At 65.7% G+C, this 56,167-nt stretch carries 52 protein-coding genes, 1 tRNA gene and 2 riboswitches (2 of these 55 only partly in view); of the genes, 25 read left to right on the forward strand and 28 right to left on the reverse strand.

What is annotated here, in order from left to right:
• Positions 1–492, forward strand: the final stretch of a protein-coding gene (locus AC1DKQ_RS08605) for an NUDIX hydrolase (RefSeq protein WP_476918713.1). Its footprint begins 660 nt before the window's first position; only the last 492 of its 1,152 coding nucleotides appear in the window; its start codon lies beyond the left edge, outside the window; its stop codon occupies positions 490–492.
• Positions 493–585: 93 nt separating this feature from the next.
• Here the strand turns inward: AC1DKQ_RS08605 and AC1DKQ_RS08610 are convergent, their stop codons facing one another.
• Positions 586–2,919, reverse strand: a complete 2,334-nt coding sequence (locus tag AC1DKQ_RS08610; protein WP_476918714.1) for an MMPL family transporter — start codon at positions 2,917–2,919, stop codon at positions 586–588.
• 254 nt (positions 2,920–3,173) lie between these two features.
• On the opposite strand from AC1DKQ_RS08610, the gene AC1DKQ_RS08615 reads away from it, so the two are divergent.
• From AC1DKQ_RS08615 to pabB, 8 genes are all read left to right on the forward strand, one after another.
• The gene (locus tag AC1DKQ_RS08615; protein WP_476918715.1) at positions 3,174–3,686 is read left to right on the forward strand and encodes a MarR family winged helix-turn-helix transcriptional regulator; all 513 of its coding nucleotides are present in this window, start codon (positions 3,174–3,176) and stop codon (positions 3,684–3,686) included.
• 327 nt (positions 3,687–4,013) lie between these two features.
• Positions 4,014–4,829, forward strand: coding sequence for a methyltransferase domain-containing protein (locus AC1DKQ_RS08620; protein WP_476885473.1), 816 nt, complete (start codon positions 4,014–4,016; stop codon positions 4,827–4,829).
• 130 nt (positions 4,830–4,959) lie between these two features.
• Positions 4,960–5,412, forward strand: coding sequence for a hypothetical protein (locus tag AC1DKQ_RS08625; RefSeq protein ID WP_476918716.1), 453 nt, complete (start codon positions 4,960–4,962; stop codon positions 5,410–5,412).
• Between the two features lie 170 nt (positions 5,413–5,582).
• Positions 5,583–6,134 (forward strand): dihydrofolate reductase family protein, encoded by a 552-nt coding sequence (locus AC1DKQ_RS08630; protein WP_476918717.1) that lies wholly within the window; start codon positions 5,583–5,585, stop codon positions 6,132–6,134.
• Between the two features lie 62 nt (positions 6,135–6,196).
• Complete coding sequence (locus AC1DKQ_RS08635; RefSeq protein ID WP_476918718.1) at positions 6,197–6,820, forward strand: LysE family transporter; 624 nt, start codon at positions 6,197–6,199, stop codon at positions 6,818–6,820.
• A gap of 117 nt (positions 6,821–6,937) precedes the next feature.
• Positions 6,938–7,495: an NUDIX hydrolase gene (locus tag AC1DKQ_RS08640; RefSeq protein ID WP_476918719.1), complete on the forward strand. Its 558-nt coding sequence runs from the start codon at positions 6,938–6,940 to the stop codon at positions 7,493–7,495.
• 75 nt (positions 7,496–7,570) lie between these two features.
• Entirely contained in the window at positions 7,571–8,131 is a 561-nt protein-coding gene (locus AC1DKQ_RS08645; protein ID WP_476918720.1) for a low molecular weight protein-tyrosine-phosphatase, read from the forward strand.
• On the forward strand, positions 8,128–10,182 hold the full coding sequence (gene pabB, locus AC1DKQ_RS08650; RefSeq protein ID WP_476918721.1) for an aminodeoxychorismate synthase component I: 2,055 nt from the start codon (positions 8,128–8,130) through the stop codon (positions 10,180–10,182). Before AC1DKQ_RS08645 ends, pabB begins: the two co-directional genes overlap by 4 nt.
• Before the next feature lie 46 nt (positions 10,183–10,228).
• On the opposite strand, the gene cls is transcribed toward pabB, so the two are convergent.
• Complete coding sequence (gene cls, locus AC1DKQ_RS08655; protein ID WP_476918722.1) at positions 10,229–11,704, reverse strand: cardiolipin synthase; 1,476 nt, start codon at positions 11,702–11,704, stop codon at positions 10,229–10,231.
• A 93-nt stretch (positions 11,705–11,797) separates the two neighbouring features.
• Between cls and AC1DKQ_RS08660 the strand changes: the two genes are divergently transcribed.
• Entirely contained in the window at positions 11,798–12,760 is a 963-nt protein-coding gene (locus AC1DKQ_RS08660; RefSeq protein ID WP_476918723.1) for an aminodeoxychorismate lyase, read from the forward strand.
• A gap of 540 nt (positions 12,761–13,300) precedes the next feature.
• Complete coding sequence (locus AC1DKQ_RS08665; protein WP_476918724.1) at positions 13,301–13,537, forward strand: hypothetical protein; 237 nt, start codon at positions 13,301–13,303, stop codon at positions 13,535–13,537.
• 45 nt (positions 13,538–13,582) lie between these two features.
• Here AC1DKQ_RS08665 and AC1DKQ_RS08670 read toward each other — a convergent pair whose 3' ends face one another.
• Positions 13,583–14,539: an ATP-grasp domain-containing protein gene (locus tag AC1DKQ_RS08670; protein ID WP_476885918.1), complete on the reverse strand. Its 957-nt coding sequence runs from the start codon at positions 14,537–14,539 to the stop codon at positions 13,583–13,585.
• A 361-nt stretch (positions 14,540–14,900) separates the two neighbouring features.
• A riboswitch (SAM riboswitch) is annotated at positions 14,901–15,016 on the forward strand.
• A gap of 120 nt (positions 15,017–15,136) precedes the next feature.
• On the opposite strand from AC1DKQ_RS08670, the gene AC1DKQ_RS08675 reads away from it, so the two are divergent.
• From AC1DKQ_RS08675 to AC1DKQ_RS08685, 3 genes are read left to right on the forward strand one after another with little or no spacing between them, the layout of a single operon-like run.
• Entirely contained in the window at positions 15,137–15,385 is a 249-nt protein-coding gene (locus AC1DKQ_RS08675; RefSeq protein ID WP_277527213.1) for a DUF1737 domain-containing protein, read from the forward strand.
• Complete coding sequence (locus AC1DKQ_RS08680; RefSeq protein WP_476918725.1) at positions 15,382–15,792, forward strand: rhodanese-like domain-containing protein; 411 nt, start codon at positions 15,382–15,384, stop codon at positions 15,790–15,792. Before AC1DKQ_RS08675 ends, AC1DKQ_RS08680 begins: the two co-directional genes overlap by 4 nt.
• The gene (locus tag AC1DKQ_RS08685) at positions 15,792–17,000 is read left to right on the forward strand and encodes an O-succinylhomoserine sulfhydrylase (protein ID WP_476918726.1); all 1,209 of its coding nucleotides are present in this window, start codon (positions 15,792–15,794) and stop codon (positions 16,998–17,000) included. Before AC1DKQ_RS08680 ends, AC1DKQ_RS08685 begins: the two co-directional genes overlap by 1 nt.
• Positions 17,001–17,063: 63 nt before the next feature.
• Here the strand turns inward: AC1DKQ_RS08685 and AC1DKQ_RS08690 are convergent, their stop codons facing one another.
• From AC1DKQ_RS08690 to AC1DKQ_RS08710, 5 genes are all read right to left on the reverse strand, one after another.
• Positions 17,064–18,263 (reverse strand): glutamate--cysteine ligase 2, encoded by a 1,200-nt coding sequence (locus tag AC1DKQ_RS08690; protein ID WP_476918727.1) that lies wholly within the window; start codon positions 18,261–18,263, stop codon positions 17,064–17,066.
• A gap of 121 nt (positions 18,264–18,384) precedes the next feature.
• On the reverse strand, positions 18,385–19,908 hold the full coding sequence (locus AC1DKQ_RS08695) for a UDP-N-acetylglucosamine 1-carboxyvinyltransferase (RefSeq protein ID WP_476885914.1): 1,524 nt from the start codon (positions 19,906–19,908) through the stop codon (positions 18,385–18,387).
• A 174-nt stretch (positions 19,909–20,082) separates the two neighbouring features.
• Positions 20,083–20,886, reverse strand: a complete 804-nt coding sequence (locus AC1DKQ_RS08700; protein WP_476918728.1) for an energy-coupling factor transporter transmembrane component T family protein — start codon at positions 20,884–20,886, stop codon at positions 20,083–20,085.
• Positions 20,883–22,553 carry an ABC transporter ATP-binding protein gene (locus AC1DKQ_RS08705; RefSeq protein WP_476918729.1) on the reverse strand — a complete coding sequence of 557 codons (1,671 nt, stop codon included), beginning with the start codon at positions 22,551–22,553 and terminating at the stop codon, positions 20,883–20,885. Before AC1DKQ_RS08705 ends, AC1DKQ_RS08700 begins: the two co-directional genes overlap by 4 nt.
• Positions 22,554–22,584: 31 nt before the next feature.
• Positions 22,585–23,232, reverse strand: coding sequence for an ECF transporter S component (locus tag AC1DKQ_RS08710; RefSeq protein WP_476885911.1), 648 nt, complete (start codon positions 23,230–23,232; stop codon positions 22,585–22,587).
• Positions 23,233–23,298: 66 nt separating this feature from the next.
• Positions 23,299–23,442, reverse strand: a riboswitch (TPP riboswitch).
• Between the two features lie 186 nt (positions 23,443–23,628).
• On the opposite strand from AC1DKQ_RS08710, the gene AC1DKQ_RS08715 reads away from it, so the two are divergent.
• Entirely contained in the window at positions 23,629–24,174 is a 546-nt protein-coding gene (locus AC1DKQ_RS08715; RefSeq protein ID WP_476885910.1) for a heme-degrading domain-containing protein, read from the forward strand.
• A 39-nt stretch (positions 24,175–24,213) separates the two neighbouring features.
• On the forward strand, positions 24,214–24,477 hold the full coding sequence (locus AC1DKQ_RS08720; RefSeq protein ID WP_476885909.1) for a DUF4235 domain-containing protein: 264 nt from the start codon (positions 24,214–24,216) through the stop codon (positions 24,475–24,477).
• 70 nt (positions 24,478–24,547) lie between these two features.
• Here AC1DKQ_RS08720 and mnhG read toward each other — a convergent pair whose 3' ends face one another.
• Genes mnhG through AC1DKQ_RS08750 form a run of 6 tightly spaced genes read right to left on the reverse strand, consistent with a single transcriptional unit; the run spans position 24,548 to position 30,979 of the window.
• Positions 24,548–24,967, reverse strand: coding sequence for a monovalent cation/H(+) antiporter subunit G (mnhG, locus tag AC1DKQ_RS08725; RefSeq protein WP_476918730.1), 420 nt, complete (start codon positions 24,965–24,967; stop codon positions 24,548–24,550).
• Positions 24,957–25,235 (reverse strand): MrpF/PhaF family protein, encoded by a 279-nt coding sequence (locus tag AC1DKQ_RS08730; protein ID WP_377985878.1) that lies wholly within the window; start codon positions 25,233–25,235, stop codon positions 24,957–24,959. Before AC1DKQ_RS08730 ends, mnhG begins: the two co-directional genes overlap by 11 nt.
• Positions 25,232–25,777, reverse strand: a complete 546-nt coding sequence (locus AC1DKQ_RS08735; RefSeq protein WP_476918731.1) for a Na+/H+ antiporter subunit E — start codon at positions 25,775–25,777, stop codon at positions 25,232–25,234. The genes AC1DKQ_RS08730 and AC1DKQ_RS08735 overlap by 4 nt, the downstream gene beginning before the upstream one ends.
• Entirely contained in the window at positions 25,774–27,405 is a 1,632-nt protein-coding gene (locus tag AC1DKQ_RS08740) for a Na+/H+ antiporter subunit D (RefSeq protein ID WP_476918732.1), read from the reverse strand. The genes AC1DKQ_RS08735 and AC1DKQ_RS08740 overlap by 4 nt, the downstream gene beginning before the upstream one ends.
• On the reverse strand, positions 27,402–27,962 hold the full coding sequence (locus AC1DKQ_RS08745) for a Na(+)/H(+) antiporter subunit C (protein ID WP_476918733.1): 561 nt from the start codon (positions 27,960–27,962) through the stop codon (positions 27,402–27,404). The genes AC1DKQ_RS08740 and AC1DKQ_RS08745 overlap by 4 nt, the downstream gene beginning before the upstream one ends.
• Positions 27,959–30,979, reverse strand: a complete 3,021-nt coding sequence (locus AC1DKQ_RS08750) for a Na+/H+ antiporter subunit A (protein ID WP_476918734.1) — start codon at positions 30,977–30,979, stop codon at positions 27,959–27,961. The genes AC1DKQ_RS08745 and AC1DKQ_RS08750 overlap by 4 nt, the downstream gene beginning before the upstream one ends.
• 275 nt (positions 30,980–31,254) lie before the next feature.
• Here AC1DKQ_RS08750 and AC1DKQ_RS08755 point away from each other — a divergent pair, with 275 nt between their 5' ends.
• The 3 genes from AC1DKQ_RS08755 to AC1DKQ_RS08765 are packed head-to-tail and all read left to right on the forward strand — an operon-like array spanning position 31,255 to position 34,378.
• Positions 31,255–32,655: an MFS transporter gene (locus AC1DKQ_RS08755; protein WP_476918735.1), complete on the forward strand. Its 1,401-nt coding sequence runs from the start codon at positions 31,255–31,257 to the stop codon at positions 32,653–32,655.
• A gap of 38 nt (positions 32,656–32,693) precedes the next feature.
• A complete protein-coding gene (locus tag AC1DKQ_RS08760; protein WP_476885902.1) occupies positions 32,694–33,176 on the forward strand; it encodes a cation:proton antiporter regulatory subunit in 483 nt (160 codons plus the stop codon).
• 5 nt (positions 33,177–33,181) lie between these two features.
• Positions 33,182–34,378: a cation:proton antiporter gene (locus tag AC1DKQ_RS08765; RefSeq protein ID WP_476918736.1), complete on the forward strand. Its 1,197-nt coding sequence runs from the start codon at positions 33,182–33,184 to the stop codon at positions 34,376–34,378.
• A gap of 66 nt (positions 34,379–34,444) precedes the next feature.
• On the opposite strand, the gene dcd is transcribed toward AC1DKQ_RS08765, so the two are convergent.
• The 4 genes from dcd to AC1DKQ_RS08785 form a co-directional block, all read right to left on the reverse strand.
• Entirely contained in the window at positions 34,445–35,020 is a 576-nt protein-coding gene (gene dcd, locus AC1DKQ_RS08770) for a dCTP deaminase (protein ID WP_476885900.1), read from the reverse strand.
• A 132-nt stretch (positions 35,021–35,152) separates the two neighbouring features.
• Entirely contained in the window at positions 35,153–36,604 is a 1,452-nt protein-coding gene (locus AC1DKQ_RS08775) for a tyrosine-protein kinase domain-containing protein (RefSeq protein WP_476885899.1), read from the reverse strand.
• Between the two features lie 54 nt (positions 36,605–36,658).
• The gene (locus AC1DKQ_RS08780) at positions 36,659–37,012 is read right to left on the reverse strand and encodes a hypothetical protein (protein ID WP_476918737.1); all 354 of its coding nucleotides are present in this window, start codon (positions 37,010–37,012) and stop codon (positions 36,659–36,661) included.
• A 399-nt stretch (positions 37,013–37,411) separates the two neighbouring features.
• Positions 37,412–40,489, reverse strand: coding sequence for a CBM96 family carbohydrate-binding protein (locus tag AC1DKQ_RS08785; RefSeq protein WP_476918738.1), 3,078 nt, complete (start codon positions 40,487–40,489; stop codon positions 37,412–37,414).
• 284 nt (positions 40,490–40,773) lie between these two features.
• Between AC1DKQ_RS08785 and AC1DKQ_RS08790 the strand changes: the two genes are divergently transcribed.
• A complete protein-coding gene (locus AC1DKQ_RS08790) occupies positions 40,774–41,226 on the forward strand; it encodes an FAD synthase family protein (protein WP_476885896.1) in 453 nt (150 codons plus the stop codon).
• 1 nt (position 41,227) lies between these two features.
• A complete protein-coding gene (locus AC1DKQ_RS08795) occupies positions 41,228–42,706 on the forward strand; it encodes a glycerophosphodiester phosphodiesterase (protein ID WP_476918739.1) in 1,479 nt (492 codons plus the stop codon).
• Between the two features lie 47 nt (positions 42,707–42,753).
• Here the strand turns inward: AC1DKQ_RS08795 and AC1DKQ_RS08800 are convergent, their stop codons facing one another.
• Genes AC1DKQ_RS08800 through AC1DKQ_RS08820 form a run of 5 tightly spaced genes read right to left on the reverse strand, consistent with a single transcriptional unit; the run spans position 42,754 to position 48,196 of the window.
• Positions 42,754–44,022: an MATE family efflux transporter gene (locus tag AC1DKQ_RS08800; protein ID WP_476918740.1), complete on the reverse strand. Its 1,269-nt coding sequence runs from the start codon at positions 44,020–44,022 to the stop codon at positions 42,754–42,756.
• A complete protein-coding gene (locus AC1DKQ_RS08805) occupies positions 44,023–44,781 on the reverse strand; it encodes a CDP-alcohol phosphatidyltransferase family protein (RefSeq protein WP_476918741.1) in 759 nt (252 codons plus the stop codon).
• A complete protein-coding gene (locus tag AC1DKQ_RS08810; RefSeq protein WP_476918742.1) occupies positions 44,778–46,217 on the reverse strand; it encodes a hypothetical protein in 1,440 nt (479 codons plus the stop codon). Before AC1DKQ_RS08810 ends, AC1DKQ_RS08805 begins: the two co-directional genes overlap by 4 nt.
• Positions 46,201–47,355: a glycosyltransferase gene (locus AC1DKQ_RS08815; protein ID WP_476918743.1), complete on the reverse strand. Its 1,155-nt coding sequence runs from the start codon at positions 47,353–47,355 to the stop codon at positions 46,201–46,203. Before AC1DKQ_RS08815 ends, AC1DKQ_RS08810 begins: the two co-directional genes overlap by 17 nt.
• On the reverse strand, positions 47,348–48,196 hold the full coding sequence (locus AC1DKQ_RS08820; protein WP_476885890.1) for a glycosyltransferase family 2 protein: 849 nt from the start codon (positions 48,194–48,196) through the stop codon (positions 47,348–47,350). The genes AC1DKQ_RS08815 and AC1DKQ_RS08820 overlap by 8 nt, the downstream gene beginning before the upstream one ends.
• Before the next feature lie 41 nt (positions 48,197–48,237).
• On the opposite strand from AC1DKQ_RS08820, the gene AC1DKQ_RS08825 reads away from it, so the two are divergent.
• The gene (locus AC1DKQ_RS08825) at positions 48,238–49,020 is read left to right on the forward strand and encodes an SGNH/GDSL hydrolase family protein (RefSeq protein ID WP_476885889.1); all 783 of its coding nucleotides are present in this window, start codon (positions 48,238–48,240) and stop codon (positions 49,018–49,020) included.
• Between the two features lie 14 nt (positions 49,021–49,034).
• Here the strand turns inward: AC1DKQ_RS08825 and AC1DKQ_RS08830 are convergent, their stop codons facing one another.
• The 4 genes from AC1DKQ_RS08830 to AC1DKQ_RS08845 are packed head-to-tail and all read right to left on the reverse strand — an operon-like array spanning position 49,035 to position 53,534.
• Positions 49,035–49,637 (reverse strand): LbetaH domain-containing protein, encoded by a 603-nt coding sequence (locus AC1DKQ_RS08830; protein ID WP_476918744.1) that lies wholly within the window; start codon positions 49,635–49,637, stop codon positions 49,035–49,037.
• Positions 49,637–50,896, reverse strand: a complete 1,260-nt coding sequence (locus tag AC1DKQ_RS08835) for a glycosyltransferase family 4 protein (RefSeq protein ID WP_476918745.1) — start codon at positions 50,894–50,896, stop codon at positions 49,637–49,639. Before AC1DKQ_RS08835 ends, AC1DKQ_RS08830 begins: the two co-directional genes overlap by 1 nt.
• A 6-nt stretch (positions 50,897–50,902) precedes the next feature.
• Complete coding sequence (locus AC1DKQ_RS08840; RefSeq protein ID WP_476885886.1) at positions 50,903–51,868, reverse strand: NAD-dependent epimerase/dehydratase family protein; 966 nt, start codon at positions 51,866–51,868, stop codon at positions 50,903–50,905.
• Positions 51,869–51,911: 43 nt separating this feature from the next.
• Positions 51,912–53,534 carry a sugar transferase gene (locus AC1DKQ_RS08845; protein WP_476885885.1) on the reverse strand — a complete coding sequence of 541 codons (1,623 nt, stop codon included), beginning with the start codon at positions 53,532–53,534 and terminating at the stop codon, positions 51,912–51,914.
• Positions 53,535–54,120: 586 nt separating this feature from the next.
• Here AC1DKQ_RS08845 and AC1DKQ_RS08850 point away from each other — a divergent pair.
• The 3 genes from AC1DKQ_RS08850 to AC1DKQ_RS08860 all read left to right on the forward strand — a co-directional run bounded on the left by AC1DKQ_RS08850 (position 54,121) and on the right by AC1DKQ_RS08860 (position 55,604).
• Positions 54,121–54,194, forward strand: a tRNA-Gly gene (locus AC1DKQ_RS08850).
• 103 nt (positions 54,195–54,297) lie between these two features.
• Positions 54,298–54,447 carry a hypothetical protein gene (locus AC1DKQ_RS08855; protein ID WP_167467922.1) on the forward strand — a complete coding sequence of 50 codons (150 nt, stop codon included), beginning with the start codon at positions 54,298–54,300 and terminating at the stop codon, positions 54,445–54,447.
• Positions 54,444–55,604, forward strand: coding sequence for a N(5)-(carboxyethyl)ornithine synthase (locus AC1DKQ_RS08860; protein WP_476918746.1), 1,161 nt, complete (start codon positions 54,444–54,446; stop codon positions 55,602–55,604). The genes AC1DKQ_RS08855 and AC1DKQ_RS08860 overlap by 4 nt, the downstream gene beginning before the upstream one ends.
• An 85-nt stretch (positions 55,605–55,689) precedes the next feature.
• Here AC1DKQ_RS08860 and AC1DKQ_RS08865 read toward each other — a convergent pair whose 3' ends face one another.
• Positions 55,690–56,167: the final stretch of an MFS transporter gene (locus AC1DKQ_RS08865; RefSeq protein WP_476918747.1), read on the reverse strand. 896 nt of this gene lie beyond the right edge of the window; the window shows 478 of its 1,374 coding nt (coding positions 897–1,374); the start codon falls outside the window, past its right edge; the stop codon is at positions 55,690–55,692.

The raw sequence follows: 56,167 nt of genomic DNA on the forward strand, positions 1-56,167 counted from the left end.
GAGCTTAGGCGCCGCAAGGGAATTCAGGGGGACAGCGATGAGTTCGGCCTGCCGGACCCACGGCGCGCTCTGGCTCGAGAATCCTCGGAAGAGCTCGGTTTGCAGTTGGATCCTGACAGGATCCACCCCCTAGGCATTGGCCGGTTCAGCGTCGAGGACAAGGAGCGCGGAACCCACGTATTCCTAGCCCTCGCCCAGCCGTCTCTCACAGCGGAGGAGATTGTTGCCGGCGTCCGGAACGCCGACCCGATGGAAGGCCGCTGGGAACTCGGAGGCGAGTTCTTGGCGGCCCCGCTGCCGACTGACCAGGAAAGGGTGAACGCCGTGCTCTCCTGGCTGCTGCACGATCCCACGCTCACGCCCCACGCGGTGCTTGCCGGAATCGCCACCGTGGCCCGGTTCTTCCACGTCACCCCTGAACTGCTTCAGCAGGCGGCAGCTTCGCGGCAGGACACCAGCTACGTCCCCCTCAAGATCCGGCTCAATCACTGACCCACAGCCGGCTACGACGAGAAGCAGCCGCCGCCACCGTCGCCTGGTGGGGGGACCAGGGACGGTGACGGCGGCTGCGGCATTCGGGTCCGCCTAGGGGACTTCGGCCTCCTCATTTTCCGCCAGCCGGGCGGCCGCCGGCTGGGACGACCCGTCGTCGCGGGCCGCGGCATCGTTCCCGGACCGGCCGAGCCCGCCGGGCCACCAGATCCGCGGGCCGAGGTCGTAGGCCAGCGCGGGCACCAGGAGAGAGCGGACCAGCACCGTGTCCAGCAAAACGCCGAACGCGACGATGAAGGCGAGCTGGACCAGGAACATGATCGGGATGACGCCCAGGGCCGCGAAGGTGGCCGCGAGGACCACCCCGGCAGAGGTGATGACCCCGCCGGTCACGCCGAGGCCGCGCAGGATGCCGGGCCGGGTGCCGTGCTTGAGGGATTCCTCCCGGACCCGGCTCATCAGGAAGATGTTGTAGTCAACGCCCAGTGCCACGAGGAAGACGAAGCCGAACAGGGGCACCGTTGCATCCGCCCCCGGGAAGCCGAAGACGTTATTGAACACGAAGGCTGAGACGCCCATCGCCGCTGCGTAGGACAGGACCACGGAGGCGACCAGCAGGACCGGCGCGAGCACCGAGCGCAGCAGCAGCATGAGGATCACGAGGATGACCGCGAGGACCACCGGGATGATGGTGACGAGGTCACGCTGGGCGGTGGTGTTCGTGTCCAGGGCCGTGGCGGTCACGCCGCCGACCAGGGCGCCGCCGTCGATTTTCTTGAGTTCCTGACGCAGGTCTCCCACGACGTTTTCGGCCTCGGTGGAATCCGCCGCGAAGTTCAGCGTGGCGTTGATCAGGACCTTGCCGTCCCTGACCGCAGGGGCAGTGGGAGCTGCCGGGTTGGCCGGGGCGCCGGTCATGATGGGGACGCCGCCATCGGCCAGCAGGTAGGCATCCCCGACGCCGTTGCTCGCCTTGGCCCGATCCAGCACCTCTTGGGCCTTTGCCTGGTCGGCCACGATCACTGCGGGGCTGCCGGACCCGGCGTCGAAGTGCCGGCCCAGGGCATCTTGTCCGTCGACAGCATTGGAGGCGGTGAGGATGACGTCTGTCTGCGCGACGCCACTGGCTTTGAGCTGCAGGATGCCGCTACCGGCAACAAGGAGCAGCAGGACCGAGGCAACCCAGACGGTGCGCGGCCGGCGGGCAACCAGCGAACCGGCGGCCCGCCAGAGTCCCTTCTGGCCTTCCAGCCCGGTGACCAGTTCGGCTTCCCGCCGGGTTTCGGGCAGCAGCTTAGGCCGGAACGGCCAGAACGCCGCCCTGCCCAGCAGCGCCATCAGGGCCGGGAGCAGGGTCAGGGCCGCGAGGAGCGCGCAGAGGATGCCCGCCGCCGCTACCGGGCCGAGGGCTTTGTTGGAGTTGAGGTCGGAGAAGAGCAGGCAGAGCAGAGCGATGATCACGGTGGCGCCGGAGGCCAGGATGGGCTCCCAGGCGGCCTTCCATGCGGTGATGGCGGCGGCCGTCCGGTCGGTGGTGTGGGTCAGGGCCTCGCGGAACCGAGCCACATACAGGAGGGCGTAGTCGGTGGCCGCGCCGATCACCAGGATGGACAGGATGCCCTGGCTTTGGCCGTTCAGCTGGATCCAGCCGGCCTTCGCCATGCCGAACACCAGCAGGATCGCGGCGCACAGCGCGAACACGGACGTGAACAGCACCATGACGGGCAGCGGCAGGGAGCGGTAGACGACCAGCAGGATCAGGAACACGGCGCCAAGGGCTACGAGCAGCAGGATGCCGTCAATGCCGGCAAAGGCACTCACCAGGTCCGCCGTAAGGCCGGCCGGCCCGGTCACGAAGGTCCGCATTCCTGCCGGCGCGGACGCCTGGACCGCGTTCCGCAGTTCCCTGACTACCGTTTTCACTTCCGCCGAGGAATCGATAGGCACCACGAACTGGACTGCCTTGGCGTCCTCGGACGGGATGGGGCCGATCACCGTGCTGCCGGCCTGCAGGGCCTCCAGCCTGTCCTTGAGTGCCGCGGCCTCGCGGAGCTGGGCAGGGGTGAAGGCGGAGTCGCCCTCCACCACAATTACCGCGGGGATCTCCTTGGAGTCCCGGAACCTGGCCTGCCAGTCCGCAGCCTCGGTGGCCTCGGCACCGGCGGGAAGGAATGATGCCTGATCGTTTGATGACACCTCACTCAGGCGGCCGAATGTCGGGCCACCGACGCCGGCGATCGCCAGCCAGGCCACGACGAGCACGGCGGGAACCAGCCAACGCAGCCAGAATGGGACGCGCGTCGTTGGGTTTATGCCCCGCTTTCGGTTTTCTGCGCCGCTTTCGGACGATCGCGCCGCTGATCCGGGGCGCGGTGGCCCGATTTCGCCGCGGATTTCCGAAAGTGGTGGGCGCGTGGGGTCTTGCATGTGTCCTTCCGGGGGTACTCTGCCGCGGGACCGACATTCAGCTCCATAGTAGACTATCTCTATCGTGGAGATAACCATTGGGGCGTAGCCGGAGGAAAATGGTGGGAAGTCCCTCGCCGTCCGCCGCAGAATCTTCCGGGCTGCAGTAAACACGCACTAAACTCACCAAGTGGCCGTGAACGACGCCGGCCGGCCGGGACCAGACCGCCGCGGCCACTTACAGGAACGCCGCATCAAGGAAAGGGAGATCCGCTGTGTCAGCCGAAGCCCCGGGAACCCCCGCAGCGGCCGGCCCGCCGCCCCTCGTCCGGCTCCTCCAGGAATTCACCCTCGAAGCCAACCGCTATGTGGACTCCGCCGGCGGCCGCAACGACATGCACCGCACGGATCTCAACGCCCTTGCCGTCATCATGCGGCACACGGCACGCGACCAGATCGTCACCCCGGGAGTGCTCCGGAAAGAGCTGAGCCTCAGCTCCCCTGCCACCACCGCACTGATCGACCGGCTCCACAGTTCCGGCCACGTGGTCCGCGAGCGCGAGGGCGCGGACCGTCGCCAGGTGCAGCTGCGCATGACCCCCAAGGCCTACCGCGACGGCAGCGCCATGTTCCTCCCGCTGGCCCGCCACATGGGCGCGGCGATGGAAAGCTTCACGCCGGAGGAACTGGCGATTGTCACCCGGTTCATGAACTCAATGATCGATGCCACCGTCCGGGCCGGCGAGGAAGCCGCCCGCGGCCCCGTAGCGGAGCACCGCCCCGGCTGACGCGCAGCGGCGCCGTCACAGGCGCGCAGCAGCCTGCGGCTGGCCAAGAGGCGCCGCCTCCGGCTGCTTAAGCGTTCGGCGGCACATCCGGGCGCACAGCGTTCGGTGCCACCTCCGGGTGCGTGCTCCGGCGGAAGCGCCTGCCGACGCCGACGGCGGCCGCAGTCATTGCTGCTGTTGTTTTTCACTCCTCCATTCATCCGCAGAATCTTCGGCGCCGGAAGCGGCAAAGCTGACGGCCAGCCGCAAAATACTGCCTACCGACGGAGCCCCGACGCTGTTGGGCGGATCTGCACTTTTCCGTCCGCGGGAGGGTAGCGTTCCACCATGAGTGCGCAGCAGCCTGACGACGTGTACACACACGGCCACCACGAGTCGGTGGTCCGTGCCCATGCCGCCCGCACGGCGGAGAACTCGGCAGCGTTCGTGATCCCGTATCTCACGCCCGGGGCGAACGTCCTCGACGTCGGGTGCGGGCCGGGCAGCATCACGTGCGACTTCGCGGAACTGGTGGCACCGGGCAGGGTCACGGGCCTGGACCGCTCTGCCGACATCATCGCCCAGGCCGCGGGCCTCGCCGTCGAGCGCGGCGTGGACAACGTCGACTTTGCCGCCGGCAACATCTATGACCTCGACTTCCCGGACGAGTCGTTCGACGTCGTCCACGCCCATCAGGTCCTCCAGCACCTCACGGACCCGGTCGCGGCCCTGCGGGAGATGCGCCGGGCGGCCAAGGCCGGCGGGATCGTGGCGGTGCGCGACGCCGATTTCCACGGCATGAGCTGGTACCCGGCCATCCCCGAGCTCGACGACTGGATGGAGTTGTACCAGCGGATCGCCCGCCGCAACGGCGCCGAGCCCGACGCCGGACGCCGGCTCGTGTCCTGGGCGCAGGCCGCCGGGTTCACGGACGTGGCGCCGTCCAGCAGCAACTGGCTCTACGCCACCGGGCATGAGCGGCGCTGGCAGGCCCGGGTGTGGGGCGAGCGGGTGCTGCATTCATCCTTTGCCGACCAGGCGCTCGAGTACGGCTTTGCCAGCGAGGCGGACCTGGCCCGGATTTCCGCGGGCTGGCACCGGTGGGGCTCCACCGACGACGGCTGGTTCCTGATTCCCAACGGCGAGGTCATCGCCCGGGCCTGAGCGGCCGCCACTGGTGTCACAGCACGGGCACAGCCTGCCGAAAGTGCAGCCATAACTGGGCGGCTGAGGCTGGGTCCAAGCCGAAAACTCGGCCGGTCCGGCATCCGGGCCTCAGCAAAGGAGTTCCACTATGGCAAAGATCAACAAAACCACCGCGGGCATCATGCTCGCTGCGGTGATCGGCGGCGGCGCCATCGGCGCATCGGCCATCCCCGCGATGGCAGCTGATTCCACCAGCGGCTCGTCCTCGACCCAGGCCACCGATGGCTACGGCACCGGCGGCCAGCGCGGGCCACACCAGGCCAACGGGAAGACGGAGCAGGTCCTCACTGGCGACGCCGCGACGAAGGTCGAGACGGCGGTGAAGGCCGCCCAGCCGAACGCGACGATCGAGCGGATGGAGACCGACGCCGACGGCGCCACCTACGAAGCCCACATCACGAAGGCGGACGGCACCCGCGCGACCGTCCTGCTGGATGCGAACTTCACCGTGACCGCAACCGAGGAAGGCCAGGGCGGACCCGGCGGAGGCCACGGCGGCCCGGACGGCACTGCCACGGATGGCTACACGTCCAACGGCTAGCCCTTAGCGGGTCTTGGGCGCGCCCCGGCACGTCCAAGGCTCGCCGTCCTAGCGGCACAGTCATCCTCCGGGGCGGCCGCCAACGAGTTTTCGCCAGCCATTCCCTGCTTCCGGGTCAGCGGATAGGGTGCACTGGAGACCTCACTAGAGACCCCCGTAAGGAGAACCCCATGCGCAAATTGACGGCCGGCCTTTTCTGCTCTGTGGACGGCGTGGTTGAAGACCCGTTCCTGTGGCAATTCGACAGCTTCGACGAAGAGCTGGGTGGCGGGATGGGCGAAATGATGGGACGGATCGACACCGCGCTCCTGGGCCGCGTCGGGTACCAGCAGTGGGCACAGTACTGGCCCAACGCCGAAAGCGATGCCGACTTCGCGGGGTTCATCAATCCGCTGCCGAAGTTTGTCGCGTCCCGGACCCTGACCGGGGAGCTGGAGTGGCAGAATTCGCGCCTGATCGAAGGCCCGCTGGAGGACTTCGTTGCCGGCCTGAAAGACAGCGACGGCGGCGAAATAGGCGTCTTCAGCAGCATCTCCCTGGTCCACCAACTGCTGTTCGCCGGACTGCTCGACACCCTGATGCTGATTGTCCATCCCGTGATCGCGGGCAGCGGGCGGCGGCTGTTCAACGACGGTGATCCCCTCACCCGGCTGGAGCTGCAGTCGTCCCAGCAGACGAGCAAAGGCAACATGATTCTCAGCTACGGCCTGCGCCGCGGCTGACTCCCGTGGGTTATCCCGGCGGCCCGCCAGGTTGGCCACGGCCGGGACCGTAAACTTGGCTGGTGCAACCCTCCCTTTGGCTGGCCCTGGCCGGCGCCGGCGTCCTGATCAGCTTCACTCCCGGCGCGGGCGCCATCAACACCATGAGCAACTCCCTGAACTCCGGATTCCGCCGTTCCCTCTGGGGCATCCTGGGCCAGCAGGCTGCCCTCGTGGTGCACATCCTGATCGTGGCCCTCGGCGTCGGGGTGCTCGTGGCGAGCTCGCCGATCGCCTTCAACGTGATCCGCTACGCCGGCGCCGCCTACCTGGTCTACCTGGGCATCCGGCAGTTCCTGCACAAGCCGGACCTGGACCAGGAGAAGGCCGCGGCCCTGCGCAACGAACCGGGCCTCTCCATGTTCCGCCGCGGCCTCTGGGTCAATCTGCTCAACCCGAAAGCCGTGGTCTTCTTCCTGGCCTTCATGCCCCAGTTCATCCGGCCGGAGCAGCCGCTGCTGCCGCAATACATGGTCCTGGCCGCCACGGTGATCGTGATCGACGTCCTGGTCATGTGGTTCTTCTTCGCGGCAGCGGCCCGGTCCTTCCAGCGCTTCACCCGCGATGCCGGCGGACAGAAGGTCCTGAACCGGACCTTCGGCGGGCTCTTTGTCGGCGTCGGCATCCTGCTGGCCGCGATCCACTAGGCGCCGCCCCCGGCCGCAGACCAGCCCGGCCGGCACCAACGGGGCCGTCGCTAGCCTGATTCTCGATTCCGAACCTGATTCAGAACCGGAGGGAATAGCCTTGGGGCAGGAGGAGCCATGACCGTTCGGAGCGCCGGCATTCTGCTGTACCGGCTGAGGAGTACATCCCGGCCCAGCAACGCGCTGCCCCAACCCGGCGCCGCGCCGCAGCTGGAGGTCTGGATAGCCCATATGGGCGGGCCGTTCTGGGCCCGCAAGGAGGCCCAGGGCTGGTCCATCCCCAAGGGTGAATACCCGGCCGACGAGGACCCCCTGGCGGCTGCGCACCGCGAATTCGCTGAGGAAATCGGCACCCCGGCACCTGCCGCCGACTACCACCGGCTCGGCGATTTCCGCCAGCCCTCCGGCAAGATCATTACGGTCTTCACGGCCGAGTCCGACTTTCAGCCCGAACAAATCGTGAGCAACACCTTCAGCCTGGAGTGGCCGCGAGGATCCGGCACGATCAGCAGTTTCCCCGAGATCGACCGCGCCGAATGGACCGCCGAGCCCGAAGCCCGGTCCAGGCTGGTGAAGGGCCAGCTGCCAGTCCTCGACGCGCTGGTCCGGCGCCTCGGGCTGGGACCGGCCGCACGCGACTCGCCTGCCGACGGAAACAGGCATGACAAAAACTGAATATCTATTGACATTTTTTGTAACACTTTGCGGGGGCCAGCTAGCCAAGAGGACCCGGATCGTTCATGCTTAGCTATGACCTCACTGTCGAGCCAGTACCGGATCATCGCGGTCTGCACCGGAAACATCTGCCGGTCCCCGATGGCCGAACTCATGCTGGCGGAGGCATTCCGGGCCGAGCACCTCAGCGGGGCCGTGGTCGATTCCGCCGGGACCACAGCGTATGAGGCCGGCCGGCCCATCGATCCCCGGGCCGCGCGCAAACTCACAGCCCACAACATCGCATCGGACCGCCACGTGGCGCGTGAATGGCAGCCCGAATGGTTCGCCAGCCGGGAGCTGATCCTGGCCCTCGACGTCGACCACTACGGCTGGCTCCGGCAGGCAGCGCCGGACCGGGAATCCTTGGCCAAGATCCGCATGCTCCGCAGCTTCGACCCCGCGGTGGCGGACAAGGACCCGCTGGAGCAGGGGATCGAGGACCCGTGGTACGGCGGCCACACCGATTTCGACACCACCTGGAACCTCATCCGGGCCTCAGTTCCGGGGATTGTGCAGCACGTGCGCACCGAGCTTCTGCGGCAGGACGGGCAACGCCACGGCAGCGAAGGCCAGCGGGTACGCTCTATTTCATGAGCCCCGCACCCGTCATCATCGCAATCGACGGACGGTCCGGCTCCGGCAAGACCACCCTGGCCATCGAATTGGCGGCGCGGCTCAGGGAACACCGCAAAGTCTCACTCTTCCACCTCGAGGAAATCTATCCCGGTTGGAATGGGCTCGCCGCCGGGATTGAACGCTACGTCACCACCGTGCTTTCGCCCCTGCGGCGCGGGGAAAGCGCGGAGTGGGTCAGCTGGGACTGGGAGCGGCACTACGACGGCGAGGCCCGCACGACACACCCTGCCGAAATCGTCTTGGTGGAGGGCGTCGGCGCCGCAGCAGCAGCAGCACTCCCCTGGCTGGACGCCGTGATCTGGGCGGACTCCTCCGACGCCGACCGCCGGGCCAGGGCGCTGGCCCGGGACGGCGACACCTACGAACCTTTTTGGGACCAGTGGGCTGCACAGGAAGCGGAGTGGCTGGCGGCCGACGACGTCCCTGCCCGCGCCGATGTGCAAGTACTCAACCGCGCGGACGGCACCGCACCCGACGACGTCCTGCAGGCCCTCCAGTACATCCCGGCAGTGGCCCCCGCCCTGCTGCCCGAACTCGCCGCCCGGCTTGGCCTGCAGTTGCTGGCAGAACGGATCGACGCCCGACCCGAGGCCGAGCAGCTGTTTGCGGCGCTTTTCGGCGGTTCAACCAACTCCGTGTGGCTCGACTCCTCCCTCGACCCGGCAGGCCTCGCCCCGGAGGCCGCGGAGCGCAGCCGTTTCAGCATCTTGGCCGACGACGGCGGCCGCTTCGGCCAGGCCGTCCAGCACAGTTCTGGACGGACCCGCGTCAGTACAGGCCAGGCCGCTGTGACCACCGACGGCCCGTTCTTCCGCTGGCTCGACGGCGTGTGGGGGCGCCGGGCGCTCCAGGCACCCGAGGCCTACCCCTGCGAATTCACCCTGGGCTGGCTCGGGTACCTCGGCTATGAGCTCAAACGCGAATCCGGCGGCAACGACGTGGCCGCCGCAACCCCTGACGCCTGCCTGCTCTTCGCCGGCCGCGCCGTGGTCCTTGACCATGCCGAGGGCACCACCTGGCTGCTGACCCTGGACGCACCCGATGCCGGGGACTGGCTCGAGGCGGCCCGCGCGGCCGTCGCCGCGGCCGCCTCGGCGCCCGGGACCGCGCTTCTGGGCAACGCTCCCGGGCAACCGAGCGCCCCGCACTTCACTGCCCGGGACACGGAAGCCGGCTACAAGGCCAAGGTCACCGAGGCCCAGCGGGAGATTGCGGAAGGCAACACGTACGAGGTCTGCCTGACCACGGCACTCACCGCCAACTCGCCCGCTGGCCCCCAGGGCTTGGACCCTTGGCCGACCTACCTGGACCTGCGGCGCCGCAACCCGGCCCCCTTCGCCAGCTTTCTGCGCTTCGGCGAACTCGCCGTAGCGAGCACGTCTCCGGAGCGCTTCCTGCAGATTGCCGCGGACGGCGGGATGCGGGCCGAACCGATCAAGGGCACGCGCCGCCGGGATGCGAAACCGGACGCGGACGCTGCGCTGCGGCAGGAACTGGAGTCCTCGGCCAAGGACCGCGCGGAAAACATCATGATCGTGGACCTGCTGCGCAATGACCTCAGCCATTTCGCCGTGCCGGGGTCGGTAGCCGTCAGCCGGCTGTGTGCGATCGAGAGCTACGCCACCGTGCACCAGATGGTGAGCACCATCGATGCCCGTCTGCGGCCCGGACTGCCGCGGGCCGAGGCGGTGGCCGCATGCTTCCCCGCAGGCTCGATGACCGGCGCCCCGAAGGTCAGCACCATGGCCATCCTGGAGCGGCTGGAGGCCGCGCCGCGGGGCGTGTACTCCGGGGCAATCGGCTACTTCTCCCTGAACGGGGCCGCCGACCTTTCGGTGGCGATCCGGACCCTCGTGATGAGAGCGCTGGACGACGGCACGGCGGACCTGAGCCTCGGCGTCGGCGGCGCCGTCACCGCCGACTCGTCCCCGCAGGAGGAGTACGAGGAAGTCCGGACCAAGGCGTTCGGCGTCCTCTCGGCGCTGGGCGCCCAGTTCCCCAGCGCCTGAGTTCCGCAGGCTGACGTTCCCGGCGGCCGTCCCGCCAGCGGCAGCGCTACTGCAGGGTTGCGCTCAGCCTTGCCACATTGTCCACGTATTTGACCTGCATGGGCCGTTTCATCCAGTCATCGAGCAGCAGCTCGTGCGAGATGGTGCGGTAAGTGTCCTCCACGGCGCGGATCCGCTGCACGATGTCCTCACCGAGGAGCATGACGGATACCTCGAGGTTCAGCGAGAAGGAGCGCATGTCCATGTTGCTGGAGCCCAGCACGGCAACCTCGTCGTCGATGGTGAAGTGCTTGGCGTGCAGCACGAACGGCGCCTTGTACAGGTAAATCCGCACCCCGGCCTCGAGCAGGGCCTGGTAGTACGACTGCTGCGCGTGGTGGACCAGGAACTGGTCGCCCTTTTCCGAGACGAAGAGTTCCACCTCGACGCCGCGCTGCGCCGCCGTGGTCACCGCATAGAGCAGGGAGTCGTCCGGGACGAAGTAAGGGCTGCAGAGCGAGACCTTGTGCTGCGCCGAGTAAATCAAGGTGTTGAAGAGCCTCAGGTTGTTCTCGGTAATGAATCCCGGGCCGCTGGGGACCACCTGCGCCGTGATGTTTCCGGGGTGGGACTCCGGCTCGTGTTCGAGCTGCTCTTCCAGGGATTCGTCGGTTTCGCTCAGCCAGTCGGTCGCGAAAACCACATTCAGGGTGGTGACAATCGGCCCGCGCATGCAGGCCATGAGCTCCACCCATTCGCGGCCCACCTTGCGGTGCTTGGGATTGTTGTACGACGGCTCGATCAGGTTCTGGGATCCGGTGAACGCGATTTCGCCGTCGATCACCATGATCTTGCGGTGATTGCGGAGGTCCGGCCGGCGCCACTGGCCGTGCACCGGACTTAGCGGCAGCATGGGCCGCCAACGGATCTTGCTGGCGTTGAGCCTTGCCTTCAGCCGGCGGTAGCCCTTAATCCGGAGCGTGCCGAGGTGGTCGAACAGGACGCGGACCTCGACGCCGCGCTCCGCCGCCTCCTCCAGTGCGGTGAGCAGATCGTCCGTGACGTGGTCCGAGCTCATGATGTAGAACTCGGCATTGACGAAGGAGTTGGCGCCGCGGACCGCCGCGGCCATCGCCTTCATGGAATCGGGGTAGCCGGGCAGCAGCTCCACGCTGTTGCCATCCACCATGGGCAGCGATCCCAGCGTCCTGTTCAGTTCAGCGGCGGACGCCACCCATTCGGGACCGGCGTAGCGGCTTTCGACAGCCTGCAGGTCCGAGGTTCCGGCCCGGATGCGGGTATTGACCGCATCCTGCTGGGCGCGGCGGCGGCGGGAGAGCCGGAAGTTGCCAAACAGCAGGAACAAGGCCAGGCCCAGGACGGGCAAAATGAAGATGCCCAGCAGCCACGCCATTGCCGTGGTGGGCCGCCGGTTTCCGGGGATGATGCCCAGGGCCAGCACCCGGATGGCGAAGTCGATCACGGTCAGGATCATGATTGCCCAGGACGGTAAAGTTTCCGCCAGCGGAAATGGCCACAGCACAGGCGAACCCCTCAAAGTACAAGCCCGCGGAACAGTTCCGGAACGGGCAACCAGCAAATCCTATCCCGGGACCACCGAGACTAAGCTGTAGCCATGACCACTCCTGCCCCCGTTCCTGCACCCGCGACCGTGCTGGTCTTCCTGGACCCGGCGTTCGAAGGCGGCCGGGTTGCCGACGCGACGCAGCCGCAATTGATGGCCACGGACCTTGGCGCCACTCGTGGCGATGGCGTTTTTGAATCGCTGCTGGCGGTCGGCGGCAGGCCCCGCAAAATCCAGGCACACCTGACCCGGCTGGCCGGTTCGGCCCGACTCCTGGAGCTGGACATCCCGGCAGAGGACGCCTGGCGGCGCGCGGTGGACACGGCCATCGGCGAGTTCCGGCGCCAAGATCCTGCCATGCCGGCAGCGGGCGGCACGGACGAGGTTGTAGTGAAACTGCTCGTCACCCGTGGGCCGGAGGGCGCCGCCGCCCCCACGTGCTGGGTCCAGGCCTCCCCACCCGCGGCCGCGGGCCGACGGCAGCGCGAGACCGGAATCGACGTCATGCTGCTGGACCGTGGCTATGACAGCGAAGTCGGCGAGCGCGCGCCCTGGCTGCTGCTCGGCGCCAAAACCCTCTCCTACGCCGTGAACATGGCAGCGCTGCGCTACGCCCACCGGCACGGCGCCGACGACGTCATCTTCACGTCCGCAGACGGCCGGGTCCTGGAGGGACCGACGTCGACCGTTCTGCTGGCCCACCTGGAAACCGCGGACGACGGCGCCGGCGGCCTCCGCACCATCCGGCGGCTCATCACGCCCCAGCTGGACAGCGGCATCCTGCCGGGCACCTCACAGGGTGCCCTGTTCACCGCCGCCAAAGCTGCCGGCTGGGAGCTGGGCTACGGCCCGTTGGAGCCGAAGGACCTGCTGGACGCCGACGCGGTCTGGCTGATCTCCAGCATCCGTCTCCTGGCCCCGGTGAACCACATCGACGGCCAGGAAATCGGCACCCCGGAACTACGTCGCCAGCTCACGGCCGAACTCAGCGCCTTGTTCTCCACGATCGAATAGCAACACGGGGTCACTTACGGCCCATCCCGCTGCCCCGGACGGGCCGTAAGTGACCCCGCGTTGGTTTTTTGGTTTAGCAGGGCGCGCAGCATGAAGGCCTGAAGACCCTGTCCGCCACAGTGGCTAGGTGGGACGATCCATCCATGAGCGTGAGCCAGGAACCTTCCGCGCAGAACAGAGCGCGCGGCGCGGCAGCCAAGAGTTTTCCGGAGACACCGGCACCGACCACCCGGCAGTTGAGGACTTTTGATCAGCAGCGCCGGGCAGCTGAATTGAAAATCGAGCAAGTCCTGCAGGGGCCCCGGCATAGACGCGAACCGCACGGCGGGGCGCGGGGGCCCTCGCCGTTCTGTCGTTAGGGCACATGGTTGACGGGCCGGCTCCCGGAGGAGCTGACCCCGCAACAGCCGGCGGTGCGGGATCCTGCTTGGCCCAAAGCTGTCCGGAACCGCGGAAGTGGCCCTGGGCCACATGCCGCACGGCTGCCGCAGGTTTCGGCAGAAGTCAGGGAATCGCCCTAGCGTTATGAACGGCAGTCCAATGGATCAGGCAACCCTTGTTGGCATCACATTCGGCTATGTTGTTACCCTCGTCACCGTTTTCATATTGTGTTTGCCCCTTATTTTCGGATTAGTGCTGCTCATGCTCCTGGCAGGTACCGTGCGGCTGATCCTCTTCCTGGCGACGGCACTGACCGTTGGGCTGATCGGCTTGTTCAGGAGCCAGGCCGGCAGCCCGCGCCGGCCTGGACATGGGTCCCATCTCATCACGCACTGACCGGACCATGGTCGGGGGCGGGGCCGGGGCCAGGCGTGCTGGTCCTCACCCCAGGGCGTCCGCTGGAATTGCCGGGCACCGCCGGAACGAGGCGGGGTTGAACGCCGGGAGCATGAAGGTTGCCAGTACGGCGTCGAGCATTTCCGGGGCCCACGTACTGTTCTCCCCGAGGGTCGCGCAGACTCCCAGCACCACAGGGGTTCCGTCCGCGCGGCGGCGGATCTGGACCTGGACTGGCCCGGTCAGCCCGAGCGTGCGGACGGCGGCCAGGCCCAGCTTCCGTACGTCCCCGGCCTCGCTGGCGGGCACCCTGCGACTTACCTCGTCGCTGCCGGCGCGTCCATACGGAGTCCTGGTCTTCTCCAGGACCACCGCCACTGGCGCCATCGCGTTGCGTGCCGGGGTGCCAAACACCAGGCAGACATAGTCGGCGCCCGGGATGAACTCCTGGACAAGCTGCCCCGCGGGCATGTTCTTCCAGGTGACGGAGGCCGTTCCGGCCAGCACGTGGACCCCACGGGAGCCTTCGAAGACCCGCGGCTTGACCACCACGGGACCGCTGAGGCCGGCTAGGGATGCCGGCGCGGCAGCGAGGTCGCCCGGAACGCCGAACCGGGGCACCGGAATGCCGGCTGCCTGCAACGCCCAGGTGGTAAACAGGTTGTCGTTGGCGAGCGCCACCGCGGCAGGGTCGCCCACGATGATCCGCACGTCCTGGGCGAATCCGGCACGGGCTGCGGCCAGGACCGGAAGTTCCACGGTGAGGGTCGGAATGATGACGTTGATGGCTTCGCGATCCACCAGCCGGCGCAGGTCCAGGATCATGTCCGGGTCCGTCGCGGGCAAGAGCCTGGCCGCGGCTGCGGAGGGAGCAGCCTCCGCCTGGCGAGTGTCGGCGCGGGCGTCGGAGCCCAGATACGGAAGGCCGCGGGCTTCGAGTTGGGCCGCGACCGTACGGCCGGCGGCGCTTGCTATCCCGGTAACCAGTATGCGCGGGCCCACAATTGCTCCATTCCGCCGTCACCGGCGGGGCCGCTGCTGCGGCTCCGACGGTTCCGGCCACCGATTCATAGGCTTGTTGACGGACGACTCGATTTACGGACTGCTGATTGACGGACTGCTCGATTGACGGACTGCCCGGATCTGCCGCAACTCGCGCCGACACGCAGGACCATTCCCCTAGTAGACGGCGAATCGTCCGCGCACACACGAGTGGGCAATACCCGAAGTTGGAGCCCGCTACTACTTGCCTGAGGCACGCATACGGTCCGCCGGCCGGCACAGGCTGTCGGGCGTGGCCCGGTTACGGAACATGACGACGGCGGCCGTGCGGGCCGACGTCGTTGGTGTTACGTTTTTGGGGAGTAATGAGAACCGGCGCCAAGCCCTGACTGGCCGGTCGGCAACCCTCCCTTTTCGCGGCGGGGTGCCTCAGGTGAATACTCGGCATATCGACCATTCGAGCTGCAAGCGTGAAAGAGGAGATCCGTCGTGCCCGACACGTCAACACCCGCTGTACCCGAAATACTCAGTTCATCCGCCGCCCCAGACACAGCCACCCGTGCAGCAACCAGCGCAGCCCCCGCCGGCGAGGAAAGGCTGGCCTACCGCCTGTTCACCGGTGCGGATGACCGCGCCTTTTGTGAGCGCGTGTCGGCCGCATTGGCCGAGGGCTACGTCCTGCATGGAAGCCCCGCCGCCAGCTTCAACGGCAGCACCGTGATCGTGGCGCAGGCGCTGGTGCTGCCGGCTGCCATTGCGAGCGCGGACGCCGCCGTGGCCAATGCGGTTGATGAGCTCGACGCCGACGAGTTTGACGCTGTTGGGGCATTCGAGGGGCACGCATGAGCTACGCAGGAGACCTCAGCCCTACTGAGGCGTGGGCCAAGCTTGAGGCGGGAGCCATTCTGGTGGATGTCCGGACCGAGGGCGAATGGGCCCACATCGGCATCCCGGACACCAAGTCCGCAGAAAATGATCCGCTCTTCATCCAGTGGAACCTTGCCGGCGGCACGCCGAATCCGCACTTCGTGGAACAGCTAAAGCGGCAAGCACCGGAGCACACCGCCGTCGAACTGGTGTTCCTGTGCCGCTCCGGTGCCCGGTCGATCGCCGCCGCGACGGCCGCGACGGCCGCCGGCTACACCTCGTACAACGTTCTTGAGGGCTTCGAAGGCGAGACCGACCGCTTTGGCGAACGCACCGTCAACGGCTGGAAGAACCGCGGCCTGCCCACCAACCTCGGAAAAATCTAGTGACGTTCAATCCCGACGCCTCCGGCTGGGCCGCCGACACCCAGGCTGTCCGCGGCGGCCTGGACCGCACCGGCTTCCAGGAAACCACCGAGCCAATCTTCCTCAATTCAGGATTCGTCTACGAGTCCGCGGCCGCCGCCGAGCGCGCCTTCACTGGGGAGGACGAGCGCTTCGTCTACTCCCGCTACGGCAACCCATCCGTCGCGACATTCCAGGAGCGGCTCCGGCTGCTCGAGGGAACCGAGGCATGTTTTGCGACGGCGTCCGGCATGTCCGCCGTCTTCACTGCCCTGGGCGCGCTGTTGGCTGCCGGCGACCGCGTCGTCGCAGCCCGCTCACTGTTCGGCTCCTGTTTCGTGATCCTCAACGAGATCCTGCCGCGCTGGGGTGTGGAGACGGTCTTCGTGGACGGACCGGACCTGGAGCAGTGGCAGGCTGCGCTGTCCGAGCCGACCACGGCGGTGTTCTTCGAGTCGCCGTCGAACCCCATGCAGGAAATCGTGGACATCACCGCCGTGAGCGAACTGGCGCATGCCGCCGGCGCCACAGTGGTGGTCGACAACGTCTTCGCCACCCCGCTGCTGCAGCGTTGCGGAGACCTCGGCGCGGACGTGGTGGTGTACTCCGGCACCAAGCACATCGACGGCCAGGGCAGGGTCCTGGGCGGCGCCATCCTGGGCACCAAGGAATTCATTGACGGGCCCGTCAGGCAGCTCATGCGGCACACCGGTCCGGCTCTCTCGGCCTTCAATGCCTGGGTGCTCACCAAGGGCCTGGAGACCATGGCCCTGCGCGTCAACCATTCCTCGGCCTCTGCCCTGCGGCTGGCGGAATGGCTTGAGGGACAGCCGGCGGTCAGTTGGGTCAAGTACCCGCTGCTGCCGTCCCACCCGCAGTACCCCCTCGCGGTGAAGCAGATGAAGGCCGGCGGGACCGTGCTTACGCTGGAGCTTTCGCCTTCGCCGGGACGAACTGCGAAGCAGGCCGCCTTCGCGCTGCTGGACGCGCTGCGGATCATCGACATCTCCAACAACCTTGGCGACGCCAAGACGCTCATTACGCACCCGGCCACTACCACGCACCGCGCGATGGGCCTGGAAGGCCGTGCGGCGATCGGGCTCAGCGACGGCGTGGTCCGACTTTCGGTGGGCCTGGAGGACGTCGAGGACTTGATCCGCGACCTCGGCCAGGCGCTCAAACAGGTCTAGCGCTCAAACAGGTCTAGCGCTCAGGGCCAGTCTTCAAGCAGATCTGGCGCTGCCGGCTCCCCGTCAGCCCCGGCGAACCCTGCCCAGGGGCGATCCCTCGTCGGCCCGTCCCTTGGTGGCGGTACCCGGCGCGGCCCCCTGGGTAGTCAGTTCGACGGCCCGTTCGACGACGGCGGGCAGTCCGCCCGCCCGGAACGGCCCGCGCTGCAGCTGCGAACCGGTGCCCTCCGCCAGGATCCGCTCGACGCCCGCGCGCACCAGCTCCAGCTCGCCCTGCTCCTCGAGCACCGGGGCCACGAAATCCACCAGTGCCCTGACCACGTCCGCGGCCGGGGCAGGGGTGAAGGTTCCAAAGTCCAGGAGCTCCCCGCGCAGTCCGCAGTTGCTGGCCTGCCAGGCGGCCATCCGCAGCAGCAGTGTGGGCACCGGTGCGGGGTCGACGCCGTCGTTCCACTCCCGCACCGCCGATTCCACGAGGGCGCGCACCAGGACGGCAATCAGGGCAGCGTCCTCGGCCCGCAGGCACACATCGGCGACCCGGATCTCCACGGTGGGATGCTGCCGGCACAGCCGCGCGTCGAAATAGACCATCCCCTCATCCATCAGGACGCCGCTTTGCACCAGCCGGGTCACCACCCGGCGGTAGACGGGCAGGCTGCCGAAGATCATTGTGGGACCGGACCCCGGCCAGCGGTTCCACGCCTGGGTCCGGTAGCTTTCGAATCCGGTCTCGGCCCCGTTCCAGAACGGGGAATTCGCGCTGATTGCAATCAGCACCGCAAGCTTGTCGCGGATCCGGTCCATCACGGCCACGCCCTCCTCCGGGGACTCCACATAGGTGTGGACGTGGAGGCCGCAGGTCAGTTGGTTCCGGACGGTGAGCCCGAAGCGTTGCTGCATGGTCATGTAGCGTGGATTCGGCGTCAGGTGCGTGGCGGAGCCTTGGGGCGACGTGGCCAGGGCTGCGACGCGGCCGCCGTGAGCCCGCGCGGCCTGGTCCGCCAGGGTCCGGCCCCGCCTGAGCTGCCGGAGCAGCTCCGTGTACTCAAGGCACGGATGCGTCTGGGTCTCGATCTGCTCGAGCTTGAGCTCGTAGCTGAAGTCTGCGCCCTCGTGGACCGGTTTCTCTGTCGCGTGAATCCTGGCGGTGTCCGGTTCCTTCGGCGGCACCAGGTTGGGCAACATCAGGTCGGCGAGGGCAAGCAACATCCCCGATTCGGGGTCCACTATCAGCAGTTCTTCCTCCACGCCGAACGTGCGCATGAATCTATTGTGCGTCAGGATCGGCAGAAACGCCCCTACACCGACGCGGGGTCACTCCACGCCCATCCCACGCCTTCGGATGGGCATGGAGTGACCCCGCGTCGCTTGGGCCGGTCTGGAATCAGTCTTGGAAATACTCAATCTTCGCGCCGATGGTGTTGAGCCGTTCGGCCAGATCCTCATAGCCGCGCTCAATGACATAAATGTTGCGCAGCTCCGAGACCCCGCGGGCGGCCAGCATGGCCAGCAGCAGGCAGGCTGCGGGGCGGAGGGCCGGCGGGCAGCCCACCTCGGCGGCACGCCACTTGGTGGGGCCGTTGACATAAATCCGGTGGGGATCGAGCAGCTGGACCTGGGCGCCCAGTTTGTTCAGTTCCGTCAGGTAGATGGCCCGGTTCTCGTAGACCCAGTCATGGATCATGGTCTGGCCGTGGGCGTTGGCGGCGATCACCGCGAAGAAGGGCAGGTTGTCGATGTTCAGGCCAGGGAAAGGCATCGGGTGGATTTTGTCCTCCGGCGCCCGCAGTTCCGAGGGCTTGGTGGTGACGTCCACCAGGCGGGTGCGGCCGTTGCGGGCAAAGTATTCCCCGGAGACCTCGAGCCGCTGGCCCATCTGCTCGAGCGTGGCGAGTTCGATTTCCATGAACTCAATCGGGACCCGGCGGATTGTGACTTCCGAGTTCGTCACGATGCCGGCGGTGATGAGGCTCATCGCCTCAATCGGGTCCTCGGACGGGAAGTATTCGACGTCGGCGTCGATCGACGGGCAGCCGGTGATCTCCAGCGTGGTGGTGCCAACCCCCGCGATTTCCACCCCGAGCATCTGCAGGTAGAAGCAGAGATCCTGCACCATGTAGTTGGGGCTGGCGTTGCGGATGATGGTGGTGCCGCGGCGGTGGGCTGCGGCCATGATGGCGTTCTCGGTCACCGTGTCGCCGCGTTCGCTCAGCACGAAGGAGCGGTCATGGGCGTCCGACGGCGGTGCCTGCACCGCGTAGAACCCGGACTTCGCCTCCACGCTCAGGCCGAACTGGCGCAGTGCCTGCATGTGCGGCTGCACGGTGCGCGTGCCAAGGTCGCAGCCGCCGGCGTATGGCAGCCGGTAGGTGTCGGTCTCGTCCAGCAGCGGCCCCAGGAGCATGATGACGCTGCGGGTCCGGCGGGCCGCCTCCACATCCATGGATGCCAGGTCCAGGACCGCGGGGCGGCGGATCTGGAGGTCGTTTGCGTTGAGCCAGGTGCATTCGACGCCGATGCTGGTCAGCACCTCCACGATCCGGTTGACTTCCTCGATCCGGGCCAGCCGGCGCAGGGTGGTGGTGCCGCGGTTGATGAGGCTGGCGCACAACAGCGCGACGCCGGCATTCTTGCTGCTGTTGACGTCCACCGCACCGGCCAGCGTGCGGCCGCCCTCGACCCGGAGGTGGGTCATCTGGGGCCGGCCCACCTTGACGATGCTGTGCCCGACGATCGCCTCCAGCCGCTGGATCATCTTCAGGCTCAGGTTCTGCTTTCCCTGTTCCATCCGGGCGATGGCGCTCTGGCTGGTGCCGAGCTCGGCGGCGAGTTGTCCCTGAGTCCAGCCTTTCGCCCCGCGGGCTTCGCGGAGCAGGAGGCCTACATGTTCAGCAGTCGGTTGAGTCATGTCCCGAAAATATCACGGATGATTTATTAACCCCCGGCATTCCGGCCGGAATGCCGTTAATCTCACAGGGATACCCGCATCATGCGATAACCCGCGCACTGCGGTGCACGGTGGCGCTTGAATCAGTAGTGCCGTCAATGGCTTCGCCAGTGGCGCCGGCGGTTGCGGCGACGCCTACTGGTGCGTGAGGAAGACAAGGTTCCAGGTGCCCGCCACAAGGGCCGCGGCGGCGGCTGCTGCCGCGATGCCGAGCCCGCCCAGCAGCACCCAGGCGTCCAGCCCACTGAAAGTAGACGGCCTGGCCCAGGTCCGCGCGGCGCCGCCGAAGCCGCGGGCCTCCATGGTCACCGCGAGCCGCGAGGCGCTCCGGATCGCCTGCACCAGCAGGCCGAAGCTCTGGCCCAGGGTGGCGCGGAACCGCTGATAGGGGTTACCGCTCGAGCCCACCCCGCGGGCCCGCCGGGCCATGCCGATCGTCTGCCATTGCTCGGTCATGATCCCGACCAGCCGCATGGCGGCCAAGGTGCCCAGGACGAACCGGTGCGGCAGTTTTGCGTTCTGGGCCAGGGCGTCCGCCAGGTCTGTGGGGTCGGTGCAGCTCATCAGCAGCACCGCAGGCAGTGCGATGGCAAGCCCGCGGAGCATGAAGCCGATCCCCAGCTGCAGGGAGCCGGCACTGATGGACCAGATCCCGGCGTCGACCAGCACGGAACCGGCGTCGGGCGCCAGGATGGCGGTGCTCCAGCCGCCCAGCGCCGCCGCGAGGATCAGCGGCCAGCCCCGCTGCCACAGCAGCGCCAAGGTCAGGCCGGCCAGCGGCAGGAGCAGCAGCTCGAAGGCCAGCGCCACCGACGCCGAGACCCAGTCAATGGACAGCGCCAGGACCATGGTGATCAGGGTGACCGCCGTGAACTTGGCGAGCGGGTTGGCGCGGGTCAGCAGCGCATGGTTGCCGCGCAGGCTCAGTGCGTCCCTCATGGCGTGGCCCCTTCCGGCAGCTCAAGTTCCGGGCCCGGAACGGCGGCGGTTTCTCGCGGCCGGAGGCGGAGTTCGGTGCCGCCGAGGACGGCGCTGAATTCGGCGTCGTGCGTCACAGAGACGACGGCGGTGCCGGCGTCGAGGAGCTCGGACAGGAACGACGCGAGTTCGGCCCAGGTGTTGGCATCCTGGCCGAAGGTGGGTTCGTCCAGAACCAGCACCTGCGGGTGCGCCGCCAGCACCGTGGCTACCGAAAGGCGGCGCTTCTCGCCGCCGGAGAGCGTGTAGGGGTTGGCGTCCACGAGATCTGTCAGCCGCAGCCGCTCCAGCAGCTCATCCACGCGGTCTTCGCCGTAGCCGAGGTGGCGGGGGCCGAACATGAGCTCGTCCAGGACCCTGCCCGTGACGAACTGGTGCTCGGGTTCCTGGAACACGGTGCCTATTCTGGCGATCAGCTGCTGGGGCTTCCACCGGTATGGATCGGTTCCGGCGCCGCTGCTGAATCGACCAATGGAGTGGCCAGCAGAGTGACCGCCGGAGTGGCCACCCGCGCCCCCAGCGAGCTCCGGAGCGGCCGAGACCGTCCCGGCAACGGGTCGCAGGAGACCGGCCAGCGTCAGCGCGAGGGTGGACTTCCCCGCGCCGTTCGGTCCGGTGATGGTCAAGGCCTCGCCGGCGCGGACCTGGACCGAAACCCCGGTCTGGACCGGACGCGGCGCGATCGTGCGGAAGCCGTCGCGCAGCCCGGCGCGCCGCGGCCGCTCGCGGGACACCGCGAGCCCGTCGGCCGCGAGCAGGAGCTGCCCGGCGTTACGCGCCGGCAGCCGCGTCCGGGTCGCCGGGACGTAGCCCGGCACCCAGACGCCCGCACCAATGAGCATGTCCCGCGCCTCGGCCAGGACCTGGTCCGGCGGCCCGTCAATGAGTACGGCGGAGTTCAATACCGCGGAGTCCGGGGCGGACCCGGGCTGCAGCACCACAATCCTGTCCACCAGGTCTTTCCAGATCCCCACCCGGTGCTCCACGACCACCAGGGTGGCGCCGGTCTTGTCCAGGCAGCGGCCCACGGCATCCCGGACCTCCAGGACGCCGGCCGGGTCGAGGTTGGCGGTCGGCTCGTCGAGCAGCAGCAGCCCCGGCCGCATCGCGAGGATCCCGGCGAGCGCCAGCCGCTGCTTTTGTCCGCCGGAGAGGGCCGCGGTTGGGTGGTCCAGCGGCAGCCCGCCCAGCCCGACGTCGTCGAGCGCCTCGCGCACGCGCGGCCAGATCTCTGGCGCCGGGACCGCGAGGTTCTCCGCCCCGAAGGCGACGTCGTCGCCGACGCGGGAAAGCACCACCTGGGTTTCCGGGTCCTGCTGCACAAGCCCGGCGCGGCCGCGCTGCGCCCGTGGCGGGGCACCGTCGATCAGCAGGCTTCCGGTCTCGTCGGCGTCGCCAGAGTCGCCCGCTAACCCCGAGGCGCCGGCCGCGCCGTCGCCCAGCACGCCAGCCAGGGCGTGGAGCAGGGTCGATTTGCCGGCGCCAGAGGGCCCCAGCAGAAGCACGCGCTCCCCCGGCCGGATGTCCAGGTCAAGGCCGCTGACCGCGGGTCGGGGCCGTCCGGCATGCCGCCAGCCCCAGCCGCGGGCTGTGACGGCGGCCGGCCGGACGCCTGGTGAAGATCTCATGGGTTCCCTGCAGAATTTAGGATGGGAGGGATCAGGAGAACACGGGTTCCGTGGCAGCCTTGCGGGAGGCAAAGGAGCCCAGCACTCCGGTCTTGGCCAGGCCGCGGGTGGCGAGCCAGGCCAGTCCGCCGGCAATGATTGCGCCCGAGATTGTGGTGAAAACGATGTAGGCGAGCTTGTCCCCGGCTGCGTAGGCGATGTTCCAGCCCCACGGCAGGAAGGAATCGTTCAGGCCGCAGAAGAGGCCCGCGCCGGCTCCGGCGAGCAGGGACACCGGCAGGTTGAACTTCTTGTAGAGGAAGGCCGCGAAGACCAGTTCCGCGCCGAGGCCCTGCAGGATCCCGGAGATCAGTACGGTGGTGCCATACTGCGAACCCATGATGAGCTCGCCCGTGGCCGCGACGGTTTCACAAAAGAGTGCGGCACCCGGTTTGCGGATGATGAGCATGCCCAGCACCGCCGGGATCATCCAGCCGCCGGCGTACAGTCCGCTCAGCGGCGGGTAGAGCGCGTTGACCGGGGCGGAAATCAGGTTCGCGCCCTGGGACCAGGCCCAGAAAATGACGCCGCCGGCAACGGCGATCAACGCGGCCACCACGATGTCCACCACCCGCCAGCTGTAGTCGCGCCGGGCGGATGAACGGCTGGCGGAACCATGCTGTGCTGAAATATCTGTCATGTCGTCCTCCTGAGGAACAGGAGGGGAGGGTGCTCCGGCTGGCCTCGGCTTCCGCCGCCCTCCGCGCACCCTGAGAACTCGACTCCCTTGCGCCGGTACTAACCGGATCAGGTTCGAGGGTCTGCGGCTGTCCGCACTCTCAGCGCCCACCAACGGTTTCCCCGGATATTTCCGGCGATGCCCGGCGGCGGCGCTCCCCTGTCGTAAATTATTTCGCCCTTGTGGGCTGGCTCAGTTTACACCCGGACGGCCGGGTTTTCAGTGGTGTGCCGTCACAATCGGGGGCCGGAAAGGGCCGGCCACCGCGGCCGGGAAAAGCTGCTTGATAGAGTCGACGTGTCGGACACCCGGACCCGCCAGCGGGCGGCCGCGTCACCTACGGGAAGCTGGATTATTTTGCCGCAGACACCAGCCACACACGATCCCTCCGGGGAATACGACCCTGACTCGAGCGAGCCGCAGCCGCCGGGGTCACTGGCGGCGCTCATCGGCCGCGTGCTGGCCGAGATGGATGCGCTCCAGTTCGCCGCGTTCAGCAAGGACGATGCCCTGGACCTCGGCCTCCTCCTGGTCGAGCTGGGCAGGCAACGCTCGCTGCCCATCGCCGTCGACATCACCAAAGGCGAGCAGGTGCTCTTCCATGCCGCACTGGACGGCGCCACGCCGGACAACGAGCGCTGGATCAACGCCAAGAAGCGCACCGCACTGCGGTACGAGGTCCCGTCGCTGCTGGTGGGCCTCCGGGCCCGGGCTGCCGGCGGAAGGATCGAGGACAACGCCTGGTGGGATCAGACGGAGTTCGCCGCCCACGGCGGAGCGTTCCCGATCTACGTGCGCGGCACGGGCGCCGTCGCCGTCGTCACGGTCTCCGGCCTGCCTCAGAAGGCGGACCACGACCTCGTGGTCGAGGCCCTGCGGATGGTCCTGACACCGGAACGCTAGGCTAGGGGAAAGCCGTTCCCGTCCCAAGGAGACCGAAGAATGAACATCGTCATCAAGCTGCTCGGCACCGGCATCAGCCTCTTGGCCGGCTTTGCCGGCACCAAGCTGGTGGACACCATCTGGGAAAAGTCCACGGGCAACAAGCCGCCCACGGGCCACGAGGACGACGTCCCCACCACGCTGCGCTCCGCCCTGACCTTCGCCCTGATCTCCGCATCGGTCAGCGCCATCATCCAGGTGCTCGCCAACCGCGGCACCCAGCGCGCGATCACCCGCTTCGCCAAGACCCAGGACGTCGTCTGACCTGACTCGGCTAGCCGCGGCACCGGCCGCGGCATGGCCGACGACGCTGGCCGCCGCGCCCCGCACGGGCTCAGCGGCCAGCGTCGTCGTCGTCCACTGCGTGGTTGGCTGCCTGCTGCGCGGCTTTCTGGGCGGCTTTCTGGGCAGCTTTCTGGACTACGGCCCCAAGCTCGTCGGAGCTCAGCAGCTCCGGATGCAGGTGCTTGGTCCGGTAGCCGGCCCGGCCCACCATGTGGGCGGACACGGGAACGGTGAGCAGTTGGAAGAGCCAGGCAACCATCAGGACGGGCCACACCCACCAGGTGCGCATCTGCAGGCCAAGGGCCGCCAGCAGCAGGAACAAGCCCAGGACCTGCGGCTTGGTGGCGGCGTGCATCCTGCTCATGAGGTCCGGGAACCGCAACAGCCCGATCGCGGCGCCGAGGGACATGAGCGCGCCGACCACCATGAACACGGCGGAGAGGGCATCGATCACTGTTTCAGGATTCACGGATGCCCTCCCTCCTCTCGGCCACGAAGCGGGCCACGGTGACCGAGCCGACGAAGCCGATGAGGGAAATCGCAACGAGCAGCATCAGGTTGTTGAGGTGCCGGTTGACGGCCATGTCGATGCACAGGGCCGCCCCGAAAATGGCCAGCAGCACGTCGGCGGCGAGCACCCGGTCCAGCAGCGAGGGGCCCCGTCCGATCCGGATGATCGCCCCCGCGGCGGCCAGGGAAAGTACGACGGCGGTCACCGTCAGGACGGTCTGCATCATGCGGGGATCTCCTGTGTCAGGGCGGACAGTTCGTCTTTGGTCCCCATGATCCTGATCAGCCCGGCCTCGGTGTTCCGGACCTCTTTGCGCAGCTTGGCCGCGTCCTGGGCATTGCGGACGTTGATGCCGTGGATGTAGAGCGTGGACGTTGACCTGTCCACCTCCACCACGAGGGATCCCGGAATCAGCGAAAGCACATGCCCGGTGGCCGTGACCAACAGGTCGGAGTGGCTCCGGAGCGGCACGGCGACGATGGCGCTGACCACGTTGGGGCCGCGGACCACGGCGAGGTACAGGACCTGGAGGCTGGCCGCGACCACCTTTCCGAGGAAAATGAGGGCGAAGGGCACGGCTCGGAGGACGTTGAAGCGGCCGCCGAGCTCCACCGGGGGCAGATAGAAGATACGCGCCACGAGCACGGCGATGAGGGCCCCGAAAAGGAGATTGCCCGGGCTGAAGTTCTGCCACAGCGCTCCCCAGACAAAAACAAGCCACACCAGCAGCGGCAGTTCCTGGCGCAGCGAGATCCTTTTCCGGTTCATTTGCCGCCGCCCTGCTGCTGGGTCTGCCCGGGCTGAACCGCCGCAGGCACGGGCGGCACCGGCGCGTCCTCGCCCAGCACAGCCTGGATGTACGGGGACCTGTCCAGCATTTCCTCGGCGGACTGGTCGGCCACCCTGAACAGCGGCCCGGCGAAAACCGTCAGGGCCACGCCAAAGACCACCAGGCCCAGGGTAGAGCCCACCATGGTGCGGGGCAGCAGGGTCACGTTCGTCTTCCCGGCCCGGTCCCCGGTGGCGGAGTCCGCCGGTGCCGCCAGAAGCACCGGATCGGGGTGCTCAGCGTCCTCCGGCTTGCGCCAGAACGCCCGGTTCCAGACCCTCGCGATCGCCAGCAGGGTCAGCAGGCTGGTCAGCACGCCGCCGATCACCAAGGCGTAGGCCAGTGGTGTGCCCAATTCGACGCCTGCCTGAAGCAGCCCCAGCTTGCCCAGGAAACCCGAGAACGGCGGGATTCCGGCCAGGTTCATGGCGGGAACGAAGAACAGGACCCCCAGAACTGGGGAGAGCTTGGCCAGCCCGGCCACACGGTCCATGGATGAGCTGCCGCCGCGGCGTTCAATCAGGCCGGTCACCAGGAACAGGCTGGTCTGGATGGTGATGTGGTGGGCCACGTAGAAGACCGCGGCGCCCAGGCCGGCCACCGTGGACATGGCCAGGCCGAAGACCATGTAGCCGATGTGGCTCACCAGGGTGAAGGACAGGAGTCTCTTGATGTCGCTTTGGGCCAGGGCGCCGAGGATTCCCACCACCATGGTCAGCAGCGCCGCGACCATGAGCGGGGCGTTGAGCGCATCCCCGGGGAACAGCAGTGTCTCCGTGCGGACCATGGCGTAGACGCCCACCTTGGTCAGCAGCCCGGCAAACACCGCGGTGACCGGGGCCGGCGCGGTGGGATAGGAGTCCGGGAGCCAGAAGGACAGCGGGAAGACGGCGGCCTTGATGCCGAAGGCCACCAGCAGCATCACGTGCAGCAGCGTCCGGGTGCCCTGGTCGAGGTCCCCGAGCTTGATGGCGAGGTCCGCCATGTTGATGGTTCCGGTGGCGCCGTAGATCATGGCGATCGCGATCAGGAACAGCACCGAGGACACCACCGAGACCACCACGTAGGTCACGCCGGCCCGGATGCGCGGGCCCGTCCCGCCGAGGGTGATGAGCACGTAGCTGGCCGTCAGCAGGATCTCAAAGCCGACGTAGAGGTTGAAGAGGTCTCCGGAGAGGAAGGCGTTGGACACCCCGGCCACGAGGATCAGGTAGGTCGGGTGGAAGATCGAGACCGGCGCGTCCCGGTCGCCGTCGGCCATACCCTGTCCCGTTGCGTAGATCAGCACCGCAAGGCTCACGGTCGAGGACACAACGAGCATGAGCGAGGAGAACTGGTCCACCACGAGCACGACGCCCCAGGGCGGCATCCAGCCGCCGATGTGCACCGCGGCCGTCCCGCCTTCCCAGACGGAGGCCAGCAGCCAGCATTCCAGCAGCAGGGTCAGGGCCAGGACGGTGATGCTGACCGCGCGCTGGACCCGCGGGTGGTGGATGAGCAGGAAGGTCAGGGCGGCGCCCATGATGGGCAGTACGACGGCGAGCGGGGCAAAGCTGGTGATGTTCACTCTTCGCCTCCTTCCGGTCTGGGGTCAACGTTCAGGGAGCCGGGCTGTTCTTCAGAGGCGGCTTTGTCAGCCCGGATGGGGCGGCCACCGGACATGACCGCGGCGGTATCTGAGGTTCCTCCGCCGTAGGGGCCGGCCATGGCCAGCGGAAATTCTGACGTCTCCACCGGGATGACGGAGTCGTCCTCGGCATCGAAGCTGGGCGTTTCCGCGACGCGGCGGTCCTCGGCGTCGTCCTGGATTTCGTCCTGGCGGGCCAGGACCCAAGTGCGGTAGATGATGCCCAGCATGAACGCCGTCACGGCGAAGGAGATCACGATCGAGGTCAGGATCAGGGCCTGCGGCAGGGGGTCGTTGTAGTCCCCCGCCGGGGTGTCCTTGTCGAAGATCGGCGCCAGCCCGGCGTAGCCGCCGGTGGCGAGGATCAGCAGGTTGGTGGCGTTGGCCAGCAGCATGAGGCCGAGCAGCACCCGGGTGAGGCTGCGCTCAAGGATCAGGTAGATGCCACAGGCGTAGAGGGCGCCCATCACCGTCAGCAGGGTCAGGTTGACGCTCATGTTCTCCCCTTGGAAGTGGTTTCGGCGTCGTCCGCCTCGACGGTGGCTTCGGCGGGGATTCCGCCGCTGTCCTCGTCTTCGGAGAGGCCGTCCTCGTCTTCGGAGGGCTCTTCGAAGTGCTCGTCGATTTCCGCACCGAGGCTGCGCAGCACGTCCAGGGCCAGACCGACCACCACGATGTACACACCGATGTCGAAGATCGTCGAGGTGACGAACTTGATGTCGCCGAAGACCGGCAGCCACAGCTCCACGATGGCGCTCTGGAACACCTGGCCGCCCAGCAGCAGCGGCGTCATTCCGGCGGCCGCCGCCGTGGCCAGGCCGATCCCCAGCAGGGTGCCGGCGCCGACGGGCGTGGCTTCGCGGAGTTCGAAGCGGCCGCCGGCCAGGTAGCGGATGGTCAGGGCGAGGCCGGCGGTGAGGCCGCCGGCGAAGCCCCCGCCGGGCAGGTTGTGGCCGGCGAGGAGCAGGTAGAGGGAGAACACGATGATCGAGTGGAAGATCAGGCGGGTGACCACCTCGAAGATGATCGAGCGGCGCTCGGGCGCCAGGGTCCGGCCGGCCACCAGCCACGCGTCGGTCGTGGCGGCAGCGAACCGCCGGGACATCGCCAGTGCGGCGTCGTCCCGGGTGCTGCCCCTGGCCCCGGTCCGCCGGCCCACGGTCCCTTCCGCGACAGTCGCGGAAGTCCGGATGCGGTCGCCGCGGCCCCGGACGAAGATGAGGCTGGCCACGCCGGTGGCGGCCAGGGCCAGGACGGAGATCTCGCCGAAGGTGTCCCAGGCCCGGATGTCTACCAGGGTCACGTTGACGACGTTGAGGCCGCCGCCGCCCTCATAGGCCAGCTGCGGGAACTGCAGGGAGACCGGCGTTGCCACCCGGGCGCCGAGGGCGTAGATGGCCACGAAGATCATGGTGACGCCGAACGCCAGGCCAATCACCACGCGGATGACCCGGTATTTGCCGCCGGTGCGGTCACGCAGCCCCGGCGGAAGGCTCCGCATGGCCAGCACGAACGCCACCAGGATGATGGTTTCGACCAGCATCTGGGTCAGGGCAAGGTCCGGGGCCCCCTGCAGCGCGAACATCATGGCGATCCCGTATCCGGTGACGGACACCATCAGGACGGCCAGGAAGCGCTTGTTGGCGCGCACCGCGGCCAGCGCCCCGATCACGATCCCGGCGCCGGCCACCAGTTGCAGCGGCGCTCCGGGATCGATGAAATAGAGACCGTCCGGCAGCGGCTTGTTGGCCAGCAGCAGTGCCGTCAGCGGCAGGACGAAGGCCACGGTCAGGATGACGGAGAGGTAGAAGAACAGCGAGCCACGCTGGGTGCGGCCGGTGATCCAGACGGCGGTGTCGTCCAGGGCGCCGATCGTGTTCTGGTAGGCGCGGTCGCTGTCGATCCAGCCCGGCACCAGTGCCTGCAGCCGGGCCACGGCGTTGCGGCCGTAGAACATGGCCAGGCCCAGGACGAACGTCACCGCGGTCAGCCCCAGGGCCGGGGTGAGGCCGTGCCACAGCGCCAGGTGCCCGGGCGAGGACTCGGGGCCCTCCACAAAGAGCTCCGCATACGGCTGGATCCAGCCGTCAACGGGGGCCGGCCACAGTCCGTAGAGGACCGTGAGGAGGCTCAGGATGGCCGGTGCGGCAAGGAAGGCGGGTTTGACCGGCTTGAAGTCCGTGGGCGCCACGCCGGGTTTGACGGCGAAGGCGCCCCACATGAAGCGGGCGCTGTAGGCGAAGGTCAGGATGGAGCCCAGGACCACGCCGCCCAGCAGCCAGGGCCCGGTTCCGGACGCCGAGGTGTACTCGATGAAGGCCTCGAACACCGATTCCTTGGCGACGTAGCCGGCCAGCGGCGGTACGCCGGCCATCGAGGCCGCGCCGACCGCCGCTACGATCGCCAGTGCCCGGGCCGAGCCGTAGACGCCGGAGAGTTCGCGGATGTCCCGGGTCCCGGCCTGGTGGTCGATGATGCCCACCACCAGGAAGAGCGTGGCCTTGAACAGCCCGTGCGCCAGGAGGAAGGCCAGTCCGGCGAGTGCCGCCTCGGGGGTGCCCAGGCCCACCACCATGGTCATGAAGCCCAGCTGGCTCACGGTGCCGTAGGCGAGGATGAGTTTGATGTCGGTCTGCCGCAGGGCCCGGTAGCCGCCCACCAGCATGGTGGCCAGGCCAAGGCCGAGCACGATCGGCAGCCACGGCGGTGTTTCCGCGAATCCGGGGGCAAGCCGGGCAACCAGGTAGATCCCGGCCTTCACCATGGCCGCGGCGTGCAGGTAGGCGCTCACGGGGGTGGGGGCAGCCATCGCGCCGGGGAGCCAGAAGTGGAACGGCACCAGGGCGGACTTGGTGATCGCACCGATCAGGATAAGGACGACGGCGGCGTTCACTGCCCCGCCCGCGGGGCCGGAGACCAGGGCGGGAGCCTCCTCCAAGATGGCCTGGATCCGGTAGGTTCCGGCCGTCGCACCGAGGATGATGAGCCCCACAAGCATGGCCAGCCCGCCGGCGGTGGTCACCACCAGCGCCTGCAGCGCCGAACGCCGCGCTGACAGCCTGGTGCGGGCGTAGCCGATCAGCAGGTAGGACAGCACCGTGGTCAGTTCCCAGAAGATGAACATCAGCAGGAGATCATCAGCGGTAACGAGGCCGAACATTGCACCGGCGAAGGCCAGGAGCTGCGCCCCGAAACCGCCGAGGTAGTCGTCCTTGTTCTCGAAGTAGCGGGCGCAGTAGACCAGCACCAGCGCACCCACCCCCAGCACCAGCAGGGACATGACCCAGGCCAGGGCGTCCATCCGGAATGCGAGGTCGAGCTGCAACCCGGGAATCCAGGGCACCACCTCGGTGATCGCCCCGTCTGTATAGACGGCGTCGTGTTGCAGCAGCAGCCAGACAAAGGAGGCCGCGGGGACCGCCGCCAGGGCGAAGAACGAATTCCTGCCAAACTTCCGGAACAGGAGCGGGGCCACAGCAGCCACCGCAAAGTGCACGGCAAGGACTGTGATCACTGGTATCTCCGCAACGTCAGAAAGTCGATTGTCATCAAGTTGGAGCAGGCGGTTCATTTGTTAGGTTCGGTGCGGACAGTTTACCAAGCGTGTACAAATTCTTTTGGCAGGGACACCGGCCCTTGAAGACCGGCCCGGAACAAGGTGCCCAGGACAACCGGGCCAGTACATTCGAAGCCAAAGCGACGCTGGTGCTAAACACTGCCCGGCAAAAGCCGGCGGAGACCCCGCATCCTGCCCCTCCAAAGGCACCATGGACGGTTACCATTCAGGCTATGAACACTGCCGCCGCCCCAGAGGCCATGCGCCCCTCGGAACTGGAATCGGGAAGTCCCGTCACGCACAGGGGCCGGATCCTCGCGTGGGCCGCGTGGGACTGGGGTTCGGCAGCCTTCAACGCCGTCATGACAACGTTTGTTTTCACCGTCTATCTGACCTCCAAGGCCTTCGGCGGAGAGGACCAGGCCTCGGCGGTCCTGGGCGCCGCGCTGGCCGTCGCCGGCGTGGCCGTCGCACTTCTGGCCCCGGTCACCGGGCAACGCTCGGATACCGGTGGCCGGCGCAAGCTGTGGCTGGGGGTCAACACGGCCGCCGTCGCGCTCCTGACCGGGCTGTGCTTCTTTGTCTTCCCGCGGCCGGATTTCCTGATCCTCGGCGTCACGCTGATAGCACTGGGCAACGTCTTCTTCGAATTTGCCGGGGTCAACTACAACGCCATGCTCGCCCAGATCTCCACCCCGCGGAACATCGGCAAGGTCAGTGGATTCGGCTGGGCAATGGGGTATCTCGGCGGCATTGTGGCGCTGCTGATTGTGCTCCAGCTCTTTGTCCAGCCCAGCTTCGGGTGGTTTGGCGCCTCCACCGCGGACAGCCTGAACATCCGGCTGGTGGCAGTGTTCTCGGCCCTATGGTTCTTCATCTTTGCGTTGCCCGTGCTGTTCGCGGTGCCGGAGCTGCCACGCTCCGAGCGGGGTGCGGGCATTGGCTTCCTCGCCTCCTACGGCCTGCTCGTCCGGCGCATCAAGGCGATCTACCGGACCAGCCCGCACACCATCTACTTCCTCCTCGCGAGCGCCATCTTCCGGGACGGGCTGGCCGCGGTTTTCACCTTTGGCGGGGTGATCGCGGCCGGCACCTTTGGCTTCGAACTCAAGGACGTCATCTTCTTCGCGATATTCGGAAATGTCGTGGCCGCCGTCGGCGCGATGCTCGGCGGCTTCCTGGATGACAAAATCGGGCCCAAGACCGTGATAATCGCGTCCCTCGCGGGCCTGCTGGTGGCGGGCACCGCAATCCTGGTCCTCGGCAACGGCAGCTACGAGTTCTTTGGCATGGCCTGGGCCGGGACCACCACATTCTGGATTTTCGGCCTGCTGCTGTGCCTCTTCGTGGGACCGGCCCAGTCGTCGTCCCGCGCCTACCTCGCCCGGCTCGCCCCCAACGGCGAATCCGGCGAGCTCTTCGGCCTCTATGCCACCACCGGCCGGGCCGTGAGCTTCCTCGCCCCCGCCCTGTTCACGCTGTGCATCACCGTCGCCACTCCCTTCGTGGCAACAGGCGAGGCCCAGCGTTGGGGCATCCTCGGCATCATGGTGGTGCTCCTGGCAGGCCTGCTCGTGCTCCTGCCGGTCAAAGCCCCCGACCAGACCGAAATCGCGGTGGTCCCGGAGGCCTGAGGGCGGCTGAAATCCGGTTCGCGCACTAGGCTGATGATATGAACGTGGATGAGACGGACCTCCCCGGCCTCGGCCGGCGCAAGGACTTCATGACTGCCTCCGGACGCCGGATCGGCGTGGTGGAATACCGGGAGGGCCACACGGAACTCATCGTCTCCACCTGGGACGATCCCGATACCTGCCAGGCCTCCGTGCCGCTGACCGCGGACGAGGCCGCCACCCTGGGCAATCTTCTGGGCGGCCAGCGCCTTGCCATGAAACTCTCCGAAGAGCACCGGGAAATCCCCGGGATCGTCACGCGCCAGTTTTCGATCAGCGCCGAGTCCCCCTTCCAGAACCAGCCGATGGGCAAGGCGTGCATCCGGACCCGCAGCGGGGTCTCGATTGTGGCCATCATGCGCGAAGGTGAGGTCTTGCCCTCGCCGGGGCCCGACGTCGTCCTTCACCCTGGCGACCTCCTCGTTGCGGTGGGAACACAAGAAGGCCTGGACACAGCGGCCAGCATCCTGCGCAACGGATAAGCGGCATGGATCCGCTCGCCCTGACCCTGATCGAACTGGGGGCCGTCGTCTTTTGTCTCGGCCTGCTGGCCAGACTGGCCGGGCGGATCGGCATGTCGCCCATACCGCTTTATCTGGTGGGCGGCCTGTTCTTCGGGGCCGGCGGCCTCGTCAAACTCGACGGCATGCACGAGTTCGCCCATCTTTCCGCCGAGATCGGCGTGATCCTGCTTCTGCTTATGCTTGGACTGGAATATACGGCAGCGGAGCTCGTGACCGGGCTGCGGAGATCCTGGCAAGCCGGCATCCTGGACTTGCTGCTCAATTTTTTGCCCGGCGCGATGCTCGCGGTGATGCTGGGATGGGGCGTCGTGGGGGCTATGGTGATGGGCGGCGTCACCTACATTTCATCCTCCGGGATCGCGGCCAAGGTTATTACCGACCTCGGCCGGATCGGCAACCGGGAAACCCCGGTGGTCCTTTCCATCCTGGTCTTCGAGGACCTGGCCATGGCCATATACCTGCCGATCCTGACCGCCACGCTTGCCGGCGTCACCTTGCTGATGGGCCTGCAGACCGTGGGCATCTCCCTGGCCGTCGTCACCCTGGTCCTGGTGGTGGCCCTGCGGCACGGCCACCATGTGTCCAAGGCCGTGCACAGCGAGAACTCCGAGGTCTTCCTGCTCAACCTGCTGGGCGCGGCGCTTCTCGTGGCGGGGCTCGCCGCCGCCATGCAGGTTTCCGCGGCCGTCGGAGCGTTCATGCTCGGCATCGCCATATCCGGCGCCACGGCCCACAGCGCCACCCGCGTCCTGGAACCGCTCCGTGACCTTTTCGCGGCGATCTTCTTCGTCGTTTTTGGCCTCAACACCGACCCCCGGTCCATCCCGCCGGTCCTCGGCTGGGCCCTGCTGCTGGCCGTGGTGACGGCAGCCACCAAGATGATCACCGGGTTCTGGGCGGCCAAACGGGCCGGAATTGGCGTTCCCGGCCGGTACCGTGCGGGCGCCGCCCTGATCGCGCGAGGCGAGTTCTCCATTGTCATCGCCGGGCTGGCCGTTGCCTCCGGCGTGGTGCCCACTGATCTGGCAGCCCTCGCCACCGCCTATGTCCTGATCATGGCGATCGTGGGACCGCTGGCTGCCCGCTTCGTGGAGCCGCTCGTCCGGGCTCTGCGCCGTCCCCTGCGGGGACCCGCTTTCCGGACCTCCGGCCCGGCGTAAGCCTGCCGCCGGCACGAGCCGCGGCGCTGGATGCGTGGGTTCGAGCCGGGGCGCTAGGTGTCTGGCCTAGATGTCGGTGAGGTGGAAATTCAGGTGGCTGCGGCTGGCCGTGGGCCCGCGCTGGCCCTGGTAGCGGTTGCCGTATTCCCCCGAACCGTAGGGGTGCTCCGCGGCGGAGGACAGCCGGAAGAAGCACAGCTGGCCGATCTTCATGCCGGGCCACAGCTTGATGGGCAGCGTGGCCATGTTGGACAGTTCCAGCGTGACGTGGCCGGAGAATCCGGGATCGATAAAGCCTGCCGTCGAGTGCGTCAGCAAGCCCAGCCGGCCAAGTGAGGACTTGCCCTCGAGGCGGGCCGCGATGTCATCCGGCAGCGTCACGGTCTCGTAGGTGGAGCCGAGAACGAACTCCCCCGGGTGCAGGATAAACGGCTCGCCGGACTCCACTTCCACCAGGCGGGTCAGCTCGGGCTGCTCCTCGGCCGGGTCAATGTGGGCGTATTTGTGGTTGTCGAACAGCCGGAAGAACCTGTCGATCCTGACGTCCACGGAGGACGGCTGGACCATGGCGGGGTCGAACGGTTCCAGGACAATACGCTCGGAGTCAATTTCGGTTCGAATGTCGCGGTCAGAGATCAGCACAGGTTCAAAAATACCGCACGGCACCCTGCCGGGTTGCATGAACGGGCGCAGCCGGCCAGTGTGACTTCCCTGGCGGCCCTCCGCTCCGGCTGTGTGCCCCTACGACGGGCAGAATCTGAAAACGTGCCCGGATCATGTACTTTCCAAACTCACAACCTTGCTCCGACGAACGTGGGCGGGACGGAAGGGTCCGTCGTCGTCGTGATTTTGGACAGACGGAATGCTTTCGGGATGTGTGGCGCCGTAGCCGGCAATGTATGCGGTGTTGGCGTCAGGGCCCCGGCGGGGAATCCGGTTTTGAACGACGCCCAAGATGTGTGCGTCGACGAAGTTGAGCTGGTCAACGGCCTTGGCCAAACTGTGTTGGCTGACCTTTTTCGTTCCCACTACCAGGAGCACACTGTCAGTGCTCCTGGTCAGCACACTGGCGTCGGTGACAGGAAGGATCGGCGGAGAGTCGATGATGATCAGGTCGAATTTCTTCTGCAGTTCCTCCACAAGCCGGCTCATGGCTACTGAGCCAAGCAGTTCACTGGGATTGGGCGGCAAAGGTCCCGAGGCCAGAAGCGCCAAGCCGTCGTCGGACCAGTATTGAATGCTGTCGTCGAGGCTGGTTGATCCGACGAGGACAGTGGTGAGGCCGATTCCCCCTTCGATGCCTGTCGCTGCGGCCACGGACGGGAGGCGAAGGTCCGCGTCCACGAGGATGACCTTTTGACCTCCCTTGGCCACAGTTACGGCAAGGTTGAGCGCAACGGTGCTCTTTCCCTCGCCCGCGGACGCCGACGTCACAACGATCGAGCGCATCGGCCGGTTGACCCCTGCGAACTGCAGGTTGGTGCGGAGCTTCCGGAACGCCTCCGCGCCCGTTCCGTCCAGGACTGACGGAGCCGCGCCTGGCAGACGCCCGGCAGCCTGTTCAGTGATTCCTGCCAAGAGCGGGAGATTGGTCGTCTTGCGCAGATCCGATTCAGTCCTGATGTTGCGATCTAGGACATGCCGCAGCACCGCCACTGCGATTCCGGCGGCAAGTCCATAGAGAAGGCCTAAACCAAGGTCCAGCTTCACGTTGGGATTCGACGGCTCGGTCGGCGTGGTGGCATGATCCACGGGGCTGAGCCGGACCGGGGTCGGCGTCCCGTTCGTCGGCCGCTCGAGGTCAGCGACAGTCGTGATAAGGCTGGCCGCTACTGCGTTGGCGATGTCGGCGCTCCGCTGCGCGGACCTGTCTCTGGCCTCGATGTCGATGATTACAGTGTTGCGCGCAGTGGATACCTTGATCTTGGCCGCCAGGGCTGCCGGGGTCATGCCGAGATTGAGCTTGTCGATGACCGGCTGGAGAACGGTTGGTTTCGACGTGACGTCGACATAGGACTGGACGCGCGCCAAGGCGAAAACGCTGCCCTGCTGCAGTTCCGCGGATGTTTCCGAGTTCTGCGTCGAGACGAAAAGGCTGGTCGTAGCCGTGTAGGACGTGGGCGTAAGTAGGGAGGCCACGCCCGCGAGTATCGTTCCCAGCAGCGCCAGTACAGTAATCAGACGCCAACTGCGGCGCAAAATGAGCAATTGTTCACGGACGTCCATTGCGTGTCCTTCCACGGGCGACGGTCGCTGGAGTCAAGACGAGTCTGCGCGGTTTCATGCTGCCAACCAGGTGTAGCACCCATTGGACGCAACGCGGGCAGCGCCAGCGGGGATGGTGACCGCGGACGCACCGTTCGATTCTCCGATGGTGCCTCCCGCCGCATTGTAGACCACCAACGTGCAGTTCGGGGACGGATTCCAAGCCTTGTACTTACCCGCGGAGATTGAACCGCTACCTGCCTTGGGCGCTGCGGTACCGATAGTGAAGTCACCGTCGGTGAAACCGCGGCGAGCGGCATCGAGTTCGGGCTGGAGTCCGGGACAGAGATTAGCAATCGTGTCGGCCACGTCGGTATCCAGCTTCTCGATCAACTGGGACACCACGGCCAACTTGTCCGTCGCTTTCACCGTCTCAAATTGGGCACAGCGTTCCTGTCCGACTTGAAGGACAGCATTCGGGTCTGTGCCCTGGGGGACCCGTGAAGAGAGGTACTTCTGCTCAGGGGGCGCAAAGATGGGCTTAGGTGCCGCCTGCGCAGTGCTGGAAGGCTTGGAAGGAACAGCGGCGGCCGCTGTCCCAGCTGCTTTTGCGGCAGGAGCCGGCGAGGAAGTCCCCGCAGGAGCAGCCGGAGACCCAGGAGCTGAGGCAGACGGGGCGGCCGCGTTGGCGGACGCCGAAGTGGAGTTTGGACTTCCCGGTGAGGTGCAACCGGCGGCTGCGAGAACCGCAGCCGCCAGAAGCACCAACCCCAGGGATTTCGAGAGACCGTTATACATGGGATGTTTTCTTTCGAGAGTTGTTCTGATCTAGGCGTTCGGCTCGAAGTTCAGGACCAGAACCGGACGCTTGGCAACAGCGGCTTCCCGCGAGAAGAACCACATGTTGTCAGTTCCTGAGCTCTGCATCGAGAAGTTGATGTCGCCTGCGAGCGCTGCCGAGACAGCGGCCGCGTCGAGTGGGATTGAGTACGACGCGTTGGGTGCCGTCGGACCGGCGAGGGTGCCCAGCAGGGCGCCGTTGGTTTGCGGACGGTTGTTGTAGGTCGTCGTCGCCTCGGACCAATCACCGGCCATCGCCACCGTCTGCTGCGGATCGGCGGACCCGGCAAAGGCATCCGCAGTGGTTGAGAACTTCAAGGTTGCCGACACGAGGTGCTGGCCCGCAGGAACCTGCGCGGAAGCGTTGAATCTCATGTAGGTAATGTATGCCGACGTACCCCTGGTGGCCAGGGTCGTGAAGGACCCTGTTGCGGTAGCCGGCGCCCCCGCGTTCACATAGGTGTCGGCGGTCGGAGTCAGCGTGAGTGAGACGGGCTGGGGTTTCGGAACCACCGTGGCAGAGGCTTCGTTGGACGGGCCGCTGACATTGCCGGCCGCATCTTTGGCGAGAACCTGATAGTAGGCGGTGCCCGCGGGGCGGCCGGCATCGGTCCAGTTGAGGGTGCTTCCGTCGACGGTTGCCGCGAGGGTGGCGGCTGAAGGTGTGAACCCGCTGGTGGCGGAGCGATGGACTTCGTAGCCGGTGACACCCACATTATCGGTGGTCGCGTTCCAGGAAACCGCCACGTCACTTGAGGTGACGGCGGCCGAGACGCCTGTCACGGCCGCGGGAGCCTGGGTGTCGGGGACCGGCTGTCCGATTCCCTTACCGATGTTGAAGTGATCGGTGACCTGCGCTGCCGAAAGCACCGACGGATATACCGCGAATTCATCGATGGACCCGGCAAAGTAGTTGCTTGAGGGCTGCAGCGGCCATGCGTTCAACTGGTCTCCGCCAATCTTCCATGAACCCCAGTAGCCTTGCCCCGTGGTCTGGTCCGGCAGCACTCCGATCAGGCTTCCGTCAACATAGAGGCGCATGCCGTCGCTGCCTTGGGTCGCCACCGCGTGGTGCCAAGCGTTGTCGTTGTACGGAATCGCCGTCGTGACGGTCCTTGCTCCGTTGACCCAAACACCGTAGATCAGCGTGCCCGCGTTGGTCATGTAGAGGTGGCGATCGTAATTTCCGCTGAGCCCGGGATTGGTACCGTGCCGGTTCGGCTGGCCATTGCCGAAGCCGAAAATTTTACCGCCTCGGGTCGTGTTTGTCTTGAACCAGGCTTCTGCGCTGTAGACGCTAGGAGCGTTGGCACGAACTTGTCCGTAGGCCAAGGCACTCGTGCCGTTGAACGTCGTCGCCCGGCTGGAGTCATTCGCGATGGCCCCGGTGTCACCGGCGAATGCCGGTCCACCGTAGCTGAGCTCCAGGTTGTTGCCAGGCGAGCTGTCAGCCCCCACTGTGGGACCGGCGTCGTCCAGGCGCCAGTACGTGGTAGCACCAGCCCCACGCACGGCGGCGGGGTAAGCAGCGTTACTCTTAGCCGTTGTGACGGCAACTGACGCCGAGAGCGGGCTGGTGTTAGTTCCATCTGTCGCCCGGATTCGGTAGCTGTACTGCGTTCCGGGTACGGCTGTCTTGTCCGTGAAGGACACCTGGCCGGTCGACCACCACAGCGAGCTGGCATTGACCGTACCCAGCGCAGTCGCCGAGCCGTTCCGGTAGACGCTGTAGCTCAGGTCGGAATCGTCGTCATCCCGACTGGCCCGCCACCGGATCTGGTTTTCACCCGTGCTCAGGCTTGCGGCAGAGACGTTACTGGGCGCCGAGGGTGCAACCGTTCCCGGGCCGGGGCCGAACCTTGTCAGTCCCTGCTGGGCCTTGCCATTGGTCGTGGTGAATTCGCCGGCGACCCACAGCACGTCGCCCGAGCCCTTGTTCGTGTGGACTATGGCCCGCGGGCCAATGCCTTCACCGATGCCGTCATTGGTGTCGGGGCTCCACCCCAGCTGGGGTGCCGGGGTGTCGACGCGCTGCGCGGTCAGGTGCTGCCGAACGCCGTCTGCCATTTCGTTCATGGACGAGCAATCGTGCTCGTGGCTTGCGGCGTAAAGAACACCGGCATAGACGTCCACCGCCTGGGTGGCTCCGAGGCAGGTGTCCCTCCACACCTGGTCGAACGTGTCGAGGCTAAATTGCGCCCGGCCATCGAAGACGCCGCCGCCGGTGCCCTCGTTGCCGATGTAGAAGTTCTGGCCGTCGTCAACAATTGTCTTTGTAAACGAAGTGCGGGAAATGAAGGAGCTGCCGTAGGTTCTTACGTTCGCACCGGTAGTCGCATCGACCACCGCAAGCGACTGGGATGCAACACCATTGACGTTCGCGAAATCGCCGCCGAGAACGGCGACATTGCGGCCGGCAGGAACGTCCAGGGCGCGGGCTGACGCATCAACAGCGGGCGCCCATGGAAGGAGCGCGCCGTTTCGGTCCATCGCCGCATAACGGGTGCGGGCCGCGGACCCCACGGATTGGAAGTCACCACCGAAATAGACGGCTGAATCGGTTGCAGCGATTGTTCGGACCGTTGCCGAGACGACAGCCGGCTTAAAAGTCGTGTCCACCGTGCAGTCAGGAAGCCTGATGGCAGCGATGCGGGTGGTATTGACACCGTTGATGGCCCCGAACAGGCCGCCCACATAGAGGCGGCTACCGTCCGGCGTTACAGCCAAGGCACGAACGGTTGTCCCGGTACCGCCGGTCACGGACAAGGCACAAGAGGTCGGATTGCCGGTATAGGCGTCGAAGGCTGCGAAGTTCACGGCATTCATTGACTGTGGGCTTCCGGCAGCGGTGCCGGGGGGCCTGATCTGGGTAAAGGTTCCGCCGGCGTAGACCACACCCTTTGACTGGGCCATGGTCCAGGCAACGCCGTTTGTCTGCCAGGTCGGGAGGTCGTTGGCGGAAAACGCGACTCCCGGGGAGAGGGCGAGCGCGGGGCTGCTGGTGGCAATTAACGGCGCCACCGCGAGAGCAATGCCCGCTAGGACGGCTGGGATTTTTTGACGCATGGATTTCCCCCGTACGTAGTTATGAGCTTCAGAGCTGAAACTACAAAGATCAAATCAGCAAAGACCGGGGGCGGGAACGGTTGCTCCTACTAGCATTTCCATCCCTTCTACCTGTCTTACTGGGGCCGCTACCTGCTTTAGCCGTGCGCCCACGCGTTTCTCTCCAAAGTCCTTTCCCCCAGGCGATAACACCCTCAGCATGGAATTGGGGGGACCAGCCCTGCGCCTCGACGGCCGGCTGGTGCCTATCACCTATTCGGCATCAGTGAAGAATCGAGCTCGTCATGACTGTTCGCATTGGCTACGCATCCGGCGTCTATGACCTTTTCCACGTCGGGCACCTGAACCTACTTAAACATGCACGACTGCACTGCGATTATCTGATTGCCGGAGTGGCTTCCACAGAGTCGACACTGCAAATGAAAAACAGGGCGCCTGTCGTGCCTCTGCATGAACGCCTCGAGATCGTCCGGAACATACGGCTTGTCGACGAAGTGGTGGTAGACAACTACCCGGACAAAGTGGAAGCCTGGCGCGCCGTCGGTTTCAACGTAATTTTCAAGGGCGATGATTGGCGCGGAACAGAAAAAGGGCTCCGTCTGGAAGCCGGCATGCAGGCACTGGGCGTGGATGTAGTGTATTTTCCCTATACGGTCCACACTTCCAGCACCCTACTGCGACGCGCCCTCAACCTCCTGGAAAGCGGTCTTGAGGACAACGAGTCGTTGAAGGCGTGAAATGCGCGCAAATCGAACGTCGCGGCCATCAGCCTTCGGCGCACAAAAAGATTCGGACAATTACGGGATGCTTTCCCGGCGCCACGCGCTAATCCTTGGAGCCGCGGGATTTTTTCTGACCGGATGCACGCCTGATCCTCCAATTGTTGAAGCTCCTGCTGTTCACACTATTGCCACGCTATTCGAACAGGATCGTTTCTTCGTTGCACATCGCGGCTCAGGAGATAACTGGCCGGAACATACAATGAAGGCGTATTCACAGTCGGCGAAGCTCGGCGTTCCGGCGCTCGAGATATCTGTGAACTCGACCAGTGACGGCGTACTGGTCTGCCATCATGACCAAAGTGCGCTCAGGGTAACCGGAAAAGACAGTAAGGTCGCAGAATTGACCTTTGCCGAGCTAAGCGACCTTCGGGTCGATGCCCGCGCCTGGCTTGGCCCGGCGACGGCACTTGAGCCCATTCCGAGGTTGCGGGATGTCCTCGACCGATTCGCTGCTTCGCATGTAATTTTCATCGAAGACAAACAGGGCACGAATACAAAAGCTCTTCTTGACTTGATGGACAGCTACCCCGATTCCACCGCACACTTCATCTGGAAACAACCGGCCACCGCGCTTCAAACTGCGGCAGCTACCAAACGCGGCTATAAGACCTGGGGCTACTTCATGCCAGAAACTATCCCGCGTTTAGACGAACTGGCCGCCAGATTCGATTATCTCGGCGTCTACTACACAGCCAATGACGCGACTGTCAGGAAGGTCGTCGCCTACGGCAAGCCTGTAATTTGCTGGGAAATCCATACCCGATCCGATGCCGACCGCGTGAGCCGCCTCGGCGTTCAAGGCTTGATGTGCTCCAATGTCCCTTATCTGACGACTTCGACTGCGGAATCACGCGACAGATTCTCTACCGGCACACGGGCCGCCGGCGATCTGCCTTGGACTACCGACCAAGGCTGGGACGCCCAACCCGTAATCGACGCGGCATCTGCATCGGTGGTGTTGGATACGAATCAGAATTTCAGCTACCGGCTGGGATCGATGGGTCCCGTCACGAAGGAGATCTACAGCCTGAGCTTCGAAATGTGTTGGCCGAAGGAGCTCCCGTCGGAACTTCTGCACGCCGGAATCGCATTCGGACAAAAGGATGACACCGCCTACCGGGTGCTGGTGACAAGCACCGTCGGGGGGTATCACCTGATCATTCGGCCAACGGGGGAGCTGGTCTTGTACCGGCGCGACCCCGGAAATCCCGCCGGTACACGGTTGCAGACGATCACGACGTCACCGGTAAAGCCCGGGGAATGGATACGCTTCAAAATCGACGTGACGCCGCCTTCCATCCGGTTCTCCAGGCTGGACGGCACTGGCTGGTCTGGAGAGGCAATGGACCGGGAATATCGCGGGGGGTACATCAGCCTCTGCAAGGACTACCCTGCCCCGGTTCCGGTCCAGTTCCGGGGTGTCTCGGTCATCTAGTCAGGGGGTGACCCGCGCCGGACGCGCCGTCGTGTCACTCCCGGCGCTCACCGGGCATCAGCAGCCGGCCGAAGTTCGACTTCCACCGGATCCGGCCCGTCCGACGCCGATTGCGCCTGGGACCGGGACCTCGACACAATAGTGGCAATCCCCCCAACGACAGCTGCCACCGCGACCGCCAGCGCAAATGCCCAGGCCGAAGCAACGGTGCCGCCCGCATACGCCAGGGCCAGCGGCAGCACAAGCGTCAGCATGGCCAGAGTGGCGCGCATGAGAGTCGACAATTTGTTCGCCTGCGCGGACCTGTAGTAGGCCAGTAGGACGGTGTAGGGAACCATTGCCACGTATTGCACCAGGTACGGGAGCCGGAGTCCGGACGCAGACTCCCAGGTTGCGCCGAGCACTAATGCGCCCATCGAGGTCGGCAGCAGCATGACGGCCGTACCCCACACGCCGGCCATGGCTGCTACGACAACAAACGTTTCGATCAGCCGCTTTCGAAAAACCGGACCGCCTTTGGCACGCACGAGTTCGGGAATGACCGCCATCTTGATGGCGGAAAACGCGGTGTTGAGGGGCGAGAAGAGCAATTGCGCGGCCCGAAGCGCACCCACGCCAGCAGCGCCCAGAGGGAATGCCAGGAGGTAAAGGACGACGAAGTTGGAGGCATTTAGCGCTGAAAACTCGCCGAGATAACGGAGCCCGGGGTGGCGGTTGACGCTAAGCCAGCGCCTGCCGCCACGCAGCGAAGGCAGCACCCGGTCCAGCATGAGCCCTACGGCCAGCGCTGCAGCGGCGCCGCAGCCCCAGCAGAGGACGACGGCCCACACGGCTCCAGAAGTCAAGGCGACAGCCGCCATGGACGCGATTGACAAGACGGCCCAAACAGCGTCTATCAACAACGCCTGCCATGGGCGGCCTTCGCAGATAAACAGGTACCTTAGCGTGTCCTGAAGAAGCACGAAGGGCAAGCTCGCGGCGACGATGAGCCAAATGAGGCGGGACGATTGGTCAGCCAGGATGGCGCCTGCAAGCAGTAGCGGGAGGGCTGCGGCCGCCACCAGTACGGTGGCACCCAAAGCGCCCCTTCGCACCGAGGCTTCTAAGGCGGCCGCGGCGGAGTACTTGACCAGTAATGTCTCTCCGATGAGCGCACGCTGCGCGCCGAGGACGAGGAGCAACCCGGCATAGGCCAAGGAAAACTGACCGAATTCGCCGGCGGTCGCAACATTTGCCGTAATTGCCACCGCTACGAAGTTCGAGATGCTCGATACGGCTTGGTCGCCAAAGGCAACGTACCTGCTCAGACGGGCCATTCAGTCCATCCTTGCCAACGTACGGGAGAACTTCGCCATGTAGGCGGCGCAAAAGATGCAATGAAAAACCGCCAAGGCCAAGTAGCAGGGCAGGAATATCCCGCTCCACGGCACCGTCATCAGCACGAGACACGTAATGCCGTAGTCGACAGGCAACGTGAGGACTGATCGCTTTAATGAGCTCACGGCGGCGTGGTCGGGACCGCCTGGGCGGGGGCCCGACTGACGATTGAGTTGATCAAAGAGGGCGCCAGCGAAGAAAATTGTGGAGTTGGCGAAAAGGAACACCCCGCACAGCACGGCCAGCGCCAGGGCCGGAACGGAAGTTGTGCGCAGGAGGAAGCAGAAGACGGCTCCGTGCAGAACGACGATCCTACCGCTGTCCAGCACATGGTCAAGCCACTCACCCAATTTTGAGCTGCGCCCCTGAAGCCTTGCCAGCTGCCCGTCTGCGGAGTCGAGGACGAACCCGGCGGCGAGAACCAATCCCACCAGAGCGGAAGCTGTTCCCGTTCCTGCGCCGAAGGCAAGCCACAGCAATGCCCCGTAGGTCAGCAGCGCGCCCGCACCAGTGACATGGTTCGGCCCGAATCGCGTGTTCCGGAGCGCGGCCGCGACTATCCGGCCAGCGGGGCGGTTGACGTACAGACAGTACAGGGGGACCCCTTTCTTGCCCTTCTGCGCCTGGCTGAGTTCCTTGAAGGATTGCGAAAACCTGGCTCCTTCCGTGCCCGAACGCTCAAGCTTGTCCGTAGTCATTTGCTTTCACCAGGCTTTCGTTTGACGGTAACGCTCAATACTGCGATGGCCAGGCCGAGGATAAGCAGCCTGCCCATCGACTGCAAGAGGGAGCCCCGCAGCAGGATGAACATATACCCGCAGAAGATGGAGACGCCGAGATAGCCCACCGAACCTGCGGACAAAGCACCCGGCCGGAAGCCGGCGTCGAGCCTTCTGCTCAGCAGGCCCAGCAGGGCAAAGGTGACCACCACACCGACGGCTCCGAAATTTATCCATGCTTCGGCCCATAACGGCGATGACAGGTTGACGTTGGCACTGCTCATCCATTGACCGACTTCGACACCGCTATCGAGCGGCTTGGTCGGCCAGATGACGCGCGGCACCCAAAACAATAGGGCGCCAAGAAACTGGTAACCCCAGGTGAGCCCCTCATCCCGGGTGAACCCGAGGGTATTCGCGAGCATACTGAACTGGTCGTAGTCCTTGGTCGAAATCATTTGCCATACAGAGTCCGTCTGGAGCATGACGCCGGTCCCCGCTGTTCGGCGGGTGATGTCGCTTAAGGGAAAAAGGAAGATCGCCGCCACAACCCCACCGACGATCGCGAAGTTGAAGATGGACTTCCGTGACCCGATGAGCGGCATGATCAAGCCGAAAAGCACCGCCAGCGTCCAATACCGGGAGTTGGAGATCGGGTTGTTGACGACGACATTGAGCACCACCAACCCGAGCACCAACCCAGCGTCCAGAAGGTTAAGAGAACTTCGGAGCGTCCGGATTACGTGGATGTAGAAAATGAGTGCCACCAGGCAAGTTACAGAACCGAAGGCAGAGACGATCGCCCGGGCAGCCTGGCCACTGTCGGGGCTCACCTGGTCGAGGGCTTGGCTCGCCTCCTGCCGGCTGGCAAAGAACACGCCGATTCCGCCGACCTGCGCCACGTAAACCAACCCGCCCAGGATCGCGACCGTCGCAAAGATCCGCAGGGTTTCCATACTCCGCAACGTGCGCACTTGCGGCCCCCCCCAGTCCCGGAAAAGTCTCAGGTGGTACGCCAGATCGAAGCTGATGCAACCCAGAAGAGTGACAGCGGTCGTCGAGTACAAAGTTGCGTCGTCGACCTGGACTGCCAGGATCGTCGACGCGCCTGTGGACAATTGAGCCAGCGGCACCACGCCGAGACAGATATAGACGAACATCCAGAAGACGCCGGCTACAGGTCGCACCTGGTTCTTCCACAAAATGAGGCTCATGCGGAAGGCGGAATAGAGCAGTGCCGAATATCGGATGAGGAAGTCGGTATCGCTGTAGGAGGCTTCCGACGTCGAGCGGAGGATGAGGGGTATTGCGACCGCAAAACACAGAAAAGCCAGGATCGACAGTCCCGGCCCGATTCCGGGCTTTGCCTCGCCGGGGAAACGAACCGAGCTTCGGAAGTCAGTCCCGGACAGCATCTATCGCCTCCTCATACAATCCCAGGAGACTCTCTGCCAGGGACTCAGCGGACCATAGACCCAGGTGCAGCTCCCGGGCTCGCGCACTCAGCCGGTACCGCAGGTCCTGGTCGGCCGCCACTGCGACCATGGCGGCGTGGAACGCTTCAGGCGTGGGCTCGGCAATCATCGCCGCGGCGGCCTTCCGCAAGGGCGAGGCGAGTCCGCATTCCGATGTCAGGATGATGGGCGTCCCCACAGCCGCCGCCTGGATAATCACCATGGGATAAGGCTCGTGGCGGGCAGGCAAAACGACGGCTGTCGCCCGCGACAACGCGTCTAAGACCTCCGGTTCCGTCAGCTCCCCCGGAAGATCGAACCGATCCTGGAAACCTGAAGCATCGATCAAGGTGCGCACGGCCGCCAGTTCGCCCTGATCCGGTCCCGCAACCACGAAGCGGGCCACTTTTCCCTCCCGCAGGAAGGCAATTGCCGCCTCAACGAACACTGTGGGCTGCTTCCGTGGCGCAAGCCGCGAAACAAAAAGGAAAGTGCTGGTCTGCGGGTCTTCCCAGGCCGTGCCGGGGTCGGAAGTGGCGTTCACGACCCTGCGCATCATGGTCCTTGGCACGCCGAGAGACTCAAGGTTTTTTTCCTCGGCCTCCGTCAAAGTCAGCCACAATTTCGGCGTCTGCATGGCCCGCCGGAAGATCAGTGAATCGAACAGACGCAGCCCGCGGGAGCTCGGAGCTGCGAGCATGCCGTGGGCCTGCGCGATGACCGGAATCGCAGCACTGCGAAGTATGAGGGCGCTGGAGGTCGTGATGAAGTCGCGGCAAAGGTGAAGCTGGACGACGTCTACCCGGCGGCTGCGATCCCAGACGTGCTTGACAAGACCGACCCCTATCAGGCCCCTGAGGCGGGCGCCCCGAAAGGGCCGGCGGACAGGAAAGATTCTTTCGTGTGGTTCCGGTCGGGTAGCCGGCAGAGTCCCGAGCCAGCCCCCAACCAGTTCAACAGCGGCGCCGCGGCGCACCAACGCGGCACTCTGCATGCGCGCGACGGCCCAAACCCCGCCCGCGACGGCTCCCGGGCCGGCGAGGCCTCCGATCTGCAGGACTCGTAGGGGCGCCCTGACCGATGCGTGTTTTTCAGGCATGGTCTGCCAGCCGCCAGCCGTTTCGCCTAAGTTCGCGAGTCTTCAGGCCTATCTGCCAGTAGTACGTGGCCAGGGCGACGGAGTAGTCCAGGCCGGCTCGTCCGTCCAGGAAGCCGCGCCGGACGACGTAGCTGTAGACCCAGAAGGCGAGTGGCTTGAACGGCACGACGTCAAAACGCTGCCCTTGCAGGCTTTTCGACGAGCGCACCGTGCGCCTCATGGCCGGGTCAGCATGGATATAGGCTTCCCAGTCCGAGTATCTGTTGTGCCTGTCGAACCAGGTGCGCACCGGGTCAAGATCGTGGTGTGCCAGGAGCCCCTCTGTGCGGCCCACACCGCCCCTCGCCTCCGGCTGGTAGTGCACCTCCAGCTCGGTCATCACCGGGAGTTTCAACAAACCAGTGTCCTCATAGTGGTTAAAGCCCCGCTTCAACAGCGAACGTTTGACCACCCGGTGCCCGTGTTTGAGGACCTTGCCGGCGAAGTGATACGAGATGGGTATATCGAAGGCCACCCGGCGTTCCAGCGGATCTGAGACGATCGCGGCGATTTCCTCGACCAGCTCCCGGCTCGGATATTCGTCTGCGTCAAGGAACAGGATCCACGGGTTACGGGTCGGCACATGCTCGAGCTGCCACTGCTTCTTCTGCGGATATTCCCCGTTCCAGGTGAAGTTGATGACGGTCGCGCCGCTTGCCGTGGCGAGTTCCGCGGTCCGATCGGTGCTGTTTGAATCGACCACGATGATTTCGTCAAAGTCTCCCAACGCCGCCACGCACTTCTGGATGCTCGCCTCTTCATTCTTCGTTTGAATCAGAATCGTGGCTGGTATTTTCTGCATTCACTTCCCCCTCAGGAGTGGTTTGCCGATAGTCTTTGCGAATGGATTTTCTGAAGCGAACGAGCCGGACCAGATCATCCTTCCCGTTCCGTCATGCGACGGAACTGGGGTTTGGCCTTCTTCTTGTGGTGGCGGTCCTCATTGCCGTCCTGGCGCTGACCACGCGTGAGAGTGGGATCGGACCGTCTCCGGGCCTTGCTGCCAGCACGCCGCAACCGAGCCGGGCAGCGGTTCCCAACGTCGACATCATCGGCGACTCCTACGTTGTCGGCTCCGACCAAGGCGGCTACGGGGCAGCCAATTGGACAAAGATTGTCGGGACGCGCTTTTACGACGAGTCTCATCCGATCGATATGAACGTGATCGGCCATCCGGGCGCCGGATACATCGTCAGGGGCACTGAGAAAGTCACGTTCGCCGAAGCCGCCACCGCTAGTTTGCGCTCGACGGCAGACCTGGTTCTCGTCTTCGGGAGCAGAAATGACGGTAAGCAGAACCCTGCCACAATGGCGGCGGCGGCCACGGATCTCTACACAAAGATCCACGAGCGGGCGCCCCGGGCAAAGGTGATCGTGGTCGGGCCGGCCTGGGTCGACGAAAAGGTGCCCGACTTCATCAGCAGCGACAGCAAGGCGATCGCCGGCGCAGCGTCCGCCGCCGGCATTCAGTTCGTCAACCCGTTGAGCGACCGCTGGTTTTTCGGCGCCGATGCCAAGCTCATAGGAGCCGACGGCGTCCACCCGACCGACGCCGGCCATCAATACCTCGCAGGCAAGATGTATGGATTGATTTCTAAGACCCTGGCCACCATGGCTACCCCCTAGGCTGCATTGTGCCATCACGGGACATCGTTGTCCCGGAACCGCTCCCGGATCACTGCGGGGCCAGGCGCCCGGCCAAAGACAGCGTTCGGCGGAATTTCCCCGCGGACTACGGTGAGCGGCTCCACCATAGCTGACCGGCCGATGTGAGCTCCGCCTAGCACCATGCACCGCGTCGTTACCCAGGCGCCGTCGTCTATATGGACCGGGCTGGTGATCAGACCCATGTCGCTGCGGGCCCGGTGGCTTCCCGTGGTGATGAAGCACTCCTGCGAAATCACCACGTTGGAGCCAACGTAGACATCGTCCTGGTTGTGAAACCAAACTCCTTCGCCAATCCAGCAGCCGGCCCCGATGTGGAGCTTCCACGGAAACTTGACGCGGGTCCGGGGCCGGAATGTGACACCCGGACCGATCTCGGCGCCGAAAGCCCGGAGCGCGGCGACCCTGAGCCGTGAACTTATCTGCCAGGGGTTGCTCACGAACAGCAGTTCGCATACCCCCCACAAGTAGACAGTCGTCCGGGGTTTGTCCCACGCTTCACCGGCGCCGGGCGCCATGGCCAGATCAATGACCGGTGTTTGCCGCTCTGTTCCGGAGCCAGGAGTTGGAGCAAGCATCAAAATACCGCCTCTGCCGTCTGCGCGGCCTCATGTGGTGCTGGAACTCCGCCGGCAACCGCCATGGCCAGCACTTCTTCGAATCGGGTAGCGATCGGACCGATCCCAAACCGCTCCACGGCGAGCTGACGGCTGCGCCCTCCGGCCAACACCAACGACGCCGGGGACTGTGCCATCTTGTGCAGCCATTCGGCGGCGCCCTTCACACCCTGTGCGTCCGGTTGGCCCACGTACCCTCCCACCGCTTGGATGTCCAGAGCGGCAGGATTGTCCCGTGGCATGAGTCCCAGGACGGGTCGGCCGGCTGCCAGGGACGAGAGCACTTTGCTGGGTATCGAAAACCTTGATGCCCCCGGTTCAAGGAGAGTAAGGAGCACATCTGCCGAGCCGAGCATGTCAGGCAGTTCAGCGGCAGGCTGGAACGGCAGCAGAGTGATTGGCAGTTCTGGTTGCCGCTCCGCGATCTCCCGCACGGCCTCAATCCCCTCTCCCTCCGAGGCGACCACGAGACGTGCCTCGATGCCCTTGTCGAGAGTGGCGCGCAGCAGGTCAATCAACAGCACCGGGTTGTGCTTCCGGCCAAGCGTTCCGGCATAAAGCAGACGTATCCCCCGGTCCTGCGGGAGGTGGGCGAGTGCCCACGCGTTTTCCCTTGGGCGGGGGACAATCTCGCCGATCGGCGCCCAATTCGGGATGACAGACACGTGGCGCACATCGATGCCCCAGCGCCCGTAGGCCCGGCGGAATTCTTCACCGATCGCGACGACCTGGCTGGCGCTGCGGACCAGTTTCTTCTCCATCCTCGTGACCCATCGCTGCGCCGACGGACCGACGGCTGCGGGCAACCGCTTGCTGATCTCTTCTCCGATCGCGCTGCTAAAGAGGTCTTGGTGCCACAACACCCACGGCTGCCCCGACTTCGCCATGGTCGAACTGAATTTGTTCAACACGAACAACGGAACGTTGCACGCCACGACGCAGTCGGGGCGTGCCTGTTCGAGGTGGCCGACCCACGCCTTGGCAAATGACCTCTCGAACCGCACCCGTCCCAACGGCGAGTACTTTTCGAAGGTCCTGGCCGCGGTGATTCCGCGAAAGGTCAATGAGTCAGGGTCACCGTCCAGACGCTCCAGCTTTCCCTTGCCACTCGCATACTGGGTCGCGTAGGCGTGCTCGACGTTGTGTCCCCGGGCCGCGAGTTCCCGGGACAACTCTGCCTGGAAAGGGTGTCCGGCAAAGTCGTGAATGTGGATGCGCACTCAGGTTCACCCCTGTGCCTTGATCTGGTCGAAAATCCACCCGTAGGTCTTTTCAAGTCCCTCCCGGAGCGTGATGGACGGCTCCCAGCCGTAGGTGGCGCGGTAGAGGGTGTTGTCGCTGTTCCGTCCGCGCACTCCCTGGGGTGCATCCAGCTTGTAACGCCTGGTTACCACGGTGCCGGAGATCTGCTCTAGGAGATCCACCATCTGGTTGATCGAGACCAATTCGGACGAGCCCAGGTTCACCGGCTCGGCCAAATCGCCGTGCAGGATATCTATGGTGCCCCGGACGCAGTCATCGATATACATGAAGCTGCGAGTCTGCTCCCCGTCGCCCCAGATCTCCAGGTTGGTGTCTCCCGTCAGCGTCGCCCGGGCGAACTTGCGCGCGAGGGCTGCCGGCGCCTTCTCGCGCCCGCCGTCCCACGTGCCGTGTGGGCCGTAGACGTTGTGATAGCGGGCGATCCTCGTCTGCAAACCGAAGTCCTCCCGGTAGTGCCGGGCCATGCGTTCGGTAAACAGCTTCTCCCAGCCGTAGCCGTCTTCCGGCTGCGCAGGGTAGGCATCTTCCTCGCGCAATGCGATGACGTTAGCGGAGGTCTGATGTCCCGCAGCGTAGACGCAGGCTGAGCTGCTGTAGAAGAACCGCTCAACACCAGCTTCCTGCGCCGCCATAAGCATGTGCGTGCTGGTAAGCACTGTCAGCATGCAGGCGGCCTTGTTGTTCTCAATAAACCCCATGCCGCCCATGTCAGCGGCCAGGTTGTACACGTGCTGCACCCCCCGGTTGACCTCACGGGCCGTCTCCAGCAGCGAGCAGTCGCCTTGCACGTTCTCCGCCGCCGAGTGAACCTGGTACCACTCTGCAAACGGCTTGCTATCTACTGCCCGGACAGATTGTCCGTCTTTGAGGAGTTGCGCCACCAAATGGCCGCCGATGAATCCACCAGCCCCCGAAACAAGTGTGGTCATAGCCTTGCCTTTCTAGTTTTGTAGATCAGAAACCTTGGGTTTGTCAGTAAGCCCCGACCGGTTTGATGAGCATCTTGGCTGTGCGCCACAGGATGATCAGGTCGCCGGCCAGTGACCAGTTTTCGACGTAGTACAAATCCAGGCGGACGCTGTCCTGCCAGTTCAGCTCCGACCTGCCGTTGATCTGCCACATGCCGGTCAGGCCCGGCTTGATGTACAGCCGCCTGAGAACCTTGTGCTGGTAGTTATCGACCTCGCGCTGCAGAGGGGGCCGTGGACCGACCAAGCTCATGTCACCCTTCAAGACGTTCCAGAACTGCGGCAACTCGTCCAGGGAGTGCTTTCGCATCCACCGCCCGACCTGCGTGACCCTGGGATCGTTCTGCATCTTGAAGAGCACTCCCGCGCCCTCGTTGTGTTCTAGAAGCCCGGCGAGGTCGTCCTCTGCGGTTTCGACCATCGACCGGAATTTCAACATGTTGAACTTGTCCCCGCCGCGGCCCACCCGCTCCTGCTTGAAGAGCACCGGACCCGGGCTGTCCCGTTTGATGAGTACGCCGAGGACAAGAAACACCGGCATGAGCGCCACCAAAGCGGCTGCGGCCAGCGTGATATCGAAGAACCTCTTCAAGGCGTGCTTGGCGCCGGAGTACTGGGGCAGCTCCACGTGCATGAGGGGAAGTCCCTCAACGGGACGGGAATGGATCCGGGGACCGGCCACATTGGTCAGTCCGGTGGTGAGGATCAGCTGGGTGGAGGACTGTTCCAGCTTCCATCCCAGCCTTTGTATGTAGCGGCTGCCGCCCTTCATGGGTCCGGCCACCACGACGGCATCGGCGTCCACGGAAGCCACTGCTTCCACGACGCTCCGCTCGTCTCCAACCACCGTAAAGATCTGGTTGCCCTGCGTGAAAGCGCCTGGGCCGTGGGACCCAGCAAGCGCAACGCCTACGACCTTGTACGCCGCTCCGGATTTCTTTGCTATTTGGCTGACGACGTATCGGACGTCGTTTGGCCGGCCCAGTACGATCACGCGCGAAAGGTAGTGGCCGTGAACCCGCTGCCTGGACAACCACTGACGCAGGCCCCAGCGCGCCATCAGGAGGCCTGCCAGCCCGGCGGGAAGGGCGAGTGCGAAGAATCCCCGGGCAACGTCGATATTCAGAACAAAGCAAACCAAGGCGATGAGGCCCAACAGCATTGCGCTTGCACTGACAACGCGCCTGTATTCGTCGATCCCGATTCCGACAATCCGCGTATCCCTGCTCTTGTACAGTCCCAGCGACAGCATCCAGGCGGCCGCGATGACCACGGAGATTTGAAGATAGTCAATGTGGAGTCCGCCCACGCCCACCGAGCTCGCGGCGCTCAAGCCGAATCGGGTGATGTGGGCGGCTGCGGTGACCGCGGCGATGACCAGGGCGTCCGCGGCAATCAGCAGCCGGCGGTAACGGTTTGCCCAGCGAATTCCCTCGCGCCGCGAGCTGCTCGCCAGGCGGAGTTTCGCGGACCTGAAGTCTGGGAATGCGATTGATGGCGGGGCCAGCGCTACCCCGCCGCCGCCGCCAACGGCGCCCGGTAAATCCTGCGGCCATGCGGGGACCCGCACATGGTCCGGCGAACGAAACCCCGGGTGGACCGGGACGCGTTGTTTGAGCTCACTCATTCTCCCCTCCCGTTACGCCCAGGAGAAGACTCACTCGAAGCGCGCCAGGTGCCTGATGTTGCTCGATCCGTATCGCCGCACGGCGCCGATTTCCTGGCACGCGAGGCTGGCTGAGCCCACCCGTTGGCAACAAAGGATGGACCACCATCAACATGTGGTCGTACATAGTGAGACCCTCTAGCGACTTGGTTGGTTGTGGTCTCCCCTAGTAAATTCGATGCCCTTCCCCCGCACACGAGTGGGCTCTACCCTTCTTGGATTTGGGAACCACTCGTGATGGTCGGGGCCGCGGCCTGACTACTCGCATCGACTACCCGGATCTGAGATAGGACTACCCATTCGACAGCGGCATCGGGCCGGTTCTTCGGCGCAAACTGACGGGCACCCCATGCCGTCTCGAGCAAAGGGGTCCTTGGGGCTGCCTTACAACTTGGAGATGGCGCCGAAGCCCAGAGTCTCAGCCGCAGCCCAGGCAGGTAGGTTTTCGTGGAATCCCGTGCCGCTGTTCAATGACGCCGCCAGACTGGGGTAATGTAAATCTCGTTGTTTCACCGGGGCAAAGTCCAGCACTCTGACTGGCCCCACTGCGGCTGTAGCTCAATGGTAGAGCGCTAGCTTCCCAAGCTTGATACGCGGGTTCGATTCCCGTCAGCCGCTCCAATTCCACTCCCGCGCTTCCGCGCCGCTCCCCGGGCCTGCCATTAGGTTGCTACCTGTATGGTCAGAAGTCAGGAACCTCTTCGGTTCCGCTACAGGAGCAATCATGGCTGACAAGTCCCCCCGTCAAGCAGCATCCAAAAAAGCCGGCAAATCCATCAAGGAAAAGCGCGCTGACAAGAGGGCCGCTTCTGCGCCGGCCAGCTCACTGGACAAGGTGACCGCCGCAAAGACGGCGAGCCCGAAAAAGAAGTGACCGGTTCCTCGAACCACCTCACCCTCGGTGTCCTCGCCAGCACCCGCAAACCGGACGAGCGACGCCTCCCCATCCATCCCCTGCACCTGGACCGCATCGCGCCGGAAATCCGGGAACGCCTGATCCTCGAGGAAGGCTACGGCGAGCGCTTCGGCCTCTCCGACGCCGAGCTCGCGCCCCTCGTGGGGCGGATCGCGCCGCGAAAGCAGCTGCTGGCCGACGCCGACGTCGTCCTCCTGCCCAAGCCGCAGCCCGAAGACCTGGCCGAACTCCGGGACGGGCAGGTCCTCTGGGGCTGGCCGCACTGCGTCCAGGACCGGGCCATCACCCAGCTGGCGATCGACAAGAAGCTCACGCTCATCGCCTTCGAGGCCATGAACCACTGGGCCAGCGACGGCGGCTTCGGCCTGCATGTCTTCCACAAGAACAACGAGCTCGCCGGCTACTGCTCCGTGCTGCATGCCCTGGCGCTGACCGGTTCCACCGGAGACTACGGCCGCCGGCTGAGCGCGGTCGTGATCGGTTTCGGGGCCACCGCCCGCGGCGCCGTCACGGCACTGAATGCCCACGGCGTCCATGACGTGCAGGTGCTGACCAACCGTGGGGTTGCCGCCGTAGGCTCGCCCATCCATTCGGTCCGGATCGCACAGTTCGACCACGACAACGAGGCACCGTTCCTGAGCGAGGTCATCACCGAGCGCGGGCGCGTGCCGCTGGCGCCGTTCCTCGCCGGCAGCGACATCGTGGTCAACTGCACGTTGCAGGACCCCAACGCGCCGCTGACCTACCTGCGCACCGAGGACCTCGACGCCTTCCGGCCCGGCAGCCTGATTGTGGACGTGTCCTGCGACGAGGGCATGGGCTTTAGCTGGGCGAAAACCACCACCTTCGCCGAGCCGATGTTCCAGGTGGGCCACCACATCGACTACTACGCCGTGGACCACAGCCCGTCCTATCTCTGGAACTCCTCCAGCTGGGAAATCAGCGAGGCGCTGCTGCCGTTCCTCGAGACGGTGGTCTCAGGTCCCGGAGCCTGGGCGGGGAACGAGACCATCCGCCGCGCGGTAGAAATCCGCGACGGCGTGGTCCTCAACCCGGATGTGCTGCAGTTCCAGCAGCGGGAGCCGGAGTTCCCGCACCGCCCCCTGGCGCCCTAGCAGCGCCCGTCTCCGGGTTTCGACGACGAAATGGGCAGCCGCTGCGTGGATCCACGCAGCGGCTGCCCTATTTTCGGCAGGAAAGCTAAGGTGTGGCGGCCGCCTTCCGCCCGCCCTGGTTCCGGACGATCCGCAGCAGCCGGCGCCGGTCCTTCAGGTCCACCTTGAGCATGAGCTGCCCGCGCCGGGCAAGGACAACGCCGACAGTCGCGGCGGCCAGCATCGGCACACTCCCGGAAACCAGGACAGCGGTGTGCGGGTTGGTGTGCTCGGCCAGCCAGCCCATGATCGGCCCGCCGATGGCCTGGCCGCCGATCAGCACCATGATGTACAGGCTCATGACCCGTCCGCGGATGGCCAGGTTGGAGCTGACCTGGACCAGCTGGTTGGCGGCGGTCAGGAACATCAGGCACCAGAAACCGGCCAGCACCATGGCCGCGCCGAACCACTCCATCGACGGCGCCAGGGAAGCCAGGCACAGCATGAGCCCGTACATCCCGCCGCCCAGGACCACCGAGCGAAGCCGCAATGCGCGACGCCGGGCCGAGGTGATGGCTCCAGCC

This window comes from Arthrobacter sp. 05L421, from assembly GCF_056397785.1.

Bases quoted from the DNA above. Each gene is read 5' to 3' on its own strand.
- AC1DKQ_RS08610 (WP_476918714.1), bottom strand. From the start codon at position 2,919: ATGCAAGACCCCACGCGCCCACCACTTTCGGAAATCCGCGGCGAAATC.
- AC1DKQ_RS08730 (WP_377985878.1), bottom strand. From the start codon at position 25,235: ATGATGCAGACCGTCCTGACGGTGACCGCCGTCGTACTTTCCCTGGCC.
- AC1DKQ_RS08800 (WP_476918740.1), bottom strand. From the start codon at position 44,022: ATGGCCCGTCTGAGCAGGTACGTTGCCTTTGGCGACCAAGCCGTATCG.
- AC1DKQ_RS08855 (WP_167467922.1), top strand. From the start codon at position 54,298: ATGGCTGACAAGTCCCCCCGTCAAGCAGCATCCAAAAAAGCCGGCAAA.
- AC1DKQ_RS08645 (WP_476918720.1), top strand. From the start codon at position 7,571: ATGACCTCACTGTCGAGCCAGTACCGGATCATCGCGGTCTGCACCGGA.
- AC1DKQ_RS08630 (WP_476918717.1), top strand. From the start codon at position 5,583: ATGCGCAAATTGACGGCCGGCCTTTTCTGCTCTGTGGACGGCGTGGTT.
- AC1DKQ_RS08830 (WP_476918744.1), bottom strand. From the start codon at position 49,637: ATGCTTGCTCCAACTCCTGGCTCCGGAACAGAGCGGCAAACACCGGTC.
- AC1DKQ_RS08760 (WP_476885902.1), top strand. From the start codon at position 32,694: ATGAACGTGGATGAGACGGACCTCCCCGGCCTCGGCCGGCGCAAGGAC.
- AC1DKQ_RS08810 (WP_476918742.1), bottom strand. From the start codon at position 46,217: ATGCTGTCCGGGACTGACTTCCGAAGCTCGGTTCGTTTCCCCGGCGAG.
- AC1DKQ_RS08700 (WP_476918728.1), bottom strand. From the start codon at position 20,886: ATGAGGGACGCACTGAGCCTGCGCGGCAACCATGCGCTGCTGACCCGC.
- AC1DKQ_RS08825 (WP_476885889.1), top strand. From the start codon at position 48,238: ATGGATTTTCTGAAGCGAACGAGCCGGACCAGATCATCCTTCCCGTTC.
- AC1DKQ_RS08695 (WP_476885914.1), bottom strand. From the start codon at position 19,908: ATGACTCAACCGACTGCTGAACATGTAGGCCTCCTGCTCCGCGAAGCC.
- AC1DKQ_RS08625 (WP_476918716.1), top strand. From the start codon at position 4,960: ATGGCAAAGATCAACAAAACCACCGCGGGCATCATGCTCGCTGCGGTG.
- AC1DKQ_RS08660 (WP_476918723.1), top strand. From the start codon at position 11,798: ATGACCACTCCTGCCCCCGTTCCTGCACCCGCGACCGTGCTGGTCTTC.
- AC1DKQ_RS08815 (WP_476918743.1), bottom strand. From the start codon at position 47,355: ATGCCTGAAAAACACGCATCGGTCAGGGCGCCCCTACGAGTCCTGCAG.
- pabB (WP_476918721.1), top strand. From the start codon at position 8,128: ATGAGCCCCGCACCCGTCATCATCGCAATCGACGGACGGTCCGGCTCC.
- AC1DKQ_RS08820 (WP_476885890.1), bottom strand. From the start codon at position 48,196: ATGCAGAAAATACCAGCCACGATTCTGATTCAAACGAAGAATGAAGAG.
- AC1DKQ_RS08690 (WP_476918727.1), bottom strand. From the start codon at position 18,263: ATGCGCACGTTCGGCGTGGAGGAAGAACTGCTGATAGTGGACCCCGAA.
- AC1DKQ_RS08795 (WP_476918739.1), top strand. From the start codon at position 41,228: ATGCGCGCAAATCGAACGTCGCGGCCATCAGCCTTCGGCGCACAAAAA.
- AC1DKQ_RS08755 (WP_476918735.1), top strand. From the start codon at position 31,255: ATGAACACTGCCGCCGCCCCAGAGGCCATGCGCCCCTCGGAACTGGAA.
- AC1DKQ_RS08620 (WP_476885473.1), top strand. From the start codon at position 4,014: ATGAGTGCGCAGCAGCCTGACGACGTGTACACACACGGCCACCACGAG.
- AC1DKQ_RS08785 (WP_476918738.1), bottom strand. From the start codon at position 40,489: ATGCGTCAAAAAATCCCAGCCGTCCTAGCGGGCATTGCTCTCGCGGTG.
- AC1DKQ_RS08845 (WP_476885885.1), bottom strand. From the start codon at position 53,534: ATGAGTGAGCTCAAACAACGCGTCCCGGTCCACCCGGGGTTTCGTTCG.
- AC1DKQ_RS08710 (WP_476885911.1), bottom strand. From the start codon at position 23,232: ATGACAGATATTTCAGCACAGCATGGTTCCGCCAGCCGTTCATCCGCC.
- AC1DKQ_RS08640 (WP_476918719.1), top strand. From the start codon at position 6,938: ATGACCGTTCGGAGCGCCGGCATTCTGCTGTACCGGCTGAGGAGTACA.
- AC1DKQ_RS08805 (WP_476918741.1), bottom strand. From the start codon at position 44,781: ATGACTACGGACAAGCTTGAGCGTTCGGGCACGGAAGGAGCCAGGTTT.
- AC1DKQ_RS08705 (WP_476918729.1), bottom strand. From the start codon at position 22,553: ATGAGATCTTCACCAGGCGTCCGGCCGGCCGCCGTCACAGCCCGCGGC.
- AC1DKQ_RS08775 (WP_476885899.1), bottom strand. From the start codon at position 36,604: ATGGACGTCCGTGAACAATTGCTCATTTTGCGCCGCAGTTGGCGTCTG.
- AC1DKQ_RS08840 (WP_476885886.1), bottom strand. From the start codon at position 51,868: ATGACCACACTTGTTTCGGGGGCTGGTGGATTCATCGGCGGCCATTTG.
- AC1DKQ_RS08745 (WP_476918733.1), bottom strand. From the start codon at position 27,962: ATGAGCGTCAACCTGACCCTGCTGACGGTGATGGGCGCCCTCTACGCC.
- AC1DKQ_RS08735 (WP_476918731.1), bottom strand. From the start codon at position 25,777: ATGAACCGGAAAAGGATCTCGCTGCGCCAGGAACTGCCGCTGCTGGTG.
- AC1DKQ_RS08765 (WP_476918736.1), top strand. From the start codon at position 33,182: ATGGATCCGCTCGCCCTGACCCTGATCGAACTGGGGGCCGTCGTCTTT.
- AC1DKQ_RS08665 (WP_476918724.1), top strand. From the start codon at position 13,301: ATGGATCAGGCAACCCTTGTTGGCATCACATTCGGCTATGTTGTTACC.
- AC1DKQ_RS08680 (WP_476918725.1), top strand. From the start codon at position 15,382: ATGAGCTACGCAGGAGACCTCAGCCCTACTGAGGCGTGGGCCAAGCTT.
- AC1DKQ_RS08790 (WP_476885896.1), top strand. From the start codon at position 40,774: ATGACTGTTCGCATTGGCTACGCATCCGGCGTCTATGACCTTTTCCAC.
- AC1DKQ_RS08720 (WP_476885909.1), top strand. From the start codon at position 24,214: ATGAACATCGTCATCAAGCTGCTCGGCACCGGCATCAGCCTCTTGGCC.